Genomic DNA, 56416 nt, shown 5'->3' on the forward strand with positions numbered 1-56416 from the left:
CACGACGCCCGAACTCTTCGAGCGCCTTTGGCGACAGAACGCCCTCGGCGGCTTCATTGTCGGGCGGGAGGCCGCCCGGCGCTTCTCCGAACGCTGGCAGGGCACGATCCTCTTCACCGGCGCGACGGCGTCCTTGCGGGCGCGTCCGCCCTTCCTTGCCTTCGCCGCCGCCAAAGCGGCCTTGCGCGCCGTCGCCCAGGGCCTCGCCCGCGAGTTTGGCCCAAAGGGCGTTCATGTCGCCCATATCGTCATCGACGGCGTCATTGCCGGCGAATATGCGGCGACGAATTTCACCGAATACGCGCGCTCCAAGGGCCCGGACGGCGTCCTTGCCGTGGACGACATCGCCGACGCCTATTGGGCGCTGCATTGTCAGAAGCGCAGCGCCTGGACTCACGAATTGGACCTCAGGCCCTTCAAAGAGCCCTTCTAGGACCGTACATTACGGCGGCGGAGACATCGGAAAATGCCGACGCGAACAAAGTGGCGCTTCATCGGCGACTATCTCGAGAACTGCAGTTGCGACATCGTCTGTCCCTGCCTGGTCTCGACCAAGGCCATGATGGCGACGCCAACACAGGGGTGCTGTGACAACGTTCTGGCGTTTCACATCAACCTGGGAATTTATGGCGACGTCGTGCTGGATGGGCTGAACGTCGTGCTTGCGGCGCATACGCCGGGTCCCATGGCGGAGGGCGACTGGACGCTCGCCGCCTATATCGACGAGCGCGCAACCGACAAGCAGACGCAGGCTCTCGAAGCAATTTTCGGCGGCGACGAAGGCGGGCCGATGGCGGTTTTCGGGGCGCTCGTCGGAACGCATCTCGGCGTGAAGAAAGTTCCGATCCGCTATGCGATCGAGGGCAAATCACGCTTGGTCGAAATTCCCGGCGTGCTCGCCGTCGCCGTCGACCCGCTCGCCAGCATGCATCCGAGCGGCGAAATCTGGGGCATGACCGGGCATCCGCTCGCGCCGGAGAAAATCGCCTTCGGCGTTGGGCGCGAGGGTAACGGCTTTAGCGACCACGGCTGGAACTGGAACAACTCCGGCCGCAACGGGCATTACGCGCCGATCGAATGGTCGAACTAACGGGCGTCGCTGAGCGCATGGAATTGACCCGTCCAGACCCGATCGCCATTCACCGCAATGCGATCTTCGCCGCGCTGATCGCCTTATCGATTGTGGCCTGGCTCGTTCTGATCTGGCAGGGCGCCGCACATGAGACCGATGTCCGCATGGCTTCCCCATCCATGGGTCTCGGCGCGCCGCTCTTCCTCGCCGTCTGGCTGGCGATGACAATTGCGATGATGTTTCCGGCGGCCGCGCCGATGGCGCTCACCTTCCACAAGGCGCAGAGCGCCCGGCGCAAACGAAGACAGGCTTTCGTCGGCACATGGGTCTTCCTCGCCGGCTATCTCGTCGTCTGGGTCGCTTCGGGCGTCGCAGCCTATTTTGGCGCGCTTGCCGCAGAGGCGATCGCGACTCGTCTCGATCTCTCGGCGCCGACCTCGGCGCGCATCGGCGGTCTGATCCTCGTCGCGGCGGGGCTCTACCAGCTTACCCCGCTAAAGGATCTCTGCCTGACGAAGTGCCATACGCCGATGAGCTTCATCATGACCTCCTGGCGCGAGGGGACGCTCGGCGCCTTGCAGATGGGCACGATCCACGGCGCCTGGTGCCTCGGCTGTTGCTGGCTGCTTTGCGCGATCATGTTTCCTCTCGGCATGATGAACGTCGCCGCGCTCGCGACGGTGACAATTATCGTTTTCGCCGAGAAGACCCTGACATGGGGCGCCGCTGTGGCGCAGGCCGTGGGGATTGTCATTTTCGCCTACGGCCTCTTGATCATTATTCAACCTCAGGCGCTACCAATCTTCCATGGATGATGGGCCTTGCTGGCCCGCGCTCGCGCTGAGCCTCGAAGGGAGGTCCATAAAAGGCGCTAATCCGCCGTCGCTCGAAAAAGCTTTGCCCGCCGAACATCCGGTCCGCGTGCCGCTTTGCCGGTCAGCAAGGCGCTGATCATCTTAAAGGCCGCACGGGCCGCGGCGGCGAACGCGATAGCGCGAATATTTTCGGCTCGTATCTGACCTAGATGCGATGGAGCCGTTGGGGAAAGGCGGCACATGTCCAAAGGCGGACCTTCCCAAACCCTTATTTCGGTCGCTTATCAGTGATCGTTCGCACTCACATTCTTATGACATCCGCCAGAATGTCCGTCGTTATTTGACGGCCTAGCCCGTCGAGTCCGGGGTAAATGAAATTGCCGTCAATCCCCAGTCGGTTGATCTGCGCCATCATGCGCGCCTTGGTATGGCGACAATTCGGAATCACGATCCGCGAGAGTCGGCTCAACCCTTCATTGATGAGTTCCTGGTTCTCATCGATGGGCACGAAGGGAGAGCATCCATCGGGTAACGGCTGAACCGAAAAACAGCCTCTTTGCGAAACGATTCGCTGGTCGATGGCCTTTGGGAAATAGACTTCGATGTGATTGATCTTTTCAAAATCGATGTCGATCGAATAGACGTAACGCGGCTCCATCACCCACACCGACGACTCAGTTTGAAGATTTTGCTCCAACGCGAAGTAAAGCGCGACGAGAGGGTTCTCAGTCCAATCTAGCAGGCGCGTCGGAAGACCGTGGTGCTGCCCCAAGACCAACCAATCGATTTTCGTGGTGGGCAGATTGGGCGGATATTGCGCCGCGTGTCGTTGGAACCGGGTTAGAATATAGTCCTCCAGTTCGTGCCAGCTTCCAAACCTGCCAAGCGAAAGCGCGCTGTTTGGACCAGCCAAACGTCCAAGCCCGGGCGTCAAGGGCCAGCGGTGCGCATCGGCGTGTCCACGATAGAGCGTCAAACCGCCTTTCTTTTCGGTAAGTCGAAGGTATTGCTCGAGCGAGGACGCAACCGTCTCCTCAACTCTCACAAGATCGGAAGCGGTTGGGTCGCCCTTGGCGAGCATGTTCGAGCGAAGCGCGCGCGCGGTGGCGCCCACCCTCGCCAAGAGGTCCGGCTTCAGGCCAACTTCAGCCAAGGCCGCGATCAAATGGTCGATGGTTCGGTTATACAAATGCGCATTCAAACCTGCGTCGACGAGCCAAGAATGTTGGTTGCCATAGTCGGCTTCCGTGTAGGCCGTTTCGTCCCCTCTGGCGCGGGCGACGATCTCCAGGATCATTGTCTGCAAGCTTGAGGAGCGCGGCGGGGCAAAGAGCGCGCTAAGATCCGACGCCTCCCTGGAATTGAAGAATGACTTCAGTTCAGGATCTTGTCTCACCCGCGCAAGGAAGACGCCGGTGGCTTTTTGACACGACTCGCGGAGATTGGAGGCGTCCTGATCGGCGGCCGCCAGCGAGCCCTTCATGCCGGATTCCATACCCAGAACGGCTCGCTTGGAAGCTTCCAGGACCGTCCTGACGTGGTCGATGATCTGAACCGGAACGCTGGCGCCTTCGAGAATATTGATCACAAGTCGAATGACTTTTTCGACGTGCTGCGGGCCCATCCCTTGCGCGCGCAACCGAGCGTGAGCTTCATCGAGATCGCGTCCCGTATATAGGACGGGGCTTCCGAGGGCCATCAAGAGAAAGCCCTTTTGCTTCGCGCGCATCCGGCGCATGTCGGTGTCGGCGAAGAAGGGAGCGAGCTCCTCGTCGCCGATTACCCGGTGATAAAATGCATCGACAATGGTTTCCAGCGCAGCGGACCCGCCGATCATATCGAGCGGTTTCATTGTACATCAGCCCTCGAAATCGGGGCGATTGCGCGGCTCCGCTCACGCGCTTCGCGACCGTTCTGCGCCGCATCAATTGAAACGTATCGTGCCACAAAGGGAAAATTTCTCAACTATAATGGCGCCAATTCCCGACCCCTTCAAAAGACCTCACCCCCCGATCGAGAACAGTCTCGAACGGCGGCGCGCTCGGCGTCATCGCTTTACTGTCACACAAGAACGCCGGCCTGCTCGCGCGCCGCTTCATGGGTTCGCTGGCGGGCTCGGAGCCTTCCTTGTGTTCTTCGTCGACCAAGGGAGCGCGGTTCTGGAGGCCACGGCCGCGATCGCCCCCGCGTCGGTCGTTTCACCGCGCCGGTGGTCTCCAAGACCTTTTTCACCGAACTCTGCGCATTCGCAGGACTGTTGATGGCGAACGCCGCAGTCGCCGCGGCGACTCGCAATGCCGCGAAACTTGCCGCGAAGCAAAATGAACAGGCGGGCGCTGCAATTTCCGCAACTCGCCTGTCCAATTCCGCAGATACATTTTGCCGCATCCATTGTCGGCGTTCGGCTGAATTTCGCCGAGGTGGAGAGTCATGTTGTTCGGGCAAAGGGTCTGCGGAGCGATACAGGGAGGCCATCAATGCAGTGGCGTAATTCTCAGGGCGGCTACGGCGCAGCCGCTCAAATTGTTCATTGGTTTTCCGTGCTTCTTGTAGGCGTCGCATGGTTGCTCGGAACTGTGGGCGAAGACCTGCCGCGTGGAAGCGCTCGCGAGCTTGGGGAACAAGTCCATGTTTCAGCGGGCGAGTTGATCGCTATCCTATTGATCATTCGTATCGGCTGGCGTCTCATCGATCCGCCGCCGCCTCCCGAACCGACGCCGTTGGGAAGCGCGGGCGATGTGGCCGCCAAGATCGTCCATCTTGCGCTATATGCGCTGCTTGCGGCCGTCGTCGCCTTCGGCGTCGCGACCCAATTCGCCGACGGAGACTCGCTTTCCCTGCTTGGGATAACGGATATCGCGTCGCCTTGGATCAAGGACAAAAGCTTTGCGCATGACATGAAGGAAATTCATGAGGCTCTGGCCAACGGACTGATCATTCTCGCCACGATCCATGCGAGCGCGGCGCTGGTCCACCACTTCGTTTTTCGCGATCGCACGCTGAGCCGAATGTCGCCACGTTTCTCGAAATCCGGATGAGCGAGAACGACAACACAAACCGACACCGAAACGTCTGCTCCCGCCGACAATCCGCCACCCCTGAAAAAACCCTCACCCCCCGAGCATCCGGTCCCCATGTCCGCTCTGCTGATCGGCAAGCCGCGCGAGGGCGAACAGTAGATCGCTCAGGCGATTGAGATAGGCGAGAACATTCTCGGGCGCCGCCGGCTCTTCGAGCGCGGCGATGCTGCGCTCGGCGCGGCGCGCGACGGCGCGGGCCATATGGAGGCGGGCGCTCGCTTCCGCCTCTCCCGGATAGATGAAATCGCGCAAGGGGGGCAGCGCGTCGCTGGCGCGGTCGATCTCGGCTTCGAGCGCTGTAATCTCGGCGTCGTCGAAGGCAAGGTCGATCTTTCGGCCTTCGGCGCTGACGATCGCGCTGATTTTATAAAGCGCCTTTTGTGCGTCGCACAAAAGATCGCTCGAATCCGGATACACGACGCGCGCCAAACCCAGGCTCGCCGACAATTCGTCGAGATCGCCGACCGCCGCGACGCGCGGATCGAATTTCGCCGCCCGCCGGCCTGAGAAGAGGCTGGTCTGGCCTCGGTCGCCTTTTTTTGTATAGAGTTTCATCGCTGTCCGACACGCCCCGCTGTCTCTCGTTACGCCACACGCGCCTGATGGTCTTGCATACAGCGCCCTCCTCGAAAAAGCTCTAGAGAAGGCAAAGCGGCAAGGCGCTGTTTGAATAGCCCCTTCGCCAGTCGTGGCGCCATCGGTTCCCTTCCCACTGGCCCGACGTTCGAGAAGAAAAGAGCCGCGGCCGCGTCATTCGGCCCCTCGCATTACACGCGCGGATCGGCTATGTAAGAAACCGTCCAAACTAGACGGCAGGCAGGACGGGGGCCATGTCGTCGGACTCGGGACAAGAGAAATAAAAGGGTTGGAGCATGGTCTACCGGCGTTACTTCGAGGCCGCCGTCTCCCGTCTCAAAGACGAGCGCCGCTATCGCGTCTTTGCCCATCTGGAGCGCGACGTCGAACATTTTCCGATCGCCAATTGGCATCGCGACGACGGCTCGGTCGAGCCGGTGACGATCTGGTGCTCCAACGACTATCTCGGCATGGGCCAGCACCCGGAGGTGATCGCCGCCATGGTCGACACCGCGGCGCGGGTCGGGGCCGGCGCCGGCGGCACCCGTAATATTTCCGGCACCAGCCACGCCATTGTCGAGCTTGAGCACGAGCTCGCCGATCTTCACGGCAAGGAGGCGGCGCTCGTCTTCACCTCGGGATGGATTTCCAATCTCGCGGCGATTTCGACCATCGCCGACCTTTTGCCGAATTGCGTCATTCTCTCCGACGCCTCAAATCACAATTCGATGATCGAGGGCGTAAAGCGCTCGCGGGCGGAGAAGAAAATCTTCCGCCACAATGATCTTGCCCATCTCGAGGAGCTGCTGATTGAAGCCGGCGAGCGGCCCAAGCTCGTCGTCTTCGAAAGCCTCTATTCGATGAACGGCAACATCGCGCCGGTCGCCGACATCGTCGCGCTCGCCGAGCGCTATGGCGCGATGACCTATGTCGACGAGGTGCATGCGGTCGGCATGTATGGCGCGCGCGGCGGCGGCGTCTGCGAACGCGAAGGCGTGATGGACCGCATCAATGTGATCGAGGGCACGCTCGCCAAGGGCTTCGGCACGATGGGCGGCTATATCGCCGGCGACGCCGTCATCATCGACGCGATCCGGTCCTATGCCGCGTCCTTCATCTTCACCACGGCGCTGCCGCCGGCGGTCGCCGCGGCGGCCTGCGCCGCCGTGCGCCTACTCAAGCGCCGGCCCGATCTGCGCGCGGCGCATCAGCGCGCCGCCCATATCACCAAGCACGCGCTCGCCGCCGCCGGCCTGCCCTTGCTCGACAATGGCTCCCATATCGTGCCGGTCATGGTGCGCGACGCCGAACTCTGCAAGGCGGCGAGCGACATGCTGCTCGACCGCCATTCGATCTATATTCAGCCGATCAACTATCCGACCGTCGCCAAGGGCGGCGAGCGGCTGCGCGTCACGCCGACGCCGCGCCACACGCACGAACATATCGCGGGCCTCGTCGAGGCGCTGGTCGACGTCTGGCAGACTCTCGGCATTCCCTTCGTCGAGGCGCCGGCGCATCTCCACGTCGACGAGAAGAGCGACGAGAAGTGCAGCTATCCCGAGATCAAGCTCGCCGCGCAGTGAGCCGGCGCGGGGAGCGCAGCAAAGCCCTTCCGTTCAGGGATTTTCCGTCGCCATAAGATTTGCGTCTCTGGCGAGCCGCCATCGTCCGTCGGCCTCCTTGCGCAGAATCGTCAGCGTATAGCCCGTCCGACGCACCGGCGCGCCGCCGCTAACAGGCGTCGCTGTCATCTCGACGTAATTGCGCAGATAGGCCCAGTCGCCCAAAACCTTGAGCTCCTGGATTTCGCTATGTCCTTCGAGCGAAACGCTCTTCATGTTTTCAGACGCGGCCGCGAAGGCCGCCTTGCCGAACGGCTGTCCGCCCGGCGTCATAAAAACCACGTCGTCAGTCGTTAGATCGAGGACTGCTGGAAGGTCGCCCGCTTTGCTGCTGACCATCCATGCGTCGACCAGTTCGCGAATGGCTCTTTCATCGTCCGTCATTTCCACAAAGGTCCCGCCCGACATCAATTCCCGTTCATCTCTTTCGCTTGACGCGCCATTCCCGTAGGGCCGAAGCCCGGCCGGGACTCCAGAGCCGCTCCGCAAGCGTTGATTTTGCCCCTGATTCCTGATCACGCGCAAGACGCGCGTCAAGAGTAGGCCGCGAGCGGCTCGGACGGAACAGGATGATCCGTCCTACCTTCGCCCGACGCTCACATAGGTGAAGCCGCGCTTGCGCACGTCACCCGGGCGATAGACGTTGCGCAGATCGACGATGATCGGCTGCTTTAAGAGGCTCTTCACCCGGTCGAGATCGAGCGCGCGGAAGGCGTCCCATTCGGTGACGATGGCGAGCGCGTCGGCGCCTTCCAGCGCCGAATAGGCGTTGTCGTGGAAGGTGACTTCCGGCATCAGCGGACGCGCCTGCGCCATGCTCTCGGGATCATAGGCGTGGACCTTGGCGCCGTCTCCGGCGAGCGAGGCGACAATGGCGAGCGAGGGCGCGTCGCGCATGTCGTCGGTGTTGGGCTTGAAGGCCAATCCCAAGAGCGCGATCTTCTTCCCGCGCACCGAGCCGCCGAGCGCATGGATGACCTTGCGCGCCATCGCGCGCTTGCGGGCGTCATTGACCGCGACCACCGTCTCGACGATGCGCAGGCTGGCGCCCTCGTCCTGTCCGGTCTTGATCAACGCCAGCGTATCTTTCGGAAAGCACGAGCCGCCATAGCCAGGACCGGCGTGCAGGAATTTCCCGCCGATGCGCTTGTCGAGCCCGATGCCGCGCGCCACGTCCTGCACGTCGGCGCCGACCTTCTCGCACAGATCGGCGATTTCATTGATGAAGGTGATCTTGGTCGCCAGAAAGGCGTTCGCCGCATATTTGGTGAGTTCCGAGGTGCGGCGCCCGACGAAGACCAGCGGCGGCGCGTTGAGCGACAGCGGACGGTAGATTTCCTCCATCACCTCTTTGGCGCGTTCATCCTCGACGCCGATCACGACGCGGTCAGGGCGCTTGAAATCCTGGATCGCCGCGCCCTCGCGAAGGAATTCGGGATTGGAGACGACCGCGAAATCGGCGTCGGGATTGACTTCCCGAATGATGCGCTCGACCTCGTCGCCGGTGCCGACGGGAACGGTCGATTTGTTGACGACGACCGTGAAGCCTTCCAGCGCCTTGGCGATGGTCTGGGCGGCGGCATAGACGAAGGACAAATCCGCATGGCCGTCGCCGCGGCGCGACGGCGTGCCGACCGCGATGAAAACCGCGTCCGCGCTCTTCACCGACGCTTCGAGTTCGGTGGTGAAGGAGAGTCGCTTCTGTTCGACGTTGTTGGCCACGAGTTCGTCGAGGCCGGGCTCGTAGATCGGAATTTCGCCGGCCTTGAGGCGCGCGATCTTGCCGGCGTCGGCGTCGACGCAAATGACGTTATGGCCGAAATCGGCGAAACAGGCGCCTGAGACCAGACCCACATAGCCCGAACCAATCATCGCAATATTCATCAGCCTTCGTCTCTCGCTTCATATGCGCGCGCCTCCCCCTGAGGAGGAGGCCGCGCCGGTGGCAGGAGCGTGCAGGGGCGCGAGCGGGGACGCCCCCGCGCCGGCGGCGCGACCCTCCTCGATCAAGGGAACGGTGAGTTAACCCCCGACGCCAAAGGCGGCGAGCGCCGCCATATTGACGATTTCAGTGTCCGTCGCGCCGAGTTGGACGATTTGGATCGGTTTGTCGAGTCCGACGATGAGCGGACCAAGCACGGTCGCACCACCAAGTTCCTGTAACATTTTTGTCGAAATAGCCGCGGAATGAAACGCCGGCATGACAAGGACGTTCGCCGTGTCGCTGAGGCGCGAAAACGGATAGGCGCTCATCAAGTCCTTGTTGAGCGCGATGTCGGCGCCCATCTCGCCCTCATATTCGAAATCGACGCGCTGGCGGTCCAGCACATTGACCGCCTGATGCACCCGCGCCGTACGTTCGCCAGGCGGGTAGCCGAATGTCGAAAATGCCAGCATGGCGACGCGCGGCTCTAGGCCGATGCGGCGCGCCACGCCAGCCGCCTCGATGGCGATTTCAGCCAGTTCCTCGGCGTCGGGCATTTCGGTGATCGCCGTGTCGGCGACGACGACGATGCGGCCGGCGGCCAGAATGAGCGAAGCGCCGATGACGCGGTGGCCGGGCTTATGGTCGACGACGCGCCGCACGTCTTCGAGCGCGTGGGAGAAATTGCGCGTCACGCCCGTCACCATCGCGTCGGCGTCGCCCTGCGCCACCATGGCGGCGGCGAAATGATTGCGGTCCTGATTGATCAGCCGCTGGCAGTCGCGCATCAGCAATCCCTTTCGCTGCAGACGCTCGAACAGGAACTGCGCGTAGACTGCGTTGCGATGAGAGAGCTTGGCGTTGTGGATTTCGATCTCGGGAGGCAATTCGAGCCCGGCGTTCGCCGCCGCGTCCTTGACGCGATCCTCCCGACCGACCAGCACGGCGCGCCCGAAGCCCTGGTGAACGAACGCCAGCGCGGCGCGGATCACCTGCTCCTCTTCGCCCTCGGCGAAGACGACGCGTTTAGGATCGCGGCGCACCCGCTCGTGAATGGTCTGCATCAGTCCCGCGATCGGATCGCGACGCGCCGAGAGTTCGGCGCGATAGGCCTTCATGTCGACGATCGGTCGCCGCGCCACGCCGGTGTCCATCGCCGCAAGCGCCACCGCCGGCGGGATAACCGAGATCAGACGCGGATCGAAGGGCGCCGGGATGAGATAATCACGTCCAAAACGCGGCCTCGCGCCACGATAGGCGTTCGCCACTTCGTCAGGAACGTCTTCGCGCGCAAGTTCGGCGAGCCCCTGCGCGGCGGCGATCTTCATCTCCATATTGATCATGCGCGCGCGAACGTCGAGCGCGCCGCGAAAAATATAGGGAAAGCCGAGAACATTGTTGATTTGGTTCGGATAGTCGGAACGCCCCGTGGCGATGATCACGTCAGCGCGCGCGGCGCGGGCTTCTTCCGGCGTGATCTCCGGATCTGGATTGGCCATGGCGAAGACGATCGGATTGTCGGCCATGGCGAGAAGCATTTTCGGAGTCAGCGCGCCTTTGACGGAGAGGCCGTAGAAAATATCCGCGCCTTCCAGAGCCTCAGCTAGGGTTCGCGCCTTGGTGTCGACGGCATGTGCGCTCTTCCATTGATTCATGCCCTCCTGACGGCCGCGGTAGACGACGCCCTTGGTGTCGCACAGGATGACGTTGCGTGGATCAAACCCAAGCGCCTTTGCAAGATCGAGACAGGCGATACCCGCGGCGCCGGCGCCGTTGCAGACGAGCTTCGCCTTGCCAATGTCGCGCCCGGTCAGCAGCAGCGCGTTGATAAGGCCGGCTGTGGAGATGATCGCGGTGCCGTGCTGATCGTCATGAAACACCGGAATGTCCATGAGGTCGCGCAGTCGCTCCTCGATGACGAAACATTCGGGAGCCTTGATGTCTTCAAGATTGATTCCGCCGAACGAGGGGCCGAGATAGCGCACCGCATTGACGAATTCTTCGACCTCCCTCGTATCGATTTCGAGATCGATCGAATCGATGTCGGCGAAGCGCTTGAACAGCGCCGCCTTTCCTTCCATCACCGGCTTCGCCGCCAGGGCGCCGAGATCGCCGAGGCCGAGGATCGCGGTGCCGTTGGTGATGACGGCGACCATATTGCCGCGCGTCGTATAGTCGAAGGCCGCCGAAGGGTCGTTGGCGATGGCGAGCACGGGCGCCGCCACGCCCGGCGAATAGGCGAGCGACAGATCGCGCTGAGTCGCCATCGGCTTCGAGGCGACGACGGCGAGCTTTCCAGGGCGGACGCGCGAATGAAAGAGCAGCGCCTCCTTATCCGAAATCGTCGCGCGCTGCTCTCCCTCCGCTCGAGTCTCCGCCATATCGTCGGCCATGTCCGCCCCTTTTTGGTGTTGCAACGCAGCGCGGCGACCATAACCGGAGCGCCGCCGCGTTCACAAGCGTTTTGGCCTCGCAAAGACTAGCGTCTCCGCCACAAATTCTTCGGAGAGCGGAAGAAGCGAAACGCCCGCCTGCATCCTCCGTCAACGCCTTGCGAAGATCGCCAAGACGAAGGAGGCGACGAAGAAGACCCGCAAATCAGGGATCGTTCTCTACTTCCTTTCAGCTGCGACAACGCTCATCAGCGCAGCTGCGGCTTGGCCACGAAGCGGAACTGAAAAAACCCAGAAGAATGCTCGTCTGGGTTTTCTCTTATGGCCTGCGTGGAATGTTGAAGACCAGCGGCGCTCCGTCTTCGCCCCCGTCCGAAAGCACGAGCAAACGATAACGCTCTGGAGTCGCGTCCAACAGCGCTATGGCTTCCGGCTTGATCGGTTCGCCTTTCTCGTCTCGAGGAGCTTTGTCTAAATCGAGCGCCGCAAGTTCGGCGGCTCTCGCCGACCCCTGATAGGGACTCTCAATTCGGAAGACTGAATAGTTTAGGGGCAGATTGTCGTCATCCGGGCCGACGAGCGCCAAGAGCGCGCCATCTGCGATCGTCAGATCGCGAATCGCGCGCTTTTTTCCTACTTTTATGCGGGCAACGCTCGGCGCCGCGACGCCGCCCTCAAAGAGAGCCTTTGCGTCGACGCCCAAAAGCAACGCTTCTCCGTCTATCGCTGGGCCTCGGAAGCCGAAATAAAGTCGCCCGTCCTTCGCTGCGACGCCCTCGATGTTAACGCCTTGCTTGCCCGGGAGATCGGGCCTCCTTTGCGGAGAATTGTCGCCGAGGCACGCGTTGGGCCCGGCGTGACCAGCGAATTCCGGCAGGCTCTCGATAATCTTCCATAGTTCGCCGGTAGATTTGATTGTAACTGGCGGACGCCTCGCTGGGTCGACGTCGAAGCGCAGCACGACACGATTCGCGGGATGGTCTTCGCAGGTTCTTCGCTTCACCGACTGCGAACCGGCGATGTACAAAAATTTGCCGTCGGTCGTGGCGCCCTCGGCGTCGAATTCGTGAGACGCGACAGGCAAGGCGAAGGGTGCGCCGATCGCGGCCAATCCGCCCTCGTGCAGGCTCACAAAGGCGGCCTCACGGCCCTCATCGGCGACGACGAGACAATAATCCGGCGCATCCGGCGCGCAAACAAAGCCGCTGATATTTTCGCGCGCGTCGGCCTTCGAAAAAGCCGGCGCTGAAACGCTCCAAGGAGTGGTTGATTCTGGCGGGCAAAGCTCTGCGGCAAGCGCTGACGGACAAAGGCTCGCGGCGGCGGCGAGAACAACAAATCGACTGGCGGAAAAATTCATTCCTGCCTCCATAGTTCATCAAGCAATCAATTATGCGAGGAAAGTTTAATCGCAGGCGGTCATGTCGTCCACATCTGAGTGTGCGTCCCGCGTGGCGCTTAAGCCCCGACGCCGCTACACTCGCGCCGATGAAACACGCCGCGCCCCCTTCCACGCCAGGACCCGACGACAGAGCGTCGGCGCGCGCGACGCCGATGATTGCGCAATATATCGAGATCAAGGCTGCGAACGCCGATTGCCTGCTGTTCTATCGCATGGGCGATTTCTACGAATTGTTTTTCGAAGACGCGCAGACCGCCTCGCGCGCGCTCGGCATCATGCTGACGAAACGCGGCAAGCATCTTGGCGAAGACATTCCGATGTGCGGCGTGCCGGTCGAGCGCGCCAATGATTATCTGCAAAAGCTGATTGCGCTCGGACATCGAGTCGCCGTCTGCGAACAGATCGAAGATCCGGCCGAAGCAAAAAAACGCGGCGCGAAATCGGTGGTGCGGCGCGACGTCGTGCGGCTCGTCACGCCCGGCACGATCACCGAAGACGCCTTGCTCGATCCGTCGAGACACAACGCCTTTCTGGCGATTGCGCGCTTGCGCGGCGACGAGGGGACGTGGCGATACGGCCTTGCAAGCGTCGATATTTCGACGGGCGCCTTCACGCTCTGTGCGCGCGAGGAAAGCGCGCTCGGGGCCGAGATCGCGCGCCTGGAGCCGCGCGAAATAATCGCTGCCGACGCGTTATGCAGAGACCCCACGCTTTCCGCGCTTTTCGAGGCGGCAGGCGTCCCGGTCGCGCCGATCGGCCGAGATGTCGGCACTAGCGAAGACGCAGCGCGACGCCTCATGGGTTTTTACGACGTGGCGACGCTCGACGGTTTTTACGCCTTAAGTGACGTCGAGCTCGCCGCCGCCGCGACGGCGATCCTCTATGTCGAACGCACGCAAAAGGGACAACGCCCGGCGCTTTCGCGTCCGACAAGCCTGCGCGAACTGACGACGCTCGACATCGACGCAGCGACCCGCGCCAATCTGGAATTGACCCGCACGCTTTCAGGCGCGCGCGAGGGTTCGCTGCTGTCGGTCGTCGATCTCTCCGTCACGCCTGCCGGCGCGCGACTTCTCGCCGAGCGCATCGCGGCGCCTTTGACGGATGCGCGATCAATCGCCGCGCGGCTCGACGCGGTCGCCTTCTTTCTCGAAGGGTCGAACCTGCGCAGTGCGCTTCGCGCCAAGCTGGCGCGCGCGCCGGATCTTTTCCGCGCTCTGTCGCGACTGTCGCTTGAGCGCGGCGGACCGCGCGATCTTGCCAGCGTCGGCGTCGCGCTTGAGGTTGCGCGGGACATCGCCCTTCTCTTCGCGCCGCTTGATCCGCCATCGGAGATCGCGGCTGAGGCGCAAACGCTCTCGCGCGCCGATGTCGGGCTCGCCGAAAACATCGGCGCGGCATTGAAAGACAATCTGCCGCTCGATAAGTGTAACGGCGATTTCATTCGCGAGGGCCGCGACGGCGAACTCGACGAGGCGCGACGACTTCGAGACGAAAGCCGCAAGGTGATCGCCGAACTGCAGGGGCGCTATGCCGAACTCACCGGCGCGAAGCTGAAAATCAAGCACAATAATTTTCTCGGCTACTTTCTTGAGGTTTCGCCGGCGCATGGCGAAAGACTGCTGCGGGCGCCGTTCGACGCGACCTTCACACACCGCCAGACCATGGCCGACGCGATGCGCTTCTCGACGCGCGAGCTTGTCGAGCTTGAAGCGAAAATCTCGTCGGCGGCCGAGCGCGCCTTGGCGCGCGAAACGGCGATATTCGACGCGTTGGCCACCGAGGTTTGCGCCAAGGCGGAAGAGTTGCAGCGTCTCGCCGAGGCTTTCGCGCGGCTCGACCTGTACAGCGCGCTCGCGGAAGTCGCCGAGAAGCGCGGCTGGACGCGCCCGGCGATCGACGCCTCGCTCGATTTTGAGATCGTCGGCGGCCGCCATCCGGTCGTGGAGGCGTCGCTTCAGTCGCAGGGCAAGGTCTTCGCCGCCAATGACTGTGATCTCGGCGGAGCGGACGGCGGCCGGATCGCCGTGGTCACCGGGCCGAACATGGCCGGCAAATCGACATATCTACGTCAGAACGCACTGATCACGCTTCTCGCGCAGGCGGGCTCCTACGTTCCCGCGACCTCAGCGCGCATCGGCGTCGTCGATCGACTGTTCTCGCGCGTCGGCGCTTCGGATGATCTCGCGCGCGGGCGTTCGACCTTCATGGTCGAGATGGTCGAAACCGCCGCGATTCTGAACTGCGCGACGCCACGCTCGCTGGTCATTCTCGATGAAATCGGCCGCGGCACGGCGACATTCGACGGGCTGTCGATCGCCTGGGCGACGATCGAGCATCTGCATGAAGTCAATCGCTCGCGCGCGATTTTCGCCACCCATTTTCACGAGCTGACGCAGCTTGCGAAGCGACTGCCGCGACTCGTCAATCTGACGATGAAAGTGACCGATCATGCCGGCGAGGTCGTGTTTCTGCATGAAGTCATTAAAGGCGCCGCCGACCGATCCTACGGCGTGCATGTCGCGCAGCTTGCCGGGCTGCCCGCGAGCGTCGTCGCGCGCGCGCACGCGATACTCGCGGAGCTGGAGGCGACAGATCGTCGCGCTCCGATCGAGACCTTGATCGACGATCTGCCGCTTTTCGCGCGCATCGCCGCCGCGCCGGCGCCGAAAGATGCGCTGCGCGACGCGCTTAAAGAGATCGATCCCGATCAGATGACCCCGCGCGAAGCGCTGGCGGCGCTTTATGAGTTGAAAAAGAAACCTTGAGCATTTTTCCGGTTTCGGAGCGACGCCTCAAGGGCCGTGACTAAGTCGCAGACCACGACGCGTTCGACACACACACTCCATTCATGAGCCTCGTTGCGCTCTTTCGCCGACGCCATCGTGTCGCGCGAAGGCGCAATGAATTGTCTACGCGCGATCACCAGGCGGCGGCGCGACACTACTCAGAAGATGGAGATGGTCATGATTCTCGTATTGATCTTCGTCGGCGTCGCTTTGACGGCGGCCGGCGTTCTCTCGCTCCTCGACGTGCAGTTTAAGGCGAGCAAGGTGACGGCGGTTGCCGCCTTCTTTGGAGGACTGACGATGGTCGTCGGCGCCGAGGCCGGATTGATCGGCTCGAGTTCCTCCTTTTTCAAGGCGCAACAAATCCAAACTTCCGCCTGCGAATTGGATGGCGAGTCGGCCTATCCGGAAAGCCGTCGCGTCGACCCGGATCATCTGATCCGCAAACATATTCTGGGATGCATGGCGCGGGCGGGCTACGCATGGACGAGCGCGCACGATCACTGCAAGGAAGCGCCGCTCGCGACAAATCCCTTGTGCTATCTGCCGACAGGCCTCTTCAATCGCGCGGTGACGCGCGTTCAAGTCGCCTTTGAATGAAAGCTTGAGCGCGCTGTATAAAGACCTAACCACTGTAACGCGCGAAGACGAATTGCGTGTCGCCGTAGCGGCGCTCGTCTTCGCGCGACAGGCGTGGCGGCAAATCGACCCGCGTCTTGGCGCTTTCCTCGATGACGACGACGGCGCCCGGCATAAGCCAGCCGCCGTCGATGAGCGCCATGAGCGCCGGCGACGAAAGGTCTTTGCCATAGGGCGGATCGAGGAAGGCGAGCGAAAATTGTTCGCCGGCCGGCGCGTCCCCGAGCTTCGTCGCGTCGCGGCGAAAGATGCGCGTCACGCCGCCAAGTCCCAGCGCTTCGATATTGGCGCGCAACAAGGCGCGCGCCTCGGCGCCGTCGTCGACGAAAAGCGCGCGCGCCGCGCCGCGCGACAAAGCTTCAAGGCCGAGCGCGCCGGCGCCCGCAAAGAGGTCGATGACATTGGCGCCGGAAACCGGATCGCCGTAGCGATGCGCGAGAATGTCGAAGACGGATTCGCGCAGCCGTTCTGACGTCGGCCGAATCGCCTGCGAACGCGGTCCGGAAAGCGCGCGACCGCGCAAAGCGCCGCCGACGATGCGCATGGCTTAAGCGCCGCGCGGCTTGCGCGGTCCCTTTGACGGTCCCTTGCGCGGCGCGCCCCGGTCGCCAGAGGGACCTTTGCCCGATCCGCCGCCGGGACTTTTGCGAGGCCCCTTATGAGGTCCGCCGCTTCGCGCAAACCGCGCGTCTCCCCCGGCAGGAGACCGATTGAATTTGCGCGCGCCGGGCGCGCGGTCGCCTGCCGCAACTTCGCGCGCATCGGCGCGAGCCGGACGCTTGTCGAATGTCCGTGGCCGCTCCTGCCGCGTTGCGCCGGCACCGCGCGTTGCCCGTCGAGCCTCGTCGCCCTCCCGACGCGGCGGACGTTTTTCAAACCTCGCCTCTTCACGATCGGGCGTGCGATAATTTCGTCGAGCGCTCGCGCGTTCGTCTGGCCGCTTCTCAAATCTCTGCGTTCTGCGCGGCGTTTCGTCGCGCCTCTCGGCCCCGCGCTCGCGCGGCGCGCGCGCCGGTCGCGCCCCTTGCGGTTCGTCGAAGCGCGTTGCATGGCGTTGATCGGGCGCGGCGCGGTCGTCGCGCCGCCGGCCCTCCTCGCCAAGAAAGCGCTCGCCGCGCGGCCTGCCGTCGCGTCTTGGCCGCTCGGATCGCGTCTCTTGTTGGCGTGCGCCGGCGCCGCGCATCGATTCAAAGCGCCGGGCGTTGCGCGACGGAGTCTCCTCCTGCGCCTTGCGCCGAACCGGCGTCACCCGCTCGACGGCGACGGCGCGGCCTTTGCGGTCGGCGACGGCGCCGCGCGTCACCCGCGCGCGGGGACCGGCGTCACGCCGCGCGTCGCCTTCCTCGCGCAGCGCGGAGACATGTTTGCGCGGACGTTTCGTAGCGCGCTCGCGAATTTCCTGCTGCTCTTCGGGCGTCTTCTCACGCAGCGGCGCGGCAAAGTCGACGCCGGCGAGTTCGGCGAGCGATTTGCCCAATTGCTCGCGCAGCGTCTTCAGCCGCACTTCCTCGACCGCGCCTTCCGCGAGATCGCCGAGCTGGAAAGGCCCATAGGACACGCGGATCAATCGCGTCACATCGAGCCCCAGATGCGCCATCACGCGCTTGATCTCGCGATTCTTGCCTTCGGTGAGACTCATCGCGATCCAGGCGTTGGCGCCCTGCACGCGTTCGAGCCGCGCCTCGATCGGCGCATAATTGACGCCCTCGATCGCCACGCCGTCGCGCAGCGAATCGAGCCGCGCCTGATCGATCGCGCCATGCGCGCGCACGCGGTAGCGCCGCGTCCAGCCGGTCGCCGGCAATTCAAGCGTGCGCGCCAGGCCGCCGTCATTGGTGAGCAGCAGCAGCCCTTCGGTGTTGATGTCGAGCCGGCCGACGCTGACGAGGCGCGGCAAATCGGGATGCCGCTCCTCAAGAAAAGAGAACACCGTGGCCCGGCCTTCCTCGTCGCGCGCGGTCGTGACATAGCCGGCGGGCTTATGGAAGAGGAAGAGCCGGGTGCGCTCGCGTTCCTGCATCGGCGCGCCGTCGATCGTGATCTTGTCGCCGCCCTGCACATTAAAGGCTGGACTGGTCAGCGCCCGGCCATTGACGGCGACGCGGCCTTCGGCGATCCAGCGCTCGGCGTCGCGGCGCGAACACACGCCGGCGCGCGCAATGACCTTGGCGATCCGCTCGCCTTCAAAGGCTTTGTCGTGGGGCGCGGGCGCCGGCGCTTCTTTGGCGCGACGCCGCAGGGGCCGGTCGCCGCCCTTTTGCGCCGGTTTCTCATTGCGGTTCTTTTCGTTCATGGGTTCTGATAGCAGGCGGAATGCGCGCTTTGAAGCGCGATCGCTCAAGAGACGAAAATGAACGGCAGGGATCCTTTCACGGCCGCCTTCGATGAGGCGCGCGCCGCCGCGAAAGCCGGCGAAGTCCCGGTCGGCGCGGCGCTGGCGCGCAATGGCGAGGTGATCGCGACCGCGGGCAATCGGACGCTGCGCGATCGCGACCCAACAGCGCATGCCGAAATGCTGGTCATTCGCGGGGCCTGCGCCGCAATCGGCTCGGAGCGCCTCGTCGACTGCGATCTCTATGTGACGCTCGAGCCCTGCGCCATGTGCGCGGCGGCGATCAGCTTTGCGCGCATCAGGCGGCTCTATTATGCGGCGAGCGATCCGAAGGGCGGCGCGGTCGAGCATGGGCCGCGGTTTTTCTCGCAGCCGACCTGCCATCATCGGCCCGAACTCTATGGCGGCATTCGCGAGAGCGAGGCGGCGCAGCTGCTGCGCGACTTCTTTCAGGCGCGACGGTGAGCCTCAAGCCTTAGCGCCGCCTGCGCCAAGCCATGACGCAGCGTGTCGCCGCAGGCGTCGCCGGCGGCGAAAATGCGCGAGGCCTTGAACAGGTCCAGCGCGAGATATTGATGCACCTCGGGCCGGATCAACACGTCGGGCGGCCGTTCGGCGATCATGCGCGAACTGATCGCGTTCATCATGATCTGGCTCGCGACGATCATCGTCTCGAAGGCGGAGGGCGCGCCCCTCCCGGTCTCGACCCCGAAATTCCCGGAGACATCGACGGCGATGATGATGTCGGCAAGGCCCCAAAGGTGATCATAGGGCAGCGGATTGACCAGTCCGCCGTCGACGAAATAGCCGTGATCGCTGGCGGCGGCGCGCACGATGCCCGGTATCGCCATCGACCCCGCCACGGCGGGACACAGCGGCCCCGTCGCAAAAACCGCCTCGACGCGGCGACGAAAATCAGTCGCGACGACCTGCAGCGGAATGCTCAAATCTTCGAACCGCTCCGGCATGCCATGCGGCCAGAAGGCCTGAAGGAAGCGCTCGCCGTCGAAGAGCAGCGGATGCGCGACCCGGGAAAGCAGCCGCTTTCGTCCGCGCGCCCGCGCATGCAGCAGCCGACGGGCGAGTCCGATGCGGTTCTTGAGAATGGCCTGGGCGTGGGCGCGTAGCTCCGCGCCGGAAAAGCCCGCCGCATAGGCGGCGCCGATGATCGCGCCGATCGAGGCGCCGGCGATGGCGACCGGCCGCACCCCCATCTCGTCCAGCGCCTGGAGCACGCAGATATGCGCAAGTCCGCGCGCGCCGCCGCCGCCCAGCGCGAGCGCGACGGTCTTGCCGCGGTAAAGACTCACAGGAATTTCTCCAACACGGCGAGCGTTTCCTGTGGCGCTTCCTCCATCGGAAAAAGTCCGCAGTCGAGACGCGCCTCGATGATCTCGTCGCCCCATTCGCGCCACGCAGCGCTGAGCGAGGGAGACGACTTTGGGAAGGTCGCTTCGCCTGCGACGACGAGCGTCGGCATGTTGAGCGTCTTGCCCTCCGCTCGATCGGCTTCTAGATGCTCGCGATCGATGGTCGCTCCGGCGCGAAAATCTTCGCAGAAGGCGTGAATGCGCGCCGGGTCGTTGAACGCCTGGCGATAGGCGGCGAGCGCATCCGCGCCGAAGGCGTCGAGCGATTTCGCCTTGACGCCATTCTTCAACGCATCGTCGAGAAAGCCGATCGAATCGAGTCCGATCAGCTCTTCAGGTTTCGGCGCCTCGGCGGCGAGGAAGCGCGCGCGTCCGACGCGCTGCAAATCGCCGTCGCCGAAATCATCGTCGATCGGCGCGATATTGACGAGCGCGAGCTTGTCCAGCCGGCCCGGCTGATCGAGCGCAAGGCGCTGGCCGACGCGCGCGCCTCTGTCGTGACCGACGAGCGCGAAGCGCACATGGCCAAGCGACTCCATCACAGCCACGACATCGCCCGCCATTTCCCGCTTCGTGTAACTCTCGCCGTTCTCGCTCGCCGGGACGGACGACCAGCCATAGCCGCGCAGATCCATCGCGACGACCGTGAAGCGCTTGGCGAGCGCTGGCGCAATCTTACGCCAAGCGACATGCGTCTGGCCGAAACCATGCAACAGCGCCACTGGCCGGCCTTCGCCACGGACTCGAGCGAAAATTTTTCCCGCCGGCGCATCGATCCAATGCGAAGCGAAACCAGGAAAAAGATCTGTGGGACTGGACATTTGATGCAATAATCTCCTTTGCGGCGCGCACGTCTGCGCGAATGTTATACAGTATCAGCGCCAACTTCCTCGAAATATATATCGCTGACCGTCAAGCGACTATGTCACGAAGATCGCGCGCCTTGTTTGCTTGAAATGAAGGCTGAAGCGCTTCAATGTTGAAACAGGTCAAGAAAACTTTTTAGGCAACATGCACAACAAGGGAGAGAAACATGGCAAGCCAGATCGTCAACGAAGTTGTCGCCGCGAATAATGCTTACGCCGCCAATTTCGGGAATAAGGGCGAACTTGCGCTGCCGCCAGCGCGCGCATTCGCTATCCTGACCTGCATGGACGCGCGTCTCGATCCCGCGAAATACGCCGGCCTGTCGGAAGGCGACGCGCATGTGGTCCGCAACGCCGGCGGTCGCGCTTCAGATGATGCGATTCGTTCGCTGGTCATCTCGCACAAGCTGCTCGGCACCAAGGAGTGGTTCGTCATTCACCACACCAATTGCGGCATGGAGCTGTTCTGCGACGAAGTGATGAGCGGCTTGCTCGACGACAATCTCGCGACGGCGAGTTTCGACGGCAAAAACTGGTCGAACCCGCAACATGGCGGCGGCTGTTCGGCCGGCCATTTCATCAAATGGCACACGATCAAGAATCAGGAAGAAAGCGTGGCGCAGGATGTCGCGCGCATCCGTTCGCATCCGCTGGTGCCGAAAAACATTCCGATCTACGGCTACATCTATGATGTGAAGACCGGCAAGATCAACGAGGTCGCTGAAGCGACGAAGCTCGGCAAGGCCGCGTAAACCGCATTGGCGCAAGGTTCGTCATTGCGCGCCGTCGCTACGCAATGACGAACTGATACGCATTTCGGCAGATCTCTTCTCTTCGCTTGGGCGTTGTCATTCCCGGCAGGCCAAAGGCCTGACCGGGAATCCAGAGCCACCGCAAGAACTCTGGTTTTGCTCTGGATTCCCGATCGCGCGCGTTGCGCGCGTCGGGAATGACAGTCGAGCCGCTGGAAAGATTTTGCATCACTCCACCGCGCCGCCGCGGGCGCGCCAGCCGCCGGTGCCCGGCGCGTAATGACAGACGTCCTTCCGTCCTATGCTTTGCGCTTGCGCCAGAGCCTTGGCCGAACGCCCGCCCGCCTGACAAATAAGGACAACGTCGCCCTTCGGAAGCTTGGTCGGATCGAAACTCGAGATCGGCATGTTCTTGGCGCCCGCCACATGGCCGGCTGCAAATTCATGCGGCTCGCGCACATCGACGATCGCGCAGGATTTGTCCGCGACGATACGGCAGAAATCCTCATGCTCGATCGTCGGCGCCGCGCCGCCGCCGGCAAGTTTCGACAAGAGAGAGCCCAGAGTCATTTTGGTTCCTTTCTGCTCAGGCTTGCTTTTCGGCGTCGAATTGGGCGAAGGCGGCGAGCGCATGGCTCGCATACATTACCGACGGTCCGGCGCCCATGTAGATGCTCATCGCGAGCGTCTCCATCACCTCCTCGCGCGTCGCGCCGCGCTGCGACGCGGCCCTGGCGTGGAAGGCGATGCAATCATCGCAGCGCACCGCGACGCTCACCGCGAGCGCGATCAGTTCTTTCGTCTTCGCGTCGAGCGCGCCTTGCGCGCCCGCCGACATGGCCATCGCCGAAAAGGCTTTCATCGTCTCGGGCGCGCCGACGCGCAATTCCCTTATGTCGGCGGAGAGCTTCTTGGCGAGCGCCGCCCAGTCTTCGATCATCAGGCCCTCCTTGGGACTTCATCGTCGCGCAAGACGACATAGATCGCGGGGATGACGAGCAGGGTCAACGCCGTCGACGAGGCGAGGCCAAAGACCAGCGAAATGGCGAGGCCCTGGAAAATCGGATCGGTGAGGATGAAGGCGGCGCCGATGATCGCCGCGGCGGCGGTGAGAAATATCGGCTTGAAGCGCACCGCGCCCGCCTCGATCAGCGCGGCGCGCAAATTCATGCCGCGCGCGCGCAAATGCCGAATAAAGTCGACGAGCAGGATCGAATTACGCACGACGATGCCGGCGAGCGCAATGAAGCCGATCATCGACGTGGCGGTGAAGGCGGCGTTGAACAAAAGATGGCCGATGACGATGCCGACCAGCGTCAGCGGCACCGGGGCGAGGATCACCAGCGGCAATTTGAACGAGCCGAACTGCGCGACGACGAGCAGATAGATGCCGAGCAGCGCCACCATGAAGGCCGCGCCCATGTCGCGGAAGGTCACATAGGTCACCTCCCACTCGCCATCCCAGAGCAGCGTCGGCTTCGAATCGTCGAGCGGCTGGCCGTGATATTTGATCGTCGGCGGACCCGAAGGTCCCCAGTCGATCTTGTTGATCTCATTCTCGACCGCGAGCATGCCATAGATCGGCGCTTCGAAACGTCCGGCGACCTCGGCGCTGACCATTTCGGCGAAGCGGCCGTTGTGACGGAAAATCGGATAGGAGCCCTGTTCGCGCGTCGCCTTGACGACGTCGCCGAGTTCGACATTGGCGCCTTGGCGCACCGTGCCGCCGGCGGGCAGCGGCGTCGACAGGATACGCTCGCTCGTCGTCATCGCGCTTAGCGGCAGCGCCACGGAAATGTCGACCGGCTTGGCGCCGCCGCCCTTTTGCGAAAAGCCGATCTTGACGCCGCCGACCAGGGCGCCGATCGTGTCATAGACAGCACGCTCTTCCACGCCGTGGAATTCGAGCGCGTCCTGATCGATTTCGAAGCGCAGGCGTTCGGCGCGCTGGCCGTAGCTGTCGTCGGTGTCGACGACGAAATCGACGGCGTCGAAAGCCTTGCGCACTTTCGCCGCGAGATCGCGCCGCGACTTCGCGTCGGGACCGTAAACTTCGGCAAGCAGCGTTGACAGCACGGGCGGACCCGGCGGCACTTCGACGACCTTGATCGCGGTGTGCTCGGGCGCCGGCAATCCTTCGAGCTTCTTGCGAATGTCGAGCGCGATCGCGTGGCTTGCACGGCTGCGTTCGCCTTTCGGCTGCAGATTGATCGCGAGATCGCCCATCTCGGGCGCCTTGCGCATATAGTAATGCCGCACGAGTCCGTTGAAGTTGAAGGGCGCAGCCGTGCCGGCATAGGACTGAATGGACGTCAGCTCCGGAATGTCCTTCAGCCGCTCGGCCGCCGCGGTCAGCACCCGATCGGTTTCTTCGAGCGAGGCGCCGCGCGGCAGATCGACGACGACGGCGAGCTCCGACTTGTTGTCGAAGGGCAAAAGCTTCACGCGCACTGTTTTCGTGACGAAAAGCCCCAAGGAGAGCAGCGTGGCAAGGCCGACGGCGGTAAGAAATCGTTGCGAGCGCTTGCGCCCCTTCAGCAAAGGCGTCGCGACGCGCACATAGAAATTGCCCATGGCGCCGCGTTCATGCGCATGATCGGCGCCGTCGCCGCGCTCCTGTTCGAAACGCTTGCCGGCGATCTTGAGCAACAGCCAGGGCGTAATCGTCATCGCGACGAAGAAGGAAAACACCATCGCGAGCGAAGCATTCGCCGGAATGGGGCTCATATAGGGGCCCATCAGGCCCGAGACGAACATCATCGGCAGCAGCGCGGCGACGATGGTGAGCGTCGCGACGATCGTCGGATTGCCGACTTCCGCCACCGCCTCGACGGCGGTGTCGATCAAGCTGCGCGAGCCGCGCATATGCCAATGACGCACGATGTTTTCGACGACGACGATCGCGTCGTCGACGAGAATGCCGATCGAGAAAATAAGCGCGAAGAGGCTGACGCGATTGATCGTATAGCCCATCAACCATGAGGCGAAAAGCGTGAGCAGAATCGTCGTCGGGATGATGACCAGGACGACGACGCCCTCGCGCCAGCCGACCATCACCACAATCAGCGCGACGATGGAGACGGTCGCGAGCGCGAGATGGAAGAGCAGCTCATTGGCTTTTTCGGTCGCCGTTTCGCCATAGTCGCGCGTCACTGCGATCTCAATGTCGTCGGGCACGATGCGGCCCTTGACGGCGTCGAGCCGATGCATGATTTCGTCGGCGACGATGACGGCGTTGGCGCCCTTGCGCTTAGCGATGGCGATGCTGACGGCGGGGCGCTTGTCGAGACCGCCGGCGGCGTTGCGCGTCATCGTCCAGCTGCGCCGGTCCGGTTCGGCGGCGCCGACGCGCACATCGGCGACGTCTTTGACATAGACCGGCCGCCCGTCTCTTGTGGTGAGGAGCAGCAGGCCGATATCGGGCACGCCCTGAAGAGTCTGGCCGGCGACCACGGGCACGGCGCGATTATCCTCGCGGAACGCCCCGACAAGAAAAGAGCGGTTGGCGTTGGTCAGCTTGTCGATGAGCTGATTGAGCGTCACACCATATTGCGACAGGCGTTCAGGATCGGGTTCGACGCGGATCTGATTGGGGCTGCCGCCGACGATGTAGCTCGAGCCGACGTTATCGACCTTGGTGAGATCGTGCTGCAATTCCTCGGCGACCTGAAAAAGGCCGTTGTCAGTCCATCGATCGGCGCGCTCCGGCTTCGCCGAAAGGGTCAGCACGACGATCGCCACGTCGTCGATGCCGCGGCCAACGATCAGCGGTTCGGGAATGCCCTTGGGCAGATCGCCAATATTGGCGCGTATCTTTTCGTGAATGCGCAGCACCGCATTGTCCTGCGGCGTGCCGACATAAAAGCGCGCGGTGACGACCACATTGTCGTCCCGCGTCTGCGAATAGACATGTTCGACGCCGTTGACGCCCTTGATGATATCCTCAAGCGGACGGGTGATAAGTTCGATTGCGTCTTCCGCCTTGTAGCCGTTGGCCGACACCATAATGTCGACCATCGGCACGGAAATCTGCGGCTCCTCTTCGCGCGGCAGCGAACGCAGCGCGATCAATCCGACGAAAATCGAGGCGAGCAGAAGCAGCGGCGTCAACGGCGAATTGATGAAGACGCGGGTCAGCGTTCCCGAAATGCCAGGACGAAACTCCTCGCTCATGGCGCCGAAACCACGTCGCCGTTTTGAAGGCCGGAAAGAATCTCGACGGCGTCGCCGCGCTTCTCGCCAAGCTGCACGACGATTTCCTCGCCGGAAGCGAGCCGGACAAAGTCCACGCCGGCGCGACGATAGACTGCGGCGCGGGGGATGAGGATCGTATCGCGCTTGCCGGTCGTGACGTAAACGCGCGCGCGTTCGCCAACGAAATAATCGCCAAGCCCCTGAACGTCGACGTCGGCGATGACTCGGCCGCCCTGAATTTCGGGATAGACGATGCGCACGCGCCCTTCTTTTCGTCCGCCCCCCGCTCCGTCGTGCAGGCCGCGCGCGGCGAGTTCGACCTTGTCGCCGGCGCGCATGAAGCGCGCATGCCGCTCCGGCAATTGCAGGCGCAGGATGTATTTATCTTCGGCCATGGTCGCGATCGTTTCGCCAGGCATCACCACGCGTCCGACGGAGACGGGAATGGTGAGGACGCGTCCCGGCCCCGGCGCGCGCACCGAACCTTCCGCCGCCTGTTGTTCGATCACCCCGCGGTCGGAGCGCAACGCCGAAAGATTGCGCTCTGCGACGTCGAGCGCGGTCTTCGCCTGGTCGAACAGCGCCTTCGTATAGACTCCGCGCCGAAACAATTCCTGCGCGCGGCCGAAATCGGTCTGCGCCTTGTCGCGTTGCGCCTGTTGCGACTGGATACGCTGATCGAGCGCCTGCATCTGCAGGAAGAGCTTCTGATCGACGACCAGGGCGATTTCGGCGCCGCCGGCGACGTCATCGCCCTCTTTGATCTTAAGCGCGCTAACTGTGCCGCCGATGCGCGCCCGCGCGGTCAATTGATGCACCGGTTCCACGGAAGCGACCACCGCCTTGAGATCGTCGACCGGCGCGACATGAACCGTAACCTCTCCCGCCTTGGCGCTTGAGGAGAACGCCAAGGCGGCGAGGAGCGCCGTCGGCGCGCGAGGCAAGCGGAGCATTGGTCTCATGCGGACAGTTATATGCACAAAAGGTAAATTAGCAATAGCGCATTTAATGTCGCAAGGCGAACTTGACAAATATATTCACTTTTCATAATTTAGATATCATGAATGTAAATCTGCTTCAGCTCGCGCCGAAGGCGGCGGAGGCCGAGAGCTTTCTCAAGGCGCTCGCCAACCGCCATCGGTTGATGGTGCTGTGCCAGTTGCATGCCGGCGAACTGTCGGTGACCAAGCTCCAGGAGGCGATCGGCCTCAGCCAGTCGTCGCTCTCCCAGCATCTTGCCCGGCTGCGCGAAGACAAGCTCGTCAAAACCCGCCGCGAGTCGCAGACGATCTACTATTCCCTGGCCAATGAAAACGTCTCTCGAATCATTGGCCTGCTCTATGAGATGTTTTGCGCCGAACCGTGCGGCAAGGCGGCAAAATCGCGCCCCCGCGTCAAACGAGGCAATCTGCGCCAGGAGCATTCGCCATGAGCATTGACCGACTCGTGATGGCCTTCGCCGGCGCCATGGTCTTATTGAGTCTGCTGTTGTCGCAGCTCGCGAGCCCCTGGTGGCTCTTGCTCGCGGCTTTCGTTGGCGTCAATCTGGTGCAAGCGGCCTTTACGGGCTTTTGCCCCCTGGCGCGCGCGCTGAAGCGGCTCGGCGCCAAATCCGGCGCCGCTTTTTAGATTTTTGCGAACATCGAACGGCGCGTAAAGGAAGCCGCGCTTTCGCAATGGGGACCTTGGATCGCCCGCCAACCGAAGAGCAGACGATGCCGTCCGATTGGGTCGAAGAAACGCCTTCCCTGCGCAGCCTCGACGCCGCGACGAAGTCGCTGCTGCGCGAGGGCGCCGTCCGCAAGCAAATCCCGCGCGGAGCCGTGCTGTTTCGCCCTGGCGATCAGTGCGCGCATTTTCCGCTGATCGTCTCGGGTTCGGTGCGGGTGCAGCGCGTGACCGAATCGGGCCGCGAGATCGTGCTCTACCGTGTCGGCCCCAATGAAACCTGCATTCTGACCACAGCCTCGCTGCTTTCGGACGACGCCTACGCCGCCGAAGGCGTCGCTGAGTCCGACGTGACCGCCTATGTCGTTCCCGCCGATCGATTCGCGGCGCTGATGAACGCATCCCAAGGCTTTCGCGCGCTAGTGTTCGACGGCTACAGCCGGCGTCTCGCGACGCTGATGTCGCGCATCGAGGAAATCGTCTGCACGCGCATCAACGTGCGGCTGGCCGAACGTCTTCTCGCCCTTCGCGACGCCGGCGATAAGATCGTCGCCACGCAGCAGGCGCTCGCCGCGGATCTCGGCACGGCGCGCGAAGTCGTCGGCCGCACGCTGAAAGCATTCGAACGCTCAGGCTGGGTAAAATTGTCGCGTGGCGGCGCGGAAATCGTCAATCTCGCCGCATTGCGCTCGCTCTGCGACGCGCAGCGTGACTAAGTCGCGGACACGCGCTTCTTGATCGCGCATGTCCTCTCTCAGGCTCGGCGTTTGCCATCAGCACAATAAATCAGGCGCGCAAAGCGCGGGGGAGGATTGAATGTCGCATATCGTGATCATGGGCGCAGGGATCGGCGGCGTCGCCGCCGCGATCGAAGTTCGCGAGGGGCTTGGCAAGCAGCATCAGGTCACGGTCGTCTCGGACCTCGAGAATTTTCAGTTCACGCCATCCAATCCTTGGCTTGCCGTGCAATGGCGCAAGCCCGATGAGATCAAGGTGCCGCTCGCGCCGGTGTTCAAGCGCAAGAAAATTGGCTTCATTCCTGTCGGCGCCAAACGCGTTCTGCCTGACGAAAATCGTCTCGAACTGGAGAATGGCGAGAGCGTCTCCTACGACTATCTCGTGATAGCGACGGGGCCGAAGCTTGCCTTCGAAGAATTGCCCGGGCTTGGACCGCACGGCGGACACACGCATTCGATCTGCACGCTGCAGCACGCCGAGATCGCGTCGAAGGCCTATGAGGAATTCTGCAAGGATCCGGGGCCGATCATCATCGGCGCGGCGCCCGGCGTTTCCTGCTTCGGCCCGGCGTATGAATTCGCCATGATCCTCTCGACCGACCTGCGTCGACGCGGCATCAGGCACAAGGTGCCGATGACTTATGTCACGTCCGAGCCCTATATTGGTCATCTCGGACTCGGCGGCGTCGGCGACACCAAGGGCATGCTCGAATCGGCGTTCCGTGATCGCGACATCAAATGGATCGTCAACGCCAAGACGACGGCGATCGAACCCGGACTTCTCAAATGCGCCGAGCTGGATGAGAACGGGCAGGTCAAGAAAGAGCATGAAGTGCCGTTCAAATTCGCCATGGTGATGCCGGCCTTCAAAGGCGTCGACGCCCTGATGGGAATCGAGGGACTGGTCAATCCGCGTGGCTTCGTCATCATCGACAAGAACCAGCGCAATCCGAAATATCCGAATGTCTTTGGCGTTGGCGTCTGCGTCGCGATACCGCCCGTCGAGACGACCCCGGTGCCGACAGGCACGCCGAAAACTGGCTACATGATCGAGTCGATGGTGACGGCGACGGCGCATAATATCGTCGCGCTGATCGCCGGCCGCGAAGCGAAGGAAGAAGGCACGTGGAATGCGGTTTGCTTGGCGGATTTTGGTGACAAGGGAGTCGCCTTTGTCGCAAAGCCGCAAATTCCGCCGCGTAACGTCAACTGGTCGAGCGAGGGGCGATGGGTGCATCTCGCCAAGATCGCCTACGAAAAATATTTCCTTCGCAAGGTTCGCAAGGGACTGAGCGAGCCCGTCTATGAGCGTTACATCATGAAGCTGCTCGGCATCGAACGGCTGCGTCGCGCCCTTTCGTGAGGGCGCCGGCGGCTAGGCAAAACTAGGATGAGTCCATGCGGACACGGCCGTTCGCGCGCGAAATCGCCTTCGCGCTCGCTTTCAAGCTAATCGCGCTGATCGCGCTCTATGTCGCATTTTTTGGTCCCGCACATCGCATTAGGGTGACGCCGACTCAGATGGCGGAAACGCTGTCGGCCGCTGCGCCGCGCTGACATCCGGAGCTCAAATATGTTCGAACTCGACGTCGTCACCCTCTCGCGCCTGCAATTCGCGCTGACGGCGATGTATCACTTCCTGTTCGTGCCGCTGACGCTCGGCCTCGCCCTGCTGCTCGCGATCATGGAGAGCGTGTATGTGATGACCGGGCGAAAAGTTTGGAAGCAGGCGACGCAGTTCTGGGGCACGTTGTTTGGGATCAACTTCGCCATGGGCGTCGCCACCGGCGTCACCATGGAATTCCAGTTTGGCACCAATTGGGCCTACTACTCCCACTATGTCGGCGACATTTTCGGCGCGCCGCTCGCCATCGAAGGGCTGATGGCGTTTTTCCTCGAGGCGACCTTCGTCGGCCTGTTCTTCTTCGGGTGGAATCGCTTGAGCAAGGTGCAGCATCTTGTCGTCACCTGGCTTGTCGCGCTCGGCGCCAATTTCTCGGCGCTGTGGATCCTCGTCGCTAACGCCTGGATGGAGAATCCGGTCGGCGCCGCCTTCAATCCGCAGACGATGCGCATGGAGCTCACCTCCTTCACGGAAGTGTTGTTCAATCCCGTGGCGCAGTCGAAATTCGTGCATACCGTCAGCGCCGGCTATGTCACCGGCGCGATGTTCGTGATGTCGATCGGCGCGTATTACATGTTGAATCGTCGCCATGTCGACATCGCCCGTCGCTCGTTGACGGTCGCCGCGAGCTTCGGCCTTGCTTCCGCGCTTTCGGTCGTCGTGCTCGGCGATGAGAGCGGCTATACGGCGGGCGAAAACCAGAAGATGAAAATCGCCGCGATCGAGGCGATGTGGGAGACCGAGCCGCCGCCGGCGTCCTTCACGCTGATCGGACTTCCCAATCTGAAAAGCGAAATGACGGAATATGAAATTAAAATACCCTATGTCCTGGGCCTCATCGCCACGCGTTCGCTTGATAAGCCGGTTGAAGGCGTAAAAGCCCTTGTCGAGCGCTCCGAGGAGCGCATCCGCAATGGCATGGCGGCCTATCAATGGCTTGCGAAGGAAGGCGGCCGTCCGCACGCCGTCGTTCCTCCCGAGCTGCAGGCGTCAATGGGCGACGTCGGCTATTCAATGCTCGTCAAGCGTATTCGTCCGGATATCGACAACGCGACCGACGCGCAGATTCACGAGGCGGCTCTGTTGACGATTCCCGACGTGCCGGTGCTGTTCTGGTCGTTTCGAATCATGGTGGCGCTGGGCTTTTATTTCATCGCGCTCTTCGCCGTCGCTTTCTATCTGTCGAGCCGGCGGCGCTGCGGCCGGCCCTGGTTCCTGCGTATGACGATGTATAGCCTGCCGCTGCCCTGGATCGCCGCCGAACTCGGCTGGATCGTCTCGGAATATGGCCGTCAGCCGTGGATCATCGACAGCACGATGCCGACGTTTCTGGGCGTCTCCAATGTCCCGGCGTCGAATGTCGCGGCCAGTCTTGCAGCCTTCGCGCTCTTTTACAGCGCGCTCGCCATCGTCGATGTCGCGCTCATCGTCAAATATGTCCGCATTGGGCCGCAGATGGAGCCAGAGCCTCAGACCTCCGGCGCGCCCGTCCTTCCCGCGCCGGCGCCGGCGCAAACCCGATAGGAAAGGCAAAAGCGATGTTCGACTATATGACGCTTCGCCTCATCTGGTGGGCGCTGCTCGGCGTGTTGCTTGTAGGCTTCGCCATCCTTGACGGTTTTGATATCGGCGCCGCCATTCTGCATCCTTTCGTCGCCCGCACCGACGTGCAGCGGCGGGTGACGCTGAACGCCATCGGTCCCGTCTGGGAAGGCAATCAAGTCTGGTTCATCCTCGGCGGCGGCGCGGTATTCGCCGCTTGGCCGCCGCTCTATGCGGTGTCCTTCTCCGGCTTCTATCTGGCGATGCTGCTCGTGCTGATCGGCCTCATTCTGCGGCCGGTGGCGATCACGTTTCGCGACAAAAGACCGGGCAGCGGATGGCGCGAGACCTGGGATTGGCTCTTCTTCGTTTCCGGCCTCGTGCCGGCGCTGATCTTTGGCGTCGCCTTTGGCAACCTTCTCGAGGGCGTCCCATTTCACTTCGATCAGGCGCTGCGTGCGACTTATGAAGGCGGCCTCCTCGGCCTTCTCAATCCCTTTGCTTTGCTCTGCGGCCTCGTCAGCGTAGCGATGCTCATCATGCAGGGCGCGGCCTGGCTCAGCGTGAAGGCCGAGGGCGAGGTCGCCGCCCGCGCCCGCCGATTTGGCGCGCTCGCGGCAATCCTGCTTGTGCTGCTGATTTCCGTCGCGGGACTGTGGACGCTACTCGGCGTCGAAGGCTATCGGATCGCCGGCGTGATCGAACATTCGGGGCCTTCCAATCCGCTCGCGAAGACGGTGACGCGAGAGGCTGGCGTCTGGTTCGACAATTACCGCGCCTACCCCTGGATGATCGCGGCGCCGGCCGCCGCCTATGTCGGCGCTCTCCTTGCCGCTTTGGCCTTCGCGCTTTCGGGGAGAACGACCGCGCTTCTGTTCAGCAGTCTTTCGGTCGCGGGCGTCGCGACAATGGCGGGCTTCAGCATGTTCCCCTTCCTGTTGCCGTCGTCGTCCCACCCCAGCCAAAGCCTCACGGTGTGGGACGCTTCCTCTAGCCAGGCGACGCTCTCTCTGATGCTGCTGGCGGTGATCGTCTTTCTGCCGATCGTCCTGGCCTATACGAGCTGGGTCTATTACGTGCTGCGCGGCGCCGTCAGCGAAGCGGCGATCCGTCGCGGCGACGACTACTATTATTGAGCGGGAGGCAGCGAAGCATGTGGTATTTTTCCTGGATATTGGGGCTGGGGCTTGCCTGCGCCTTCGCGATTCTCAACGCCATGTGGCTCGAGCTCGACGACGACGAAAGCCGAAAGAAATAGATGGCCGCGCGCTGAGCGACTTAGTCGCTGAGAGAATTCAAGCCAAGCGATAGGCTTGCACGGCCGCCTCAATCAGGGAGAGAGTCATGCAAGCCAATATCGGAACGACCGATCGGATCATCCGCATCGTCGCCGGCCTTTTGTTGCTCAGTCTCATCTTTATCGGTCCGAAAACGCTATGGGGTCTCGTCGGGCTAGTACCGCTGGCGACGGCGTTCATCAACTTCTGCCCGGCCTATAAGCTTCTCGGCGTGGATACGCTCGGCAGATAGTTTCGCAAAAGAAGCTTGACGGGCGTTTCGCTCGCACGCCGGCCACGGCGCGGGTAAGATTGCAGCTGCGGCCGACGTTGGCGCCGACCGCGGGTCAACGCTGGCGGCGAGCGTTCAATCCCAGATGAACCAAACGGCCATCACCTTTCACGCCCGCGGCATGCATTGCCATGGCTGCGAGCATGTCATCGAAGCCGCGATCAAAAAGCTCGCCGGCGTGCGCAGCGTCACGGCGAGCTATCCGACGGAGACGGTCGTCGTCGACTATGACGCCGACGCCACGGATTTCGCCGCGATCCGCGACCGGGTCGAACAGAATGGCTATCGCGTCGTTCTGACCGAGGAGGCGCGGCGCCGGCGCTCGCCGCTCGTGAAACTGGCGATCATCGTCGCCGCGCTTGCCGGACTCGCCGCGCTCATTCTCTTCGACACGCGTTGGATCAGCGCCGAGGGCGCGCCCGACATCGCCCAGCATATGAGTCTTGGCCTCCTGTTTCTCTTAGGCCTGCTCACCGGATTTCACTGCGTCGGCATGTGCGGCGGCTTCGTCGTAAGTTACGTCGCCGCCGACGTGCGCGCCGGCCGCACGTCGCTTGTCTCGCATCTCGCATTCGGCTTGGGAAAGACCCTGTCCTACACGACGATCGGCGCCGCCTTCGGCTGGCTCGGCGCCTTCATCGCGTTCACGCCGACGCTGCGTGGGATTGCAGGCGTCGCGGCCGGCGCCTTCCTGATCATCTTCGGCCTCAATATGCTCGGCCTGTTCGCGCCGCTGCGCCGCTTCCGGCTCGGCCTGCCACGGCCGCTGCAGAACTGGGTGAACCGCGAGGCCGGCGGACGTCATCGGCCCTTTGTCATCGGCCTCCTTAACGGGCTGATGATCGCCTGTGGGCCGTTGCAGGCGATGTATGTGATGGCGGCGGGAACCGGCAGCCCTGTCGAAGGCGCGAAGACGCTGTTCGTCTTCGGCCTTGGGACCTTGCCGGTGATGCTCGCCTTCGGCGCTTTGACGACGGTGCTTTCAGGCACCGTGACCCATCGTCTGCTGACGGCTTCCGGCGTGATCGTCGTCGCGCTCGGCGCCGTGATGATCAATCGCGGATTGATCCTCACCGGCTCCGGCGCCGATCTCGCTTCGATGATCGCGAATTGGCGGCGGCCCGCGCCTGTCGAACATGCCCTTCCATCGCAGGAGGCGCCCGTTGCGCCAAAGACGCAGACGATCGAAATGGAAGCCAATGGACTTGGCTATAAGCCCAGTCGCTTTACGCTCCTGCGCGGCGTCCCCGTCAAATGGGTGATCAATGCGACGGAAGTGACGAGCTGCAACAGCCACATTCTGGTTCCCTCCCTCAAACTCGAAATCAAACTTAAACCGGGACGCCAGACGATCGAATTCACGCCCGAAAGCGCCGGCGTCATTCCCTGGAGCTGCTGGATGGGCATGTTGCATGGCGAGTTCGTCGTCGTCGACGCGCCGCCGGCGATGGCGCGTCAGGAAACTGAACCCGTCGCCTCGGAGGTTCAGATCACGCCCGCCGCCGCGCAAAGCCCTCCTGAGTCGGCCGTTATGCAGACCTACACGATACGACGCGGCGATACGCTGCGCGCCATCGCGAAGCGGCTCTATAAAGATGAAAGGCGCTGGCGCGATATCGCCGTCGCCAACCCCGGGCTCAATCCCAGGAAGTTGCGCGAAGGACGAAGCATCAATCTTCCTGGCTGCGCGCCGCCGTGACGATTCGTCTCGCGCGTTAAAGCGCTTGGCGCGATACGATCTCCAAGCTCAAATGAAGGGGGAGGCCATGATCAAAAAAATTCTGTTTGCCGCGGCTTGCGGACTGTCGTTCTTCGCCGTCGCCGCGATCGCCGGCGACGACGAACATAGCGAACATATGAAACATATGGACATGGATCATATGAACATGGACCATATGAAAATGTCGCCCAAGATGAGCGACACGCGCCAGGAGGTCGATCTTCCCTCTCCGATGCGCGCGCATATGCTTTCCCATATGCGCGGACACGCCGAGGCCGTCGCTGAAATTCTCGCGGCGCTCGCCAAGGGCGACGGCGCGGCGGCCGCAAAAATCGCGGATGCGCGACTCAGCATGTCCTCTCCCGGCGCGGCGGCCTGCAAGCCGAACGCCAAGAGCGGCGAACTCGGCGAAATGCCGGCGATGATGGCGTCGCACATGCCCGACAACATGCGCGCCCTTGGCCTGACGATGCATGAGCAGGCGAGCAAATTCGCGCAGGAGGCCGCCAAGATCGGGCCTGGCGGCGATATGCGTCCGGCGCTTGCCGAATTGTCGCAAGTCGTGCAAGCCTGCAACGCCTGTCACGCCGCCTATCGCCTCGACTAGCGCGCGTGCGGCGCCGGGAGTCGACTGTGCGCGTCGCGACTTGGAACGTCAATTCCGTCAGGCAGCGTTTGCCGCCGCTTCTCGCTTTTCTGCGCGACACGGCGCCTGACGTCCTCTGCCTTCAGGAAACGAAATGCGAGGATCACGCTTTTCCGCGGCTCGAAATCGAAGACGCCGGCTATAATGTCGCTGTCCACGGACAGAAGGGATTCAACGGCGTCGCGCTGCTTTCGAAATCGCCGCTTCAGGACGTGATCCTCGGTCTGCCTGGCTTCAACGGCGAGGCTCAGTCGCGCTACATCGAAGCGGTCGTCGAAGACGGCGCCGGGGGCGTCATGCGCATCGCCTCGATCTATGCGCCGAACGGCAATCCGCCGGATACGCAGAAATATGCTTACAAGCTCGCCTTCATGGAGACGTTGACGCGCCATGCAGAGGCGCTGCTGCGGCTTGAGGAGCCGACTGTTCTCGCCGGCGACTATAATGTCATTCCGCAGGCGCGCGACGTCTATGAGGCGTCGGCGTGGCTCGGCGACGCGTTGTTTCTGCCGCAGACCCGCGCCGCCTATCAGCGCCTGCTCAATCTCGGCTATGCCGATGCGCTGCGCGCCACCTCGGATGAAGGCGGGCTCTATACATTTTGGGATTATCAGGCCGGCGCCTGGCAGAAGAACAAAGGTCTGCGCATCGATCACCTTCTGCTCTCGCCGCGCGCCGCCGATCGGCTGGCAAGCGTCGAAATCGTCAAATCGATGCGCGCCGGCGACAAGCCATCCGATCACGTCGCGATCTACGCCGATTTCGCTGTGTGATGGATAAGCCCCAGCGCGTCGCCGCTGCGCCAGAGCACATAAAGCGCTACCGCGAAGACGACCGTCGCAAAGACGGCGCTCAGCGCGCCACGCATTTTCGACAGGCGTCGCGCCGCCGCTGCGCCGATCAGACCGCCGAACGCGCCGCCGATCACCAGCGTTCCGGCAAGATCCCAGTCGACGAGATCTGAATAGGCGTAGTTCGCGGCCGTCGTCACCGCAAACGCAGCGACCGCGACGAGCGATGACCCGATGGCGTTCAGGATCGGCATGTCGGAAGCGAACATCAGGCCCGGCACGACCAGGAAGCCGCCGCCGATGCCGAAGAAGCCGGAGAGCGCACCCGCCGTCAGTCCGGCGCCCGCGAGCCGCGGAAAATTCTCTCGGTTCAGCCTGACTGCCGGGTAGCCTGGCGAACCCCGCTGTCGAAGCATGAGATAGGACACGGCGATCATCAACAGCGCGAAGAGCGCGAGGAGCTTGTCGCCATTGATAATTTTGCCCAGAGACGATCCGCCGAATGCGCCCGCTATTCCGAAGAGAGCGAAGACAGAGGCGCAGCGCCACTTGATCGTGCCTGCGCGCGCATGGTTGGCAAGGCTCATCAGCGCGTTGACCGCGACGGCCGCCGCGCTTGAGCCGATCGCGACATGCGGACTGGGAACGCCGACGAAATAGACAAGAAGCGGCACGGCCAGCACCGAACCGCCGCCGCCGACCAGGCCCAGCGTAAAGCCGACGAATGCGCCGGAGATCAGACCGAGCACGACGTCGAGAGGGAGATCTATCAGCGGGCGCTCCTCCGGGATAATATTAGCTATTGCTTATTTAGATATATCTCATATATGTGGAAAGGCGCAAGCCCGCAAGTCCGGGAAGCGCAGGAGCGCTGCAATGAAGGAGAGAGCGATGCCGCAGGCGCCGTCCGTGAAGGGCTTCTTCGACGAGGCAACCAGCACGATCACCTATCTTGTGAGCGACCCCGCGACGAAGCGGGCGGCGATCGTCGACCCCGTGCTCGACTATGACCCGGCGAGCGGCGTGGCCGATTCGCATTCGATCGACGCGATCCTCGCCGAAGCGGCGCGTGAAGGATTAAAGATCGACTGGGCGCTCGAAACGCACGCGCACGCCGACCATCTTTCCGCGGCTCAGCTCGTCAAGGCGGCGACGGGCGCCAAGATCGGCATCGGCGAACATATCGACAAGGTCCAGAAACTCTTCAAACCGGTTTTCGACGCGCAGGATATAAAGGCCGACGGCGGTTGCTTCGATCGCCTCTTCAAGGACGGCGAGCAATTCAAGATCGGCGAGATTGAATGCGAAGTGATTTACACGCCGGGCCACACCCCGGCCGACGTCGCCTATAGGATCGGCGACGCCGTGTTTGTCGGCGACACTTTGTTCATGCCCGACTATGGGACGGCGCGGGCGGATTTCCCTGGCGGCGACGTCCATGCGCTTTATCGGTCGATCCGCCGCATTCTGGAGTTGCCGCCGCAGACGCGGCTCTTCATGTGCCATGACTACAAGGCGCCCGGACGAGATGTCTACGCCTGGGAGACGACGGTCGCCGACGAGCGCGCCAAGAATGTGCAGATCAAGGACGGCGTCAGCGAAGAGGAATTCGTGGCCGACCGACAAAAGCGCGACAAGGCGCTTGCCGCGCCGCGTCTGCTCCTGCCCTCGATTCAGGTGAATATTCGGGCCGGCAAGTTTCCGCCCCCGCATGCGGACGGCGGTCGCTTCTTGACCATTCCGGTGAAGTTAAAAGGGGACGCGGCGCGCGCCGGCTGACGAACTCAGTTGCGTTCGCGAAGATAGCCCTCGAGCATGGCGCCCGCCGTCCTGCGGTCGACTTCGCTCGCGGAATTGAGCGCTTTGGCGTACAAATCGACGATCCATTGATCCCGAGCCGCGCCGCTTGCCGCGTCGCGCGCCAGAGTGAGATACATCAACCCGCGCGCGCGGTCAGGCTCGCCGCTCGCTTCGCCGGTGAACATCATCCGGCCAAGCATCGCCTGCGCCTGTGGATGCCCCTTGCGCGCCGCGAGCTCCAGCCAGCTCACGCCCTGCCGGACGTTCTTCTTCACGCCGGCGCCTTCGAGATACATGCGCGCCAGATTGTACTGCGCATCGGCGGCGCCGAAATAAGTCGCCGCATAGCGAAAAATATCAAAGGCGCGATCGAGATCGGGTTTGATCTTGGCGGCTGGAACGCCGTCGCGCAGATAAAGGCCGACGGCGACAAAGGCGCTCGCCGCCATCGACCGTTCGCGCGGATCGGGTTCGTCGTCGGCGTAATGATCGACGATCTGCGAGAAGTAATCATAGGCCTTGGCGTCGTCGCGAACGACTCCGTCGCCCTCGGCGTACATCCGGCCAAGCTTCCATTGCGCGAGCGGCTCGCCGCCCTCGGCGGCATAGCGCAGTGCGGCGACGGAGGTCGCCGAATCGCCGGCATGGTAGCTCTCCAGCCCCGCCCGCAACGCGGCGCGGGGATCCTTGAACATCGTCAGCGGCTGTGAGTCGGCTTTCGCGGCCGCACGAGGCGAATCGAGCGCTGGAGCCGGCGCGACAAGGGCGGTCAGGAGCGCGCCGAAGGTCGCCGCCATGAGGCCTTTTGGCCACGCGGCGCGCGCGCTGAGCCGAGAGATCGACATCAGCCCCTTATTAATATCAGCGACCATAATGTTCCGACTTTCCTCAACCTGAAAGACGCCCGGCGTCTCAAGGCCGTTCGCAGCCGCCACCGGCGTTCAGCGAGAGGGACAGAAGGAACGCACCGCCGAAAGCGAAAGCTTTCGGCGCCTGTCTCCGCATCTCGAATGAGCTTGTGACACAAGCACCTTAGCTCAGCCTTTGTGTCTGAAAAGGGGCTGACACAAGTTCGATGCTGCGCAAGCCGCTAATCTATTCAACTGTTGCAATAGGATCACATGCCTGTTGCAGAAATGCCGGCCGCGTCGTCCTGACGCAAGGCGGCGTCCAGACGCAGTGATGTTCCCGAGCCGCGCCTGTGCTTTGATGCGAATCGAAATCGATCGCGCTCTAAGGACGGCATAAGGAAATCACATGCAGCTTCGAAGCCTGACGCTCGCAACGGCTCTCGCCGGCGGGACCGCAATATTCGCAACCTTCGCCCTTGCGGCGGGCGAGGCCCAGCGCGGCGCGATTATCGCCAAGCGCTGGTGCGCCGCATGCCATGTGGTGACGTCAGATCAGACCAGCGCCTCGGCCGACGCCCCGTCCTTCTTCGATATCGCCCGGCGACGGACGAACAAAAAGAAGCTCAGCGGCTTCCTGATGGACCCGCATCCGCCGATGCCCGACATGCAGCTTTCGCGCAAGGAGATCGACGACATCATCTCCTATATTCGCAGTCTCGACCCGCGCCCGCAGCCGCCGTCCGAGCCCGACGGCAAGGACAAGGAGCTTCCCAAGAACGGGTAAGGATCAGTCCCGCTTTACGCCGCAGGGCGTCCGAGTTAGAGCGGGCCATGGCCTATATCGTCAAGGAAGCCTTCAAAACGCTGCAGGGCGAGGGCGTTAACGCGGGCCGCGCCGCCGTCTTCTGCCGCTTCGCCGGATGCAATCTGTGGAGCGGGCGCGAAGAGGATCGCGCCGCCGCGCAATGCCAGTTTTGCGACACCGACTTCGTCGGCTTCGAAGGCGAAGGCGGCGGCAAATTCGCCGACGCCGCGGCGCTCGCCGGCCATCTGGCGTTTCTGTGGGGCGAGAGTCGCGAGCGGCGCTTTGCGGTGCTGACCGGCGGCGAGCCAATGCTGCAAATCGACGCGGCCCTGCTCGCGGCGCTGCGCCAGCAAGGGTTCGAAATCGCCATCGAGACGAACGGCACGCTGCCCGTCATCTCGGGCGTCGACTGGATTTGCGTGTCACCAAAGGCCGGCGCCCCGCTGGCGCAGACGAGGGGCGCGGAGCTGAAGCTCGTCTTCCCTCAGCCGGGGGTCGAGCCTGGCGACTTTGAGCGCCTCGACTTCGAGCATTTTCTGCTTCAGCCCATGGACGGGCCGGATGTTTCGCGCAATACGGAGGCGGCGGTCAGCTACTGCCTGGCGCATCCGCGCTGGCGTCTGTCCCTGCAAACCCACAAGGCGATCGGGGTGAAGTGAGACGTGTCGACGTTCGAGGTTTTTCGAGAATTCTATTTCGAGGCGGCGCACGCCCTTTATGACCCCGAGGCGCCGGAGGGCGGCAAATACCGCAATCTCCACGGCCATTCCTTTCGCGTGCGCGTCACGCTGTGCGGCGAACGCACCTTCGAGGAGGAATGGGTGATGGACCTCGGCAAGCTTGGCCGCAGGCTCAATGAGCTGCGCGAACGTCTCGATCATTCCTTTCTCAACGACCTCGAAGGCTTGGGAAAGCCGACGCTTGAAAATCTCTGCGCCTATATCTGGCGTGACCTCGCGCCCGACCTGCCGGGGCTCGCCGAGGTCGGAGTCTTTCGCGACAGCTGTTTCGAGGGCTGCGTCTACCGGGGCGAATAAGCTGATCTTCCCGCGCTGCAGCGGAGTTGCGCCGCGCTGCGGCGCATCGCCGCTATTGCGCTGGGGCGGCGCCGTCTCTACGGTTGAGCGCTCATTTTGTGCAAAAAGCGCCCACAGAGGCGGCGAAGACAAAATTCCGCACCAAAAGAGTGGGGAGCGAGGGAACCCTGAGGAAATGGCAGACAACAAAGTCATTAGCGCCGACGCGGCGATTGCGCTCATTCGCGACAATGACGTCGTAACGACTACAGGCTTCGTCCAGAGCTGCATTCCGGAAGCCTTGCACGCCGCACTAGAAAAGCGCTTCGTCGAGACGCAGCATCCGCGCGACCTTACGCTGATCATGACCGCCGGCGCCGGCGACTCCAAGGGCCTCGGCACTGGCCGCTTCCATCATGAAGGACTGCTGCGTCGGGTCATCGCCGCCAATTTCGGCCGCATGCCGAAAGTCGCCCAGGCCGCGCAGGAAAATAAGATCTGCGGCTACAATCTCCCGCAGGGCGTCATCTCGCAGCTCTACCGCGCCTGCGCCGCCGGCCAGCCGGGTCTCTTCTCCAAGGTCGGGCTCTACACCTATGTCGATCCGCGTTTTGGCGGCGGCAAGGTGAACGAGCGCACCAAGGAGGATATGGTCAAATACCATAACATCATGGGCGAGGAGTGGCTCTTCTACATCGCCACCAAGATCGACGTCGCCTTCATTCGCGGCACCTCGGCCGATCCTTCCGGCAATATTTCGATGGAGCGCGAGGCGCTCGTGCTCGACAATCTCGCGCAGGCGATGGCCGCCCATAACAATGGCGGGCTCGTCATCGCGCAGGTCGAGCGCATCGTCGAACAGGGTTCGATCAAGCCCAAGGACGTGCATGTGCCCGGGATTCTCGTCTCGGCTGTGGTCATCGCCGATCCGCCGGAAATGCACCGGATGAATTACGGCGTGATCCATAATCCGGCTCTTGCCGGCGAAATCCGCGTGCCGGTCGAGAAATTCGCCAAAATGCCGCTCGACGAGCGCAAGGTCATCGCGCGGCGCGCCAGCTTCGAACTGCCGCCGAACGGCGTCGTCAATCTCGGCGTCGGCGCGCCGGAAGGCATCGCCGCCGTCGCCAATGAAGAGAAGATGACGCCCTATATCACGCTGACCACCGAGGCCGGCGCGATCGGCGGCGTGCTCGCCGCCGGCTCCAGCTTTGGCGCCGCAACCAACGCCGACGCGATCATCCAGCAGAATCAGCAGTTCGACTTCTATGACGGCGGCGGTCTCGACATGACCTGTCTCGGCATGGCCGAATGCGATCTGCAGGGCAACGTCAACACCTCGAAATTCGGCGGGCGCCTCAACGGCTGCGGCGGCTTCATCAATATCAGCCAGAACGCGCGGCTCGTCGTTTTCGCCGGCACCTTCACCAATGGCGGACTGCGGGTCGAAATCGCCGACGGACAGGTGAACATTCTGCAGGAAGGCCGGAACAAGAAGTTCCTCAACGCCGTCGAGCAGATCACTTTCTCAGGGAAATTCGCGCAAAAGCGTAAGCAGCCGGTCTATTACGTCACCGAACGCTGCGTGTTCAAACTGGTCGACAAGGGTCTCGAACTGATCGAGGTCGCGCCTGGAATCGATATCGACAAGGACATCCTGGCGCATATGGACTTCAAGCCGATCGTCGAACATCCCGAATTGATGGATAAGCGCATCTTCATCGACGAACCGATGGATCTATTGAACGATCTCATCAATCTCAACATGTCGGATCGCGTCACCTATGACGCCGATCGCAATATTCTGTTCGTCAATCTCGAAGGCTGGCACGCCCGCACCAAGAAGGACATCGATGATCTGCGCAAGACGCTGATCGAGGCGTCCGAGAAGGTCGGCAAGCGAGTCAATTCGGTCGTCAATCACGACGGCTGGAAGATCAATGAGGCGCTTTACGACGATTACGCCGAAATGATCGACGTTATGAGCCAGCACTACTATCTGACGACGACCCGCTATGCGACGAGCGCCTTCGCGCGCTTGAAGATGAAGGAGGCGCTCTCTAAGCGCGGTCTGCAGCCGCATGTCTTCGAGCGGCGCGAGGCGGCGGAGACCTTCCTCGAAGTCGTCAGCAAGGAAGAGGAAAAGACGCCGGCATAGGCCGGCGCTCGAAGGCAATAATAATGGGCCGACGTTCGCGCCGGCTCGCCGCGCAATCTTACGACCAGCGCCTCGGATCGTCAGCGATCGGTTCGCCTTCCATGGCGCGGCGCAATCCTTTCGCGACGCGGAAAGTCTTCCAGATAAACAGCAGCGGCAGGGTGAAGAGCACGATAAGCAGCGCCCCGACGCCGAATCCTGCGGCTTCGATATTTGGGACGAACATCAGCGAGAACGCTAGGCAAATCGAGACGGCGAAGCCCGCGAACATGATCCAGAATGTCTGGATTGCCGAAGTTGCGTGCGTTTCGAAGGGCGAGCCGGCGAATTCGCGGCGCCTGACAATGGCGAAGATCGCGCCGATCGCTTCGGCGATAACGACCGCGATGATCGGACCGAAGATCACGGAATCGGACGGCGGACTCTCCGAGGCGCCCCACCACCCGGCACCCATGCCGAAGAGCCAAACGCCAAACGATAGAAGCGACAGAAAGAACGCGACGGGGCCGAGAAGCATCGACGCCCAGACGATAATCGTCCATGTCTTGGCGCTCGCGCCGCTTTCATGGGTCTCGCAGGTCATGCGCCTTCTCCAAAATGCGGGGTCGAGTTGGTTTCGCGTTCGACCAAACCGCGTGCAGCTTAGGGGAAGGCGGCGGCGGCGGCGTTGCGTCGCCGCACAAGCTGGTCGAGAGCCTATGCCCGTCCAGCCGCCGGCGCGCGGCGGCAGAGGCGAGAATCGACAAGCTCGGCAGCAAGAAGAACAGGCGCCGGCGCCGATCGGCCCGACTCTTGGGTCCGTAATCTTCGATCCGTAATCTTTGGTCCGCTCAAAATAATCAGGCCCCGTGGCGCGGAAGCTCACGGGGCCGTTTACTTCTCAAGCGGAAGCAAGTCTGGATTGTCCAGTCTGGGTTCGGGCGCCCGACGCTTGGCCTTTGCTACGGCCGCCCGGCAAAATGTCGAGTGTTTTCGGGATTGGACGGATCAGGCAGCTGTCCCTGCCCGCCCAGTGACCGGAACGAAACGCCGGTCAACAGGTCTGACCCGGTGGCGTCATGCTCCTCTCGCAACTTTATTGCTCGGTCCGGCCTGACAACAGGGGAATTGCAGGCCTGTCCTGGATCGCTGTCGCTTCGAGGTCCCGCCCGAGCGAGCCTGCCGATCATGCTGTCCGATCGACAGGTGCGACGTGACAGAAAGGATGAACCTGGTTTGCCATCCGGTCAAGCGCTCAGTGCCGAAAATCACCGGCGACAGTTGCGTGCATTAAATTTGACGTATATAGATATCTTTATATCTATCGCGGAGTGATCATGAAGACCGTGGCCAGATTATCCCTCGAACCGACGCTGGCGGCGCTGAACGCCGCCGGAGAGGAGACGCGCCTGCGGCTCCTGGCGCTGCTCGCCCAATCAGAGCTGACGGTGAGCGAGGTCGTGGCGATCCTGGGCCAGTCTCAGCCCCGCGTCTCGCGCCATCTCAAGCTTCTTGTCGAAGCGGGCCTCGTCGAGCGTCGTCGCGAAGGGGCGTGGGCCTTCTTCCGCCTGTCGCCGACAGGACCTGCGGGCGCCCTGGCGCGCGCCATTGTCGGCTGGCTCGAGGCCGATGACGCGCTGCTCGCCGGCGACCGGGCGCGGCTCGCACAGGTGCGTCACGCCCGCGCCGAAAACGCCGCCCGCTATTTCGCCGCCCATGCCGAGGAATGGGACCGCATTCGCGCGCTGCATGTTCCCGAGGAACGCGTCGAAGAGGCGATGCGCGAAATCGTCGGCGACAGGCCGGTGCGCAATCTCCTCGATCTCGGCGCCGGCGCCGGCCGCATGCTTGAGCTCTTCGCGCCCCAGGCGGAACGCGCCGTCGGCGTCGATCTCTCCTCCGCCATGCTCGCCGCCGCGCGCGGCCGGCTGGAGGAAACCGGCCTACGAAATGTGCAGCTGCGCCAGGGCGACATCTACGCGCTGCCGATCGAGCGCAACTCGATCGATCTCGCGGTCATGCATCAGGTTCTGCATTTTCTCGACGATCCTGGTCGCGCGCTTCGCGAGGCGGCGCGGGTGCTCGCGCCCGGCGGCCGTTTGCTCGTCGTTGACTTTGCGCCCCATGACGAAGAGACGCTGCGCGACAAGCATGCGCATCGCCGTCTCGGTTTTACTGACGCCGAAATCACCGGCCTCCTGACGCAGGCGGGCCTCGACGTCGTAGAGCGTCGAGAACTGGCGCCCGGCGCGAACGAAGGCGCCAAACTCACCGTAACCCTGTGGCTCGCGCGCGATCCGCGCGTCGTCGCCGATCCCATTCCCGCCGCATCCTATGAGTCAGCCTGATGTTTAACGCGCTTCATCCCACGGCGTCGCAAAATCAATTTGCGATCTCTTACGAATTCTTTCCGCCCAAGACGCCGGAGATGGAGACTCAGCTCTGGCAGACGATCAACCGGCTCGCGGCGCTCAGGCCGCATTTCGTTTCCGTTACCTATGGCGCCGGCGGCACCACCCGCGAGCGCACCCATTCGATCGTCGCGCGCATCGTACGCGAAACCGACATGAAGCCCGCCGCGCATCTCACTTGCGTCTCTGCAGCGCGGGACGAGGTTGACTCGATCCTGCGCGACTATTGGGAGGCGGGCGTTCGCCATATCGTTGCGCTGCGCGGCGATCCGCCGACCGGCGTCGGCACGAGATTCGAGCCGCATCCCAAAGGCTACGCCACGTCAACCGATCTCGTGAGCGGCATTCGCCGCATTGGCGATTTCGAGATTTCGGTCTCGACCTATCCCGAGGGCCATCCGGAAAGCGCGTCGATCGAACAGGACCTCGACGCGCTGCAGGCGAAGGTCGACGCCGGCGCGACGCGGGCCATCACCCAATTCTTCTTCGACAATGACGTCTACTTCAAGTTTCTCGACAAGGCGCGGGCGCGAGGCATTACCATTCCGATCGTGCCCGGCATCATGCCGATCCGCAATTTCAAACAGGTCGCGGGCTTCGCGCAAAAGGCCGGGGCGAGCGTGCCGCGCTGGCTCGCCGAACGCTTCGACGGCCTCGACGACGATCCGGAAACCCGCGCGCTGATCGCCGCGACGACGGCGGTCGAACAGGTGATGAGTCTCGCGCGCGCCGGCGTCAATGAATTCCACTTCTACACCAATAATCGCGCCGACCTCGTCTTCGCCATCTGCCATCTCCTCGGCGTCCGTCCCCTGCGTGAAAAGGCGCTTGCATGACCTTCGATAAATCTCACGGCCCGAATTTTCTCAAAGCGCTCGAAGAGGCGGCGTCGCGCCGAATCCTCATTCTCGACGGCGCCATGGGCACGATGATTCAGCGCCACAAATTCGAGGAAGCGGATTTCCGCGGCGCGCGCTTTGCCGACCACGGCAAGGATTTGCGCGGCAACAATGATCTGCTGACGCTCACCCAGCCGGAAGCGATCAAAGCGATTCATATCGCCTATCTCGAAGCCGGCGCCGACATCATCGAGACCAATACTTTTTCGTCGACGACGATCGCTCAAGCCGACTACGGGCTCGAACATCTCGCCTTCGAACTCAATAGCGCCGGCGCGCGGCTGGCGCGGGCGGCGGCTGACGACGTCGCGGCGAAGACCGGCGTGCGCCGCTTCGTCGCCGGTTCGATGGGCCCGACCAACCGCACCGCGTCGATCTCGCCTGACGTTTCCAACCCGGGATTTCGCGCCGTCACTTTCGACGAACTGCGCGCCGCCTATAAGGAAGCGGCGCTCGGCCTGATCGAAGGCGGCGCCGATGTTCTGCTTGTCGAAACCGTCTTCGACACGCTGAACGCCAAGGCGGCGCTCTATGCGCTCGAAGACGCGTTTGATGAAGTCGGCACGCGTTTTCCGATCATGATCTCCGGAACGATCACCGATCTTTCCGGCCGGACGCTGTCCGGCCAGACGGCGATCGCCTTTTGGAATTCGCTCGCCCACGCCAAGCCGTTTTCGATCGGCTTCAATTGCGCGCTCGGGGCGCGCGAAATGCGTCAGCACATCGCCGACATCGGTCGCGTCGCCGACACGCGGGTCTGCGCCTTCCCCAACGCCGGGCTGCCGAATGAATTCGGGCTTTACGACGAAAGCCCTGAATATATGGCGGAGCTCGTCGGCGAATTCGCGACCTCGGGCCTCGTCAATGTCGTCGGCGGCTGCTGCGGCACGACTCCGGATCATATCGCTGCGATCGCCGGCGCCGTCAAAGGCGTCGCGCCGCGCAATATTCCAACAATCGAGCCGATGCTGCGGCTTTCCGGTCTGGAGCCCTTCACGCTGACGAAGGACATTCCCTTCGTCAATGTCGGCGAGCGCACCAATGTCACCGGCTCGGCGAAGTTTCGCAAGCTGATCACCAATGGCGATTACGCCGCGGCGCTCGACGTCGCGCGCGATCAGGTGGCGAATGGCGCGCAGGTGATCGACGTCAATATGGACGAGGGCCTGCTCGACTCCGAGCGCGCCATGGTCGAATTCTTGAACCTGCTCGCAGCGGAACCCGACATCGCCCGCGTGCCGGTGATGGTCGACTCCTCAAAATTCGACGTGATCGAAGCCGGCCTCAAATGCCTGCAGGGCAAGGGTGTCGTCAATTCGATTTCGATGAAGGAGGGCGAGGAGAAATTCGTCGCCGACGCGCGCAAGGTGCGCCGCTTTGGCGCCGCCGTCGTGGTCATGGCCTTCGACGAGAAGGGTCAGGCCGATACGCTGGCGCGCAAGACCGAAATCTGCGCGCGCGCTTATAAGGTGCTCACCGAAGAGGTCGGCTTTCCGCCTCAGGACATCATCTTCGATCCCAATATTTTCGCGGTCGCGACCGGCATCGAAGAGCATGAAAACTATGGCGTCGATTTCATCGAGGCGACGCGGGTCATCAAGCGCGATCTGCCGCATGCGCATGTGTCGGGCGGCGTGTCGAACCTGTCATTCTCATTCCGCGGCAATGAGCCGGTGCGCGAGGCGATGCATTCGGTGTTCCTCTATCACGCGATTCAGGCGGGGATGGACATGGGCATCGTCAACGCTGGCCAGCTCGCGGTCTATGCCGAGATCGACCCCGAACTGCGCGACTTATGCGAAGACGTGGTGCTGAACCGCCGCAAGGATTCGACCGAGCGTCTTGTCGAACTCGCCGAGAAGTTCAAGGGCGCGGGCGGCAGGACTCAGGAGAAGGACGCCGCCTGGCGCGAAGCCGCCGTCGGCAAGCGTCTCGAATATGCGCTGGTCAATGGCGTCACCGAATATATCGAAACCGACGTCGAAGAGGCGCGGCAAACTTCGACGCGTCCGCTCGACGTGATCGAAGGGCCGCTCATGGCCGGCATGAATGTCGTCGGCGATCTCTTCGGCTCGGGCAAAATGTTCCTGCCGCAAGTGGTGAAGTCGGCGCGGGTGATGAAACAGGCGGTCGCCTATCTCATGCCCTTCATGGAGAAGGAAAAGGACGCGCGATCGACTGCCGGCAAGATTTTGCTCGCGACCGTCAAGGGCGACGTTCACGACATCGGCAAGAATATCGTCGGCGTGGTGCTTGGCTGCAATAATTTCGAGGTCATCGACCTTGGCGTGATGACGCCGGCGGCGAAGATTCTCGAGACGGCGAAGAAAGAGAAGGTCGATCTCATCGGATTGTCGGGCCTCATCACGCCCTCGCTCGATGAAATGTGCTTCGTCGCTTCGGAACTGGAGCGCGAAGGTCTCGACACGCCGCTGCTCATCGGCGGCGCGACGACGAGCCGCGTGCATACTGCTGTCAAGATCAGCCCGAATTATCGTCGCGGCCAGGCAGTCTATGTCACCGACGCGAGCCGCGCGGTCGGCGTCGCCCAGGCGCTCGCCTCGGAAAAATCGCGCGGCGACTATATCGCCCAGACGCGTGCCGAATATGAGCGCGTCGCGGAGGCGCACGCGCGCGCGCAGGCTGACAAGTTGCGGGTGCCGCTCGCGCAGGCGCGCGCCAACGGCTTCAAGATCGATTGGGCGGCATATGAACCCGTCCGTCCGTCTTTCACCGGGCCGCGCGCTTTTGCGAGCTATGACGTCGGCGAGCTTGTTCCCTATATCGACTGGACGCCGTTCTTCCAGACCTGGGAGTTTAAGGGGCGCTATCCATCGCTGCTCGACGATCCCGAGCGCGGCGAGGCGGCGCGCACGCTCTACGACGACGCCCGCGCCATGCTGAAGCGGATCGTCGAGGAGCGCTGGTTCACGCCGAAGGCCGTCATCGGCTTCTGGCCGGCGAATGCGATCGGCGACGACATCGCGCTTTACAGCGGCGAGTCGCGCAACGAAAGGATGGCGACACTGCACACGCTGCGCCAGCAATTGCAGAAGCGCGACGGCAAGGCCAATCTCGCGCTGGCCGATTTCATCGCGCCCAGGGACAGCGGCAAGGCCGATTACATCGGCGCCTTCGTCGTCACCGCCGGCGCGGAAGAAGAGAAGATCGCCGCGCGCTACGCCCGCGCCAATGACGACTATGGCTCGATCATGGTCAAGGCGCTCGCCGACCGCATCGCCGAGGCCTTCGCCGAGCGCATGCATGAGCGCGTGCGCAAGGAATTCTGGGGCTATGCGCATGAGGAGAACTTCACGCCGGACGCGTTGGTCGGCGAGCCCTATGCCGGCATTCGCCCGGCGCCCGGCTATCCGGCCCAGCCTGATCACACCGAGAAAGCGACGATCTTCGATCTGCTCAACGCCGAAAAGCGCACCGGCGTGAAGCTGACGGAGAGTTTCGCGATGACGCCGGCCGCTTCAGTCAGCGGACTCTATCTTGCGCATCCAAGCGCGCATTATTTCGGCGTCGCCAAGATCGAGCGCGATCAGATCGAGGACTATGCGCGCCGCAAGGGCATGGACGCGCGCGACGCCGAACGCTGGCTCGCGCCGATCCTGAACTATGAGCCGGTCGCCGCCCAAGCGGCGGAGTGATATGGATTCGGTTGGCTTGTCATTCCCGGCGGACCATAGGTCCGACCGGGAATCCTGGGCCAATTCAAGAACGCTGACGCATTTCTGGATTCCCGATCGCTTCGCAAGCGAAGCGTCGGGAATGACATCCGAACCGTTCAACCGGATTTGGTCATGACGGACGCATCAGGCGACCCTTACGACCTCAATCGCTTCGTTGAAGCGCAGAACGCGACCTATGCGCAAGCGGCGGCGGAGCTTGCCGCCGGCCGCAAGCGCGGTCACTGGATGTGGTTCGTCTTTCCGCAGATCGAAGGGCTTGGCGCGAGCGCCATGGCGCAGCGCTACGCGATCGGCTCGCTGGCCGAGGCGCGCGCCTATCTCGATCATCCTCTTTTGGGCGCGCGGCTCAGGGAATGCGCAACTCTCGTCAACAAGGTCCAAGACCGCAGCGCGCATGAGATTTTTGGTTCCCCGGATGATTTGAAATTTCATTCGTCGATGACTCTCTTTGCTGCGGCGGCGCCCCAAGAGCCGCTCTTCGCCGAAGCGCTGCGCAAATATTTCGACGGCCGGCGTGATCCCTTGACCCTCGCGAAATTATAAGTTTCGGTGCGCCGTCGCGCCGAGAGTTGGCGCAATTCGGAGACCTTTGTCGATCATGAACATCGCCGACAGCCGTCAGACGTTGAAGCTGCTTCCTTGGGCGCTCGTGTTCGCTCTCGTGCTGTTCTCGCTCTACACGCTCGCCGTTTCGCGCGGCGAGCCGGTCAACGCCATGTGGCTGGTGACCGCGGCGATCGGAACCTACGCGATCGGCTATCGCTTCTATTCGCGCTTCATCGCCTATCGGGTGCTGGGACTCGACGCGCGCCGCCGCACGCCGGCGCTTCGCCGCAATGACGGGCTCGATTATGTGCCGACCGATAAATGGGTGCTTTTTGGCCATCATTTTGCGGCGATCGCCGGGCCGGGCCCGCTCGTCGGTCCCGTGCTCGCGGCGCAGATGGGCTATCTGCCGGGAACGCTGTGGCTTCTTGCCGGCGTGATTTTCGCGGGCGCCGTGCAGGATTTCATGGTGCTCGTCATTTCGAGTCGGCGCGACGGTCGTTCGCTCGGCGATCTTATCAAGACCGAGATGGGGCCTTTCGCCGGACTTGTCGCCATGGTCGGCATATTGAGCATCATGATCATTCTGCTCGCGGTGCTCGGGCTCGTCGTCGTCAAGGCGCTCGCCAACAGCCCCTGGGGCTCCTTCACGGTCATGGCGACGCTGCCCATCGCCATTCTCATGGGCGTATATGGCCGCTATCTGCGGCCCGGCCGCATTCTGGAAATGTCATTGCTCGGCTTCGTGCTGCTCATCGCCAGCATCTGGCTCGGCCGCACAGTGTCGGAAAGCGCGGCGCTTGCGCCGCTCTTTACCTATCAGGCCGAGACGCTCGCCTTCATGCTGATCGCCTATGGCTTCATCGCTTCCGTTCTGCCCATCTGGTTCCTGCTCGCGCCGCGCGACTATCTCTCGACCTTTCTCAAGATCGGCACGATCTTCTCGCTTGCGGCGGGCATCTTCCTCGTCTGGCCCGATCTCAAAATGCCGGCCGTGACCCGTTTCATCGACGGCACGGGGCCAGTCTTCGCGGGCAGCGTCTTTCCCTTCCTCTTCATCACCATCGCTTGCGGCGCGGTGTCAGGCTTCCACGCGCTCGTTTCTTCCGGCACGACGCCAAAGATGATCGCCGACGAGACGCAGACGCGCTTCATCGGCTATGGCGCCATGCTGATGGAGTCCTTCGTCGCCATCATGGCGATGATCGCCGCGAGCGTGCTGGAGCCCGGCGTCTATTTCGCGATGAACGCCGCGCCAGCCGTCATCGGCGCGACGCCTGACGCCGCTGCGGCGACGATCGCCTCATGGGGCTTCGCCGTGACGCCGGAGACGCTGACTGGCGTCGCGGAGCAGGTCGGCGAGAAGTCCATTCTGTCGCGGGCCGGCGGCGCGCCGACGCTCGCCGTCGGCATGGCGCATATTCTCTCTTCCGTGGTCGGCGGCGCGGCGACCATGTCCTTCTGGTATCATTTCGCCATTCTCTTCGAGGCGCTCTTCATCCTCACAACGCTCGACGCCGGCACGCGCGTCGCGCGCTTCATGATTCAGGACCTCGCCGGCGCCTTCATCCCGGCGCTCGCCGATACGCGCGCCTGGGGGCCCAATCTTGTCGCGACGGGCCTCGTCGTGACGGGCTGGGGATATTTCCTCTATCAGGGCGTGATCGATCCGCTCGGCGGCATCAATACGCTGTGGCCTTTGTTCGGCATCGCCAATCAGATGCTGGCGGCGATCGCGCTGACGCTCTGCGTCGTCGTGCTTTATCGGATGAAGCGCGAGCGCTACGCCTTTGTCGCGATCGCGCCGACGGCGTGGCTCTACATCTGCACGCTGACGGCCGCCTTCGAGAAGATTTTTCACGAAGACCCGCGCATCGGCTTTCTGGCGCACGCCAGAAAATTCGCGGCGGCCGCCGATAAGGAGCAATTGCTGGCGCCGGCGAAGACGCTCGCTGAAATGCGTCGCGTGATCTTCAATGACTATGTCGACGCGTCCTTGTGCGCGATCTACGCAACGCTGGTGCTCGCAATTTTCGCTTTCGCGATTAACGCCATTCGCGAGGCGCGCGCCGCCCAGCATGTCACCACGCGGGAGACCGAAGATGAATTGCACGATCTGCGGCCTGCCCGGGCTTGATCTTTCAAAGCTCTCTCGCAAGCTGCGTGACGGCGCGCGGCTCATGGTCGGCCAGGGCGATTATGACGCCTATGTCGCGCATGTTCGCGCGCGCCACGACGGAACGCCCATCATGACGCGCGACGAATTTTTCCGCGCGCGCGAGAGTGCGCGATTTGGCGGCAATGGCGAACGCGCCTTTCGGTGCTGCTGACCCTGCCGTGAAGCGGGTGACCCCACCTCCCCCTTGAGGGAGGAGGTCGGCCGCTGAAAACGGCCGGGAGGGGGTGACACGCAAATTCGTCTATGCGCTTCACCCCACCCCGAACGGCTTCGCCGTTCGACCCTCCCCCTCAAGGAGAGGGTGAGGTAAGTTGCATCGTGTCTTCCACCCCCGAAACTCGCGCTGCGCTCCTTGCGCTCCTCGACTGGCATGTCGCGAGCGGCGTCGATCTCGCGCTCGACGAGGCGCCGCACGACCGCTATGCGGACAGCGCGCGGGCAAGCATTGCGCCCCTTGCAGAAACAGCGGAGCCAGCCGCACGACCGGCCCCGCCGCCGCCTGCGGCGATGGAGCGCCCGCGCCCCGCGGCGGCGCCGATCGTCGCGCCCGACGAAGCCATTCGCGCCGCCGAGGAAGCGGCCGCGAATGCGCGCGACCTCGACGACCTCGCCGCGCGTCTCGCCGAATTTCTGCACGCGCCCTTTCGCGACATGGCCCAGCATTTTCTGTTCGGCGCCGGGGCGGCGGACGCTCGTCTCGTCGCCTTCGACGCCGCGCCGGGCGTGGCGGAAGAGACAAGCGGCGAGGCCTTCAGCGGGCTTACGGCGAAGCTCCTCGACAATGTGCTCGCGGCGATCGGGCTCGATCGGGAAAGCGCCGCGCTCGCCTATGTCTCGCCCTGGCGACCGCCCGGCGATCGCGCGCTGACGCCGCATGAGGCGGCGATTTTCGCGCCCTTCGCGCGCCGCCGGGTGGAGCTGGCGCGACCCGATATTCTGCTGCTATTTGGCGAGGCGCCGGCGCGGGTCATGCTCGCGACGAAGGAGCCTGTCGGCAAGCTGCGCGGCAAGATCTATGAAGCGCGCTGCGGCGCGCATCTCGCGCGCGCCTTCGTGTTTTCCAGTCTCGAAGCGATGCTGAAAAGCGCGGCGCTGAAACCTGCCGCCTGGCGCGATCTGCGTAGGGCCGCGGAGGCGTTGCGAGAGGCGTCAAATGGGCCGAAGCCTTAACATTTCGCGCGTCATGCCCGCGCTTGTCGCGGGCATCCACGAGGTCACCGCGCATCTTTTCGTGGATAGCCGGGACGAGCCCGGCCATGACGCGAGAGAGACGAAGGCGTCGCCTACTCCGCCGCCTCGCCCTTCTCGCCGCCGAAGCGGCGGGTGACGTAATCGTCGACGATGCGGGTGAAGTCCTCGGCGATGCCCTCGCCGCGCAGGGTCATCGCTTTCTTGCCGTCGATGAAGACGGGCGCGGCCGGCGTCTCGCCGGTGCCGGGCAGCGAAATGCCGATGTCGGCGTGTTTCGACTCTCCCGGCCCGTTCACGATGCAGCCCATCACCGCGACATTGAGCGTCTCGACGCCGGGATATTGCATCCGCCAGACCGCCATGCGGGCGCGGATATGTTCCTGAATGTCGCGCGCAAGCTCCTGAAACACCGTCGAGGTGGTGCGCCCGCAGCCCGGACAGGCGGCGACGAGCGGCACAAAGGTGCGAAAGCCCATGGTCTGCAGAATTTCCTGGGCGACGCGCACTTCGAGCGAACGGTCGCCGCCGGGCTCGGGGGTCAGCGATACCCGGATCGTATCGCCGATGCCGTCCTGCAGCAGCACGCCGAGCGCGGCCGAGGAGGCGACGACGCCCTTCGAGCCCATGCCGGCCTCAGTCAGGCCGAGATGCAGCGCATAATCGCTGCGCGCGGCCAGCATGCGGTAGACGGCGATGAGGTCCTGCACCGCCGAGACTTTCGCCGAAATGACGATGCGGTTCTTATCGAGGCCGATCTCCTCGGCGCGGCGCGCCGACATCAGCGCCGAGCGGACCAGCGCCTCGCGGGTCACGGCGCGCGCGTCGAGCGGCCGGTCGGAGGCGTGGTTCAAATCCATGAGATAGGTTAAGAGCTCCTGATCCAGCGAGCCCCAATTGGCGCCGATCCGCACCGCCTTGCCGTGCTTGGCGGCAAGCTCGACGATCGAGGCGAACTGCTTGTCCCTCTTCTCTTTGAAGCCGACATTGCCCGGATTGATCCGGTATTTGGCGAGCGCCTCGCCGCAGGCCGGATGATCGGCGAGAAGCTTGTGGCCGATGTAGTGGAAGTCGCCGACGAGCGGGACGTTGACGCCCTTCTGGTCGAGCCGGTCGCGGATGTGCGGGACGGCGGCGGCCGCCTCGTCGCGATCGACGGTGATGCGCACCAGTTCCGAGCCGGCTTGAGCCAGCGCCGTGACCTGCGCCACGGTCGAGTCCACGTCGGCCGTATCGGTGTTGGTCATCGACTGGACGACGACGGGCGCGACGCCGCCGACGATCACGGCGCCGGGTCCGGTCCCGATCGCGACCGCGCAGGTCGGCCGGCGCGGCGCCGGCTCGGCGGCCACCGGATCGGGCAGGCGGGTCTCTTGGACGGCTTCGTTCACGGAGTTCGCTCCGGCGGTCGTTGCGGACGCCGATAGGTCGCCCGTAACGGGTTCGAGGTCAAGCGCCCCAGACAGCAGAGCTGTCGGGAGAAGGACGGGGATCCTCGCTTTACTGCTGGAGACATTCGTCCGGTCGCCCCGCCCCGGACGATTCTCCCGTTGCATCCCGTGCGATCAACCCTCCTGCGAGCCGCCCGAATCTTTCTTCACCAACCCCAGCCGCCGCGCCGTCAGCCAGTCGACGAGCCGCGCTGGCATCAGGCTGGGCAGCGTGTAGTCGGTAAAGCGGTTCCTGACGACCGGGATGCGGGCGGGCGGGCGCGGCGCGGTCAGCGCCCGCAAGACCGCCCGCGCGACGACCTCCGGACCGGGGGCGCGTCGGCCTTCCCGAACAAGCCAGTTCAGCATTCTACGGCCTGGAGCGGCATAGGGCGTGCCCTCGAACCGTCGCAGATCGGTCTCTTCGGCCTTGTCCCAGATCGGCGTCGCGATCCTGCCGGGCTCGATCAGGATCAGGTCGACGCCATAGACCATCAGCTCGCGGCGCAGCGCGTCGGACATGCCTTCGAGCCCGAATTTCGAGGCGTTGTAGGCGCCGAGGAAAGGCGCGGCGAAGCGCCCGGCGACCGAACTCATATTGACGATCCGGCCGGGCGCCCCGCGCCGCGCTTCGCCCGCGCCGAGCAGCGGCGCGAAGGCTTGGATCACCTGGAGCTGCCCGATGAGATTGACCTCGATCTGACGCCGGAAATCTTCGATCGGCAGATGCAACAGAGGTCCGGGAACCACGATGCCGGCATTGTTCACGAGGCCGGCGAGCGTCTCGCCGGCAAGCCGCGCCTCGACGCATCGCACGGCGTCGGCGACGGCGTCAGCGTCGGTCACGTCGAAATAGAGCGGAACGACGGCGGCGGCGTGCCGCGCGGTGAGCGCGTCGGCGTCAGCGTCGTTGCGGACCGAGGCGAAAACGAGAAATCCCTTCTCGACCAGAAGGTCGACGCAGGCGGCGCCGATTCCCGTCGAGGCGCCCGTCACTACAACGGCCTTCAAACCCGTTCTCCCAGCGCCGCGAGGAGATGGGCGAGCGCGACGCGGGTTTCGCCGTCGGCGCGGCCGTCAACCTTGGCGCGCCGGAAGTGGCGCTGAAACGCTTCGACCGCGTGGACCGTCTGCGCGTCGTAGACGCCGGTCTCTTCGACGCCGTAGCCGTAAGCGGCGAGGTCGCGCTGAAGCGAGGCCACCTTCGCCCCCTCGTCGCCAAGCGCGATCGTCGTCGCGCCTTCGGAGAAGGCCGTCTCGACGATGCGCCCGACGCCGCGCTTGGCAAGCTCCTCCCAGGGGAAGAACTCGCCGGGATCCTGCTTGCGGCCGG

The 56416-nt window shown here is 63.3% G+C and carries 54 protein-coding genes (2 of these 54 cut by a window edge); 33 read left to right on the plus strand and 21 right to left on the minus strand.

The features are described from left to right. The 3 genes in view from AB7I51_RS00280 to AB7I51_RS00290 are tightly spaced (at most 33 nt apart) and all read left to right on the plus strand, a layout consistent with a single transcriptional unit that may run on beyond the window. Window positions 1-433: the 3' portion of an SDR family NAD(P)-dependent oxidoreductase gene (locus AB7I51_RS00280; protein WP_428402880.1), read on the plus strand. The gene continues 314 nt to the left of window position 1, outside the view; the window shows 433 of its 747 coding nt (coding positions 315-747); its start codon lies off the left edge, out of view; its stop codon occupies window positions 431-433. 33 nt (window positions 434-466) lie between these two features. Beyond that, window positions 467-1090, plus strand: coding sequence for a DUF1326 domain-containing protein (locus AB7I51_RS00285; protein WP_428402879.1), 624 nt, complete (start codon window positions 467-469; stop codon window positions 1088-1090). Beyond that, window positions 1078-1887 (plus strand): DUF2182 domain-containing protein, encoded by an 810-nt coding sequence (locus tag AB7I51_RS00290; RefSeq protein WP_428402878.1) that lies wholly within the window; start codon window positions 1078-1080, stop codon window positions 1885-1887. The genes AB7I51_RS00285 and AB7I51_RS00290 overlap by 13 nt, the downstream gene beginning before the upstream one ends. Before the next feature lie 301 nt (window positions 1888-2188). Here the strand turns inward: AB7I51_RS00290 and AB7I51_RS00295 are convergent, their stop codons facing one another. Then, window positions 2189-3739 carry an FRG domain-containing protein gene (locus AB7I51_RS00295; protein WP_428402877.1) on the minus strand — a complete coding sequence of 517 codons (1551 nt, stop codon included), beginning with the start codon at window positions 3737-3739 and terminating at the stop codon, window positions 2189-2191. Between the two features lie 625 nt (window positions 3740-4364). Between AB7I51_RS00295 and AB7I51_RS00300 the strand changes: the two genes are divergently transcribed. Beyond that, complete coding sequence (locus tag AB7I51_RS00300; protein WP_428402876.1) at window positions 4365-4925, plus strand: cytochrome b; 561 nt, start codon at window positions 4365-4367, stop codon at window positions 4923-4925. Window positions 4926-4997: 72 nt separating this feature from the next. On the opposite strand, the gene AB7I51_RS00305 is transcribed toward AB7I51_RS00300, so the two are convergent. Beyond that, window positions 4998-5522, minus strand: a complete 525-nt coding sequence (locus AB7I51_RS00305) for a cob(I)yrinic acid a,c-diamide adenosyltransferase (RefSeq protein ID WP_428402875.1) — start codon at window positions 5520-5522, stop codon at window positions 4998-5000. A gap of 317 nt (window positions 5523-5839) precedes the next feature. Between AB7I51_RS00305 and hemA the strand changes: the two genes are divergently transcribed. Continuing rightward, window positions 5840-7126, plus strand: coding sequence for a 5-aminolevulinate synthase (hemA, locus tag AB7I51_RS00310; RefSeq protein ID WP_428402874.1), 1287 nt, complete (start codon window positions 5840-5842; stop codon window positions 7124-7126). Between the two features lie 33 nt (window positions 7127-7159). Here the strand turns inward: hemA and AB7I51_RS00315 are convergent, their stop codons facing one another. The 4 genes from AB7I51_RS00315 to AB7I51_RS00330 all read right to left on the minus strand — a co-directional run bounded on the left by AB7I51_RS00315 (window position 7160) and on the right by AB7I51_RS00330 (window position 12842). After that, window positions 7160-7549: a YybH family protein gene (locus AB7I51_RS00315; RefSeq protein WP_428402873.1), complete on the minus strand. Its 390-nt coding sequence runs from the start codon at window positions 7547-7549 to the stop codon at window positions 7160-7162. Between the two features lie 195 nt (window positions 7550-7744). Further along, window positions 7745-9049 (minus strand): UDP-glucose dehydrogenase family protein, encoded by a 1305-nt coding sequence (locus AB7I51_RS00320; protein WP_428402872.1) that lies wholly within the window; start codon window positions 9047-9049, stop codon window positions 7745-7747. A gap of 138 nt (window positions 9050-9187) precedes the next feature. Beyond that, window positions 9188-11482 carry an NADP-dependent malic enzyme gene (locus AB7I51_RS00325; RefSeq protein ID WP_428402871.1) on the minus strand — a complete coding sequence of 765 codons (2295 nt, stop codon included), beginning with the start codon at window positions 11480-11482 and terminating at the stop codon, window positions 9188-9190. Between the two features lie 319 nt (window positions 11483-11801). Then, window positions 11802-12842 carry a DUF3616 domain-containing protein gene (locus AB7I51_RS00330; RefSeq protein ID WP_428402870.1) on the minus strand — a complete coding sequence of 347 codons (1041 nt, stop codon included), beginning with the start codon at window positions 12840-12842 and terminating at the stop codon, window positions 11802-11804. A gap of 74 nt (window positions 12843-12916) precedes the next feature. Between AB7I51_RS00330 and mutS the strand changes: the two genes are divergently transcribed. Together mutS and AB7I51_RS00340 are read left to right on the plus strand one after the other, a co-directional pair. After that, window positions 12917-15652: a DNA mismatch repair protein MutS gene (gene mutS, locus AB7I51_RS00335; protein ID WP_428402920.1), complete on the plus strand. Its 2736-nt coding sequence runs from the start codon at window positions 12917-12919 to the stop codon at window positions 15650-15652. Between the two features lie 93 nt (window positions 15653-15745). Beyond that, complete coding sequence (locus AB7I51_RS00340) at window positions 15746-16273, plus strand: hypothetical protein (RefSeq protein ID WP_428402869.1); 528 nt, start codon at window positions 15746-15748, stop codon at window positions 16271-16273. Between the two features lie 25 nt (window positions 16274-16298). Here the strand turns inward: AB7I51_RS00340 and rsmD are convergent, their stop codons facing one another. Together rsmD and AB7I51_RS00350 are read right to left on the minus strand one after the other, a co-directional pair. Then, window positions 16299-16856 carry a 16S rRNA (guanine(966)-N(2))-methyltransferase RsmD gene (gene rsmD, locus AB7I51_RS00345; RefSeq protein WP_428402868.1) on the minus strand — a complete coding sequence of 186 codons (558 nt, stop codon included), beginning with the start codon at window positions 16854-16856 and terminating at the stop codon, window positions 16299-16301. Window positions 16857-16859: 3 nt separating this feature from the next. Beyond that, on the minus strand, window positions 16860-18605 hold the full coding sequence (locus AB7I51_RS00350) for a pseudouridine synthase (protein ID WP_428402867.1): 1746 nt from the start codon (window positions 18603-18605) through the stop codon (window positions 16860-16862). Between the two features lie 57 nt (window positions 18606-18662). Here AB7I51_RS00350 and AB7I51_RS00355 point away from each other — a divergent pair, with 57 nt between their 5' ends. Beyond that, the gene (locus tag AB7I51_RS00355) at window positions 18663-19109 is read left to right on the plus strand and encodes a nucleoside deaminase (protein ID WP_428402866.1); all 447 of its coding nucleotides are present in this window, start codon (window positions 18663-18665) and stop codon (window positions 19107-19109) included. Here the strand turns inward: AB7I51_RS00355 and AB7I51_RS00360 are convergent. Together AB7I51_RS00360 and AB7I51_RS00365 are read right to left on the minus strand one after the other, a co-directional pair. Beyond that, a complete protein-coding gene (locus AB7I51_RS00360) occupies window positions 19094-19954 on the minus strand; it encodes a patatin-like phospholipase family protein (protein ID WP_428402865.1) in 861 nt (286 codons plus the stop codon). The genes AB7I51_RS00355 and AB7I51_RS00360 overlap by 16 nt on opposite strands. After that, window positions 19951-20835 carry an alpha/beta fold hydrolase gene (locus AB7I51_RS00365; protein WP_428402864.1) on the minus strand — a complete coding sequence of 295 codons (885 nt, stop codon included), beginning with the start codon at window positions 20833-20835 and terminating at the stop codon, window positions 19951-19953. The genes AB7I51_RS00360 and AB7I51_RS00365 overlap by 4 nt, the downstream gene beginning before the upstream one ends. 212 nt (window positions 20836-21047) lie before the next feature. On the opposite strand from AB7I51_RS00365, the gene AB7I51_RS00370 reads away from it, so the two are divergent. Further along, a complete protein-coding gene (locus AB7I51_RS00370) occupies window positions 21048-21632 on the plus strand; it encodes a beta-class carbonic anhydrase (RefSeq protein WP_428402863.1) in 585 nt (194 codons plus the stop codon). A gap of 37 nt (window positions 21633-21669) precedes the next feature. On the opposite strand, the gene AB7I51_RS00375 is transcribed toward AB7I51_RS00370, so the two are convergent. From AB7I51_RS00375 to AB7I51_RS00395, 5 genes are read right to left on the minus strand one after another with little or no spacing between them, the layout of a single operon-like run. Beyond that, window positions 21670-21861 carry a hypothetical protein gene (locus tag AB7I51_RS00375; RefSeq protein ID WP_428402862.1) on the minus strand — a complete coding sequence of 64 codons (192 nt, stop codon included), beginning with the start codon at window positions 21859-21861 and terminating at the stop codon, window positions 21670-21672. Then, on the minus strand, window positions 21861-22202 hold the full coding sequence (locus AB7I51_RS00380; protein WP_428402861.1) for a rhodanese-like domain-containing protein: 342 nt from the start codon (window positions 22200-22202) through the stop codon (window positions 21861-21863). Before AB7I51_RS00380 ends, AB7I51_RS00375 begins: the two co-directional genes overlap by 1 nt. A 16-nt stretch (window positions 22203-22218) precedes the next feature. After that, window positions 22219-22572 carry a carboxymuconolactone decarboxylase family protein gene (locus AB7I51_RS00385; RefSeq protein WP_428402860.1) on the minus strand — a complete coding sequence of 118 codons (354 nt, stop codon included), beginning with the start codon at window positions 22570-22572 and terminating at the stop codon, window positions 22219-22221. After that, on the minus strand, window positions 22572-25805 hold the full coding sequence (locus AB7I51_RS00390) for an efflux RND transporter permease subunit (protein ID WP_428402859.1): 3234 nt from the start codon (window positions 25803-25805) through the stop codon (window positions 22572-22574). Before AB7I51_RS00390 ends, AB7I51_RS00385 begins: the two co-directional genes overlap by 1 nt. Then, the gene (locus tag AB7I51_RS00395) at window positions 25802-26779 is read right to left on the minus strand and encodes an efflux RND transporter periplasmic adaptor subunit (protein WP_428402858.1); all 978 of its coding nucleotides are present in this window, start codon (window positions 26777-26779) and stop codon (window positions 25802-25804) included. Before AB7I51_RS00395 ends, AB7I51_RS00390 begins: the two co-directional genes overlap by 4 nt. A 107-nt stretch (window positions 26780-26886) precedes the next feature. Between AB7I51_RS00395 and AB7I51_RS00400 the strand changes: the two genes are divergently transcribed. The 12 genes from AB7I51_RS00400 (at window position 26887) to xth (ending at window position 36105) form a co-directional block, all read left to right on the plus strand. Continuing rightward, window positions 26887-27258, plus strand: a complete 372-nt coding sequence (locus tag AB7I51_RS00400) for an ArsR/SmtB family transcription factor (protein WP_428402857.1) — start codon at window positions 26887-26889, stop codon at window positions 27256-27258. Then, entirely contained in the window at window positions 27255-27455 is a 201-nt protein-coding gene (locus AB7I51_RS00405) for a YgaP family membrane protein (protein ID WP_428402856.1), read from the plus strand. Before AB7I51_RS00400 ends, AB7I51_RS00405 begins: the two co-directional genes overlap by 4 nt. Window positions 27456-27502: 47 nt before the next feature. After that, a complete protein-coding gene (locus AB7I51_RS00410) occupies window positions 27503-28210 on the plus strand; it encodes a Crp/Fnr family transcriptional regulator (protein WP_428402855.1) in 708 nt (235 codons plus the stop codon). A 100-nt stretch (window positions 28211-28310) separates the two neighbouring features. Beyond that, complete coding sequence (locus tag AB7I51_RS00415) at window positions 28311-29594, plus strand: NAD(P)/FAD-dependent oxidoreductase (RefSeq protein WP_428402854.1); 1284 nt, start codon at window positions 28311-28313, stop codon at window positions 29592-29594. Between the two features lie 35 nt (window positions 29595-29629). Beyond that, window positions 29630-29788: a cytochrome oxidase putative small subunit CydP gene (cydP, locus tag AB7I51_RS00420; RefSeq protein WP_428402853.1), complete on the plus strand. Its 159-nt coding sequence runs from the start codon at window positions 29630-29632 to the stop codon at window positions 29786-29788. Between the two features lie 16 nt (window positions 29789-29804). Further along, window positions 29805-31379, plus strand: a complete 1575-nt coding sequence (locus AB7I51_RS00425; RefSeq protein WP_428402852.1) for a cytochrome ubiquinol oxidase subunit I — start codon at window positions 29805-29807, stop codon at window positions 31377-31379. A 14-nt stretch (window positions 31380-31393) separates the two neighbouring features. Continuing rightward, a complete protein-coding gene (gene cydB / locus AB7I51_RS00430; RefSeq protein WP_428402851.1) occupies window positions 31394-32533 on the plus strand; it encodes a cytochrome d ubiquinol oxidase subunit II in 1140 nt (379 codons plus the stop codon). A gap of 17 nt (window positions 32534-32550) precedes the next feature. Beyond that, window positions 32551-32655 carry a cytochrome bd-I oxidase subunit CydX gene (gene cydX / locus AB7I51_RS00435; protein ID WP_428402850.1) on the plus strand — a complete coding sequence of 35 codons (105 nt, stop codon included), beginning with the start codon at window positions 32551-32553 and terminating at the stop codon, window positions 32653-32655. A gap of 86 nt (window positions 32656-32741) precedes the next feature. After that, complete coding sequence (locus tag AB7I51_RS00440) at window positions 32742-32927, plus strand: YgaP family membrane protein (protein ID WP_428402849.1); 186 nt, start codon at window positions 32742-32744, stop codon at window positions 32925-32927. Between the two features lie 124 nt (window positions 32928-33051). Further along, complete coding sequence (locus tag AB7I51_RS00445; protein WP_428402848.1) at window positions 33052-34665, plus strand: sulfite exporter TauE/SafE family protein; 1614 nt, start codon at window positions 33052-33054, stop codon at window positions 34663-34665. Between the two features lie 67 nt (window positions 34666-34732). After that, window positions 34733-35293, plus strand: a complete 561-nt coding sequence (locus AB7I51_RS00450) for a hypothetical protein (RefSeq protein ID WP_428402847.1) — start codon at window positions 34733-34735, stop codon at window positions 35291-35293. 26 nt (window positions 35294-35319) lie between these two features. Beyond that, complete coding sequence (gene xth, locus AB7I51_RS00455; RefSeq protein WP_428402846.1) at window positions 35320-36105, plus strand: exodeoxyribonuclease III; 786 nt, start codon at window positions 35320-35322, stop codon at window positions 36103-36105. Here xth and AB7I51_RS00460 read toward each other — a convergent pair. Further along, the gene (locus AB7I51_RS00460; protein ID WP_428402845.1) at window positions 36084-36872 is read right to left on the minus strand and encodes a sulfite exporter TauE/SafE family protein; all 789 of its coding nucleotides are present in this window, start codon (window positions 36870-36872) and stop codon (window positions 36084-36086) included. The two genes, xth and AB7I51_RS00460, sit on opposite strands and share 22 nt — an antisense overlap. A gap of 142 nt (window positions 36873-37014) precedes the next feature. On the opposite strand from AB7I51_RS00460, the gene AB7I51_RS00465 reads away from it, so the two are divergent. Then, window positions 37015-37902, plus strand: a complete 888-nt coding sequence (locus tag AB7I51_RS00465; protein ID WP_428402919.1) for an MBL fold metallo-hydrolase — start codon at window positions 37015-37017, stop codon at window positions 37900-37902. Window positions 37903-37907: 5 nt separating this feature from the next. Here the strand turns inward: AB7I51_RS00465 and AB7I51_RS00470 are convergent, their stop codons facing one another. Beyond that, window positions 37908-38795 (minus strand): tetratricopeptide repeat protein, encoded by an 888-nt coding sequence (locus tag AB7I51_RS00470; RefSeq protein WP_428402844.1) that lies wholly within the window; start codon window positions 38793-38795, stop codon window positions 37908-37910. A gap of 385 nt (window positions 38796-39180) precedes the next feature. Here AB7I51_RS00470 and AB7I51_RS00475 point away from each other — a divergent pair, with 385 nt between their 5' ends. The 4 genes from AB7I51_RS00475 to AB7I51_RS00490 all read left to right on the plus strand — a co-directional run bounded on the left by AB7I51_RS00475 (window position 39181) and on the right by AB7I51_RS00490 (window position 42753). Continuing rightward, entirely contained in the window at window positions 39181-39558 is a 378-nt protein-coding gene (locus AB7I51_RS00475; RefSeq protein ID WP_428402843.1) for a c-type cytochrome, read from the plus strand. A 47-nt stretch (window positions 39559-39605) separates the two neighbouring features. Further along, the gene (gene queE / locus AB7I51_RS00480) at window positions 39606-40238 is read left to right on the plus strand and encodes a 7-carboxy-7-deazaguanine synthase (RefSeq protein ID WP_428402842.1); all 633 of its coding nucleotides are present in this window, start codon (window positions 39606-39608) and stop codon (window positions 40236-40238) included. 3 nt (window positions 40239-40241) lie between these two features. Next, window positions 40242-40616, plus strand: a complete 375-nt coding sequence (locus tag AB7I51_RS00485; protein ID WP_428402841.1) for a 6-pyruvoyl trahydropterin synthase family protein — start codon at window positions 40242-40244, stop codon at window positions 40614-40616. A 175-nt stretch (window positions 40617-40791) separates the two neighbouring features. Next, a complete protein-coding gene (locus tag AB7I51_RS00490; protein ID WP_428402840.1) occupies window positions 40792-42753 on the plus strand; it encodes an acyl CoA:acetate/3-ketoacid CoA transferase in 1962 nt (653 codons plus the stop codon). Window positions 42754-42811: 58 nt separating this feature from the next. Here AB7I51_RS00490 and AB7I51_RS00495 read toward each other — a convergent pair whose 3' ends face one another. Beyond that, window positions 42812-43336, minus strand: coding sequence for a hypothetical protein (locus AB7I51_RS00495; RefSeq protein ID WP_428402839.1), 525 nt, complete (start codon window positions 43334-43336; stop codon window positions 42812-42814). Between the two features lie 733 nt (window positions 43337-44069). On the opposite strand from AB7I51_RS00495, the gene AB7I51_RS00500 reads away from it, so the two are divergent. The 7 genes from AB7I51_RS00500 to AB7I51_RS00530 all read left to right on the plus strand — a co-directional run bounded on the left by AB7I51_RS00500 (window position 44070) and on the right by AB7I51_RS00530 (window position 53635). Beyond that, window positions 44070-45080: an ArsR/SmtB family transcription factor gene (locus tag AB7I51_RS00500; RefSeq protein WP_428402838.1), complete on the plus strand. Its 1011-nt coding sequence runs from the start codon at window positions 44070-44072 to the stop codon at window positions 45078-45080. Next, window positions 45080-45979 (plus strand): methylenetetrahydrofolate reductase [NAD(P)H], encoded by a 900-nt coding sequence (gene metF, locus AB7I51_RS00505; protein ID WP_428402837.1) that lies wholly within the window; start codon window positions 45080-45082, stop codon window positions 45977-45979. The genes AB7I51_RS00500 and metF overlap by 1 nt, the downstream gene beginning before the upstream one ends. Beyond that, window positions 45976-49698 (plus strand): methionine synthase, encoded by a 3723-nt coding sequence (gene metH / locus AB7I51_RS00510; RefSeq protein ID WP_428402836.1) that lies wholly within the window; start codon window positions 45976-45978, stop codon window positions 49696-49698. The genes metF and metH overlap by 4 nt, the downstream gene beginning before the upstream one ends. Window positions 49699-49851: 153 nt before the next feature. Beyond that, a complete protein-coding gene (locus tag AB7I51_RS00515) occupies window positions 49852-50283 on the plus strand; it encodes a DUF1810 domain-containing protein (RefSeq protein ID WP_428402835.1) in 432 nt (143 codons plus the stop codon). A gap of 55 nt (window positions 50284-50338) precedes the next feature. Then, window positions 50339-52423, plus strand: coding sequence for a carbon starvation CstA family protein (locus tag AB7I51_RS00520; RefSeq protein ID WP_428402834.1), 2085 nt, complete (start codon window positions 50339-50341; stop codon window positions 52421-52423). Continuing rightward, window positions 52389-52616 carry a YbdD/YjiX family protein gene (locus AB7I51_RS00525; protein ID WP_428402833.1) on the plus strand — a complete coding sequence of 76 codons (228 nt, stop codon included), beginning with the start codon at window positions 52389-52391 and terminating at the stop codon, window positions 52614-52616. The genes AB7I51_RS00520 and AB7I51_RS00525 overlap by 35 nt, the downstream gene beginning before the upstream one ends. Before the next feature lie 167 nt (window positions 52617-52783). Beyond that, complete coding sequence (locus tag AB7I51_RS00530; RefSeq protein WP_428402832.1) at window positions 52784-53635, plus strand: uracil-DNA glycosylase; 852 nt, start codon at window positions 52784-52786, stop codon at window positions 53633-53635. A gap of 113 nt (window positions 53636-53748) precedes the next feature. On the opposite strand, the gene ispG is transcribed toward AB7I51_RS00530, so the two are convergent. The 3 genes from ispG to AB7I51_RS00545 all read right to left on the minus strand — a co-directional run. Continuing rightward, entirely contained in the window at window positions 53749-55044 is a 1296-nt protein-coding gene (ispG, locus tag AB7I51_RS00535; RefSeq protein ID WP_428402831.1) for a flavodoxin-dependent (E)-4-hydroxy-3-methylbut-2-enyl-diphosphate synthase, read from the minus strand. Between the two features lie 174 nt (window positions 55045-55218). Further along, on the minus strand, window positions 55219-56094 hold the full coding sequence (locus AB7I51_RS00540) for an SDR family oxidoreductase (protein WP_428406093.1): 876 nt from the start codon (window positions 56092-56094) through the stop codon (window positions 55219-55221). Then, window positions 56091-56416 carry the end of a thiamine phosphate synthase gene (locus AB7I51_RS00545; RefSeq protein WP_428402605.1) on the minus strand. The gene runs 1045 nt beyond the window's last position, so the window shows 326 of its 1371 coding nt (coding positions 1046-1371); its start codon lies beyond the right edge, outside the window; it ends in the stop codon at window positions 56091-56093. The genes AB7I51_RS00540 and AB7I51_RS00545 overlap by 4 nt, the downstream gene beginning before the upstream one ends.

Origin of the sequence: Methylocystis sp. (assembly GCF_050246715.1) — a bacterium.
GTDB lineage: Bacteria > Pseudomonadota > Alphaproteobacteria > Rhizobiales > Beijerinckiaceae > Methylocystis.

Excerpts from the sequence above, each read along its gene's own strand:
- AB7I51_RS00285 (WP_428402879.1), top strand. The coding sequence starts at position 467 with ATGCCGACGCGAACAAAGTGGCGCTTCATCGGCGACTATCTCGAGAAC.
- AB7I51_RS00290 (WP_428402878.1), top strand. The coding sequence starts at position 1,078 with ATGGTCGAACTAACGGGCGTCGCTGAGCGCATGGAATTGACCCGTCCA.
- AB7I51_RS00295 (WP_428402877.1), bottom strand. The coding sequence starts at position 3,739 with ATGAAACCGCTCGATATGATCGGCGGGTCCGCTGCGCTGGAAACCATT.
- AB7I51_RS00300 (WP_428402876.1), top strand. The coding sequence starts at position 4,365 with ATGCAGTGGCGTAATTCTCAGGGCGGCTACGGCGCAGCCGCTCAAATT.
- AB7I51_RS00305 (WP_428402875.1), bottom strand. The coding sequence starts at position 5,522 with ATGAAACTCTATACAAAAAAAGGCGACCGAGGCCAGACCAGCCTCTTC.
- hemA (WP_428402874.1), top strand. The coding sequence starts at position 5,840 with ATGGTCTACCGGCGTTACTTCGAGGCCGCCGTCTCCCGTCTCAAAGAC.
- AB7I51_RS00315 (WP_428402873.1), bottom strand. The coding sequence starts at position 7,549 with ATGACGGACGATGAAAGAGCCATTCGCGAACTGGTCGACGCATGGATG.
- AB7I51_RS00320 (WP_428402872.1), bottom strand. The coding sequence starts at position 9,049 with ATGAATATTGCGATGATTGGTTCGGGCTATGTGGGTCTGGTCTCAGGC.
- AB7I51_RS00325 (WP_428402871.1), bottom strand. The coding sequence starts at position 11,482 with ATGGCCGACGATATGGCGGAGACTCGAGCGGAGGGAGAGCAGCGCGCG.
- AB7I51_RS00330 (WP_428402870.1), bottom strand. The coding sequence starts at position 12,842 with ATGAATTTTTCCGCCAGTCGATTTGTTGTTCTCGCCGCCGCCGCGAGC.
- rsmD (WP_428402868.1), bottom strand. The coding sequence starts at position 16,856 with ATGCGCATCGTCGGCGGCGCTTTGCGCGGTCGCGCGCTTTCCGGACCG.
- AB7I51_RS00350 (WP_428402867.1), bottom strand. The coding sequence starts at position 18,605 with ATGAACGAAAAGAACCGCAATGAGAAACCGGCGCAAAAGGGCGGCGAC.
- AB7I51_RS00355 (WP_428402866.1), top strand. The coding sequence starts at position 18,663 with ATGAACGGCAGGGATCCTTTCACGGCCGCCTTCGATGAGGCGCGCGCC.
- AB7I51_RS00365 (WP_428402864.1), bottom strand. The coding sequence starts at position 20,835 with ATGTCCAGTCCCACAGATCTTTTTCCTGGTTTCGCTTCGCATTGGATC.
- AB7I51_RS00370 (WP_428402863.1), top strand. The coding sequence starts at position 21,048 with ATGGCAAGCCAGATCGTCAACGAAGTTGTCGCCGCGAATAATGCTTAC.
- AB7I51_RS00375 (WP_428402862.1), bottom strand. The coding sequence starts at position 21,861 with ATGCAAAATCTTTCCAGCGGCTCGACTGTCATTCCCGACGCGCGCAAC.
- AB7I51_RS00380 (WP_428402861.1), bottom strand. The coding sequence starts at position 22,202 with ATGACTCTGGGCTCTCTCTTGTCGAAACTTGCCGGCGGCGGCGCGGCG.
- AB7I51_RS00385 (WP_428402860.1), bottom strand. The coding sequence starts at position 22,572 with ATGATCGAAGACTGGGCGGCGCTCGCCAAGAAGCTCTCCGCCGACATA.
- AB7I51_RS00390 (WP_428402859.1), bottom strand. The coding sequence starts at position 25,805 with ATGAGCGAGGAGTTTCGTCCTGGCATTTCGGGAACGCTGACCCGCGTC.
- AB7I51_RS00395 (WP_428402858.1), bottom strand. The coding sequence starts at position 26,779 with ATGCTCCGCTTGCCTCGCGCGCCGACGGCGCTCCTCGCCGCCTTGGCG.
- AB7I51_RS00400 (WP_428402857.1), top strand. The coding sequence starts at position 26,887 with ATGAATGTAAATCTGCTTCAGCTCGCGCCGAAGGCGGCGGAGGCCGAG.
- AB7I51_RS00405 (WP_428402856.1), top strand. The coding sequence starts at position 27,255 with ATGAGCATTGACCGACTCGTGATGGCCTTCGCCGGCGCCATGGTCTTA.
- AB7I51_RS00410 (WP_428402855.1), top strand. The coding sequence starts at position 27,503 with ATGGGGACCTTGGATCGCCCGCCAACCGAAGAGCAGACGATGCCGTCC.
- AB7I51_RS00415 (WP_428402854.1), top strand. The coding sequence starts at position 28,311 with ATGTCGCATATCGTGATCATGGGCGCAGGGATCGGCGGCGTCGCCGCC.
- cydP (WP_428402853.1), top strand. The coding sequence starts at position 29,630 with ATGCGGACACGGCCGTTCGCGCGCGAAATCGCCTTCGCGCTCGCTTTC.
- AB7I51_RS00425 (WP_428402852.1), top strand. The coding sequence starts at position 29,805 with ATGTTCGAACTCGACGTCGTCACCCTCTCGCGCCTGCAATTCGCGCTG.
- cydB (WP_428402851.1), top strand. The coding sequence starts at position 31,394 with ATGTTCGACTATATGACGCTTCGCCTCATCTGGTGGGCGCTGCTCGGC.
- cydX (WP_428402850.1), top strand. The coding sequence starts at position 32,551 with ATGTGGTATTTTTCCTGGATATTGGGGCTGGGGCTTGCCTGCGCCTTC.
- AB7I51_RS00440 (WP_428402849.1), top strand. The coding sequence starts at position 32,742 with ATGCAAGCCAATATCGGAACGACCGATCGGATCATCCGCATCGTCGCC.
- AB7I51_RS00445 (WP_428402848.1), top strand. The coding sequence starts at position 33,052 with ATGAACCAAACGGCCATCACCTTTCACGCCCGCGGCATGCATTGCCAT.
- AB7I51_RS00450 (WP_428402847.1), top strand. The coding sequence starts at position 34,733 with ATGATCAAAAAAATTCTGTTTGCCGCGGCTTGCGGACTGTCGTTCTTC.
- AB7I51_RS00465 (WP_428402919.1), top strand. The coding sequence starts at position 37,015 with ATGCCGCAGGCGCCGTCCGTGAAGGGCTTCTTCGACGAGGCAACCAGC.
- AB7I51_RS00470 (WP_428402844.1), bottom strand. The coding sequence starts at position 38,795 with ATGGTCGCTGATATTAATAAGGGGCTGATGTCGATCTCTCGGCTCAGC.
- AB7I51_RS00475 (WP_428402843.1), top strand. The coding sequence starts at position 39,181 with ATGCAGCTTCGAAGCCTGACGCTCGCAACGGCTCTCGCCGGCGGGACC.
- queE (WP_428402842.1), top strand. The coding sequence starts at position 39,606 with ATGGCCTATATCGTCAAGGAAGCCTTCAAAACGCTGCAGGGCGAGGGC.
- AB7I51_RS00490 (WP_428402840.1), top strand. The coding sequence starts at position 40,792 with ATGGCAGACAACAAAGTCATTAGCGCCGACGCGGCGATTGCGCTCATT.
- AB7I51_RS00495 (WP_428402839.1), bottom strand. The coding sequence starts at position 43,336 with ATGACCTGCGAGACCCATGAAAGCGGCGCGAGCGCCAAGACATGGACG.
- AB7I51_RS00500 (WP_428402838.1), top strand. The coding sequence starts at position 44,070 with ATGAAGACCGTGGCCAGATTATCCCTCGAACCGACGCTGGCGGCGCTG.
- metF (WP_428402837.1), top strand. The coding sequence starts at position 45,080 with ATGTTTAACGCGCTTCATCCCACGGCGTCGCAAAATCAATTTGCGATC.
- metH (WP_428402836.1), top strand. The coding sequence starts at position 45,976 with ATGACCTTCGATAAATCTCACGGCCCGAATTTTCTCAAAGCGCTCGAA.
- AB7I51_RS00515 (WP_428402835.1), top strand. The coding sequence starts at position 49,852 with ATGACGGACGCATCAGGCGACCCTTACGACCTCAATCGCTTCGTTGAA.
- AB7I51_RS00520 (WP_428402834.1), top strand. The coding sequence starts at position 50,339 with ATGAACATCGCCGACAGCCGTCAGACGTTGAAGCTGCTTCCTTGGGCG.
- AB7I51_RS00525 (WP_428402833.1), top strand. The coding sequence starts at position 52,389 with ATGAATTGCACGATCTGCGGCCTGCCCGGGCTTGATCTTTCAAAGCTC.